Raw genomic sequence first — 57,349 nt, forward strand, 5'->3', positions numbered from 1 at the left:
GCGGCGGAGCCTGCGGCGCGGGTACGTCGGCGGCCAGTGCGGCGAGCGGGGCCAGGCCGAGGAAGGCCGCGGCGAGCGTGCCCGTGGCGGCGGCGCGGGCGGCGGTGCGCTTGGTCATGGCCTCAGGCTCCTATCCGGTAGAGGGAGTGTGTCCAGGAGAAGGAGCTGCCGTTCACGTAGTTGTCGAAGTCGCCCCAGTTGTAACGGTTGTTGGTGGCCCAGGGGTCGCCCCAGTACACCCAGTTCCGGGAGGCGTCGTAGCCGTAGATGACGTGCATGTGGCCGCCCCCGGACGACCACTGGATGCGGGTCTCCACGGGGCGCTTGGCGTTGATCTCGCTCTGGACCGTCGTGTAGCGGAGCCAACCGGTCACATATGAGCCAGGATTGACCCCCATCCAGTCAAGTGCGTTCTGCACATTTCCCAGCGTGGCCTGGTTGTTGGGGCAGGTGCTGTTCTGCTGGCGGTTGAAGGCCGCGTTGCAGAACTGGTTCTGGCTGTAGTTCTTGCCGTACCAGGTCGCGATGGTGTTGCCCGAGGCCGCCCAGCACCAGTTGGTCTTCTCCTGGGCCTGCATGGTGATGTCCAGGCGGTTGGCGGCCTGTACGGCGGCGCCGGCGGGCTGGGGGGCGGCACTGGCGCCCCCCGGGAGCGCGGTCAGCGCCACCGCGGTGAGCACGGCCGCCGACAGCCGTCTGCCGCGCCGACGGCGGACGCGAAGGGGTTGAGACATGGCGTTCCTCCCGGTCAAGGGGTGAGGGGGGAGAGGAGCGCATCCGGATGCTGTTGAGGAGCATCAGGTGTTGTCGCAGGCAGGTCAACACGCTTCAATGCCAGGTGACATGGGGGTGTGGACGGACGGGCCCGGAAGTGAACGGCCGGCGCCCGGCGTCCTGCAGTGACGAGGCTGGCAGAGCGCGCGCCGTGCGTTCCCGTTGTGAACGTTCACCTCGTGCGCCGGAGGATTGAGGCAATGGCACAGAACACTCCCGATACGATGGAAAACCTTCCGGTTTCGGCCGAGTTGGCGCAACTCTTGCGGACCGGCCCGTTCCACCTCGCCCTGCGCAGCGCGCTCACCGCACGCGGCCTCGCCCTCACCCGCGTCCAGCACAAACTCGCCCAGCGCGGCATCACCATCGGGGTCACCAGCCTGAGCCACTGGCAGCAGGGGGCCCGCCGCCCGCAGCGCCCCGAGTCGCTGCGGGCGGTCCGCGCCCTGGAGGACGTCCTCGGCCTGCCCGACCGCTCACTGCACCGGCTGCTGGTGCCCGAGGGCGGCGCCCGCCCGGAGACCGAGCGCCCGCCGGCCCGCTCCTACCGCTCCCTGGTCGCCCCGGCCGACTGCCTCCAACAGCTCTTCGCCGAACTGGAGACCCCGGTGGACGGCGGGGTGCACACCGTCGGCCACCACGAGCGGGTGCGGATCGGGGCCCGCCGCGAGCTGAGCGAACGGGAGTCGCTCCAGGTGGTGCGCGCCCACCGGGACGGGGTGGACCGCTACGTCGCCATCCACCGCGGCGACAGCGGCTGCGACCCGTCCCGGGTGCGGGTCAGGGCGAGGGAGAACTGCCGGCTGGGGCGGGTGCGCGGGGACGCGGAGAACGGCGTGGTCGTCGCCGAGCTGCTCTTCGACACCCGGCTGCGGGCCGGCGACACGCACGTCTTCGGCTACGCCTTCGAGGACGGCAGCGGCGGTCCCAGCTCCGAGTACGTGCGCGGCTTCAGCTTCGCCGGCGGCCAGTACGTCCTGCAGGTGCGGTTCGACCAGGGGGCGCTGCCGGTGCGCTGCCGGCGCTTCGCCCAGGCGTCGACCGGCGCCCCGCGCACCGGCCAGCAGGAGCTGACGCTGAGCGGGCTCCACCACGGGGTGCACGTGGTGGAGCAGGGCGTGCGGCAGGGGATCCTGGGGATCTCCTGGGACTGGGGGTGAACGGGGCGGCGGGCGCCGCCTCAGCCCGCCACCAGCTTGTCGCCCTTGACCTTGACCGGGACCTCCTCCAGGGGGCTGGACGCCGGGCCCTGGGCGACCTTGCCGGTGGCCACCTCGAAGTGGCTGCCGTGCAGCGGGCAGACGGCCTGCCCCTTCTCGATCTTGTTCAGCGTCCCGCCCATGTGCGTGCACACGGCGCTGAAGCACTTGAACTCGCCCTTGGTGGGCTGCGAGACCAGCAGCCGCTGCGCGGCGTAGAGCTTGGCGCCGCCGACCGGCACCTCCGCGGCCGGGCCCAGCTCCACCGGCGCGTCCGAGGACGGCCGGGCGCCCGATCCCTGCTCCCCCGCGGCGCAGGCGGCGGCGCCGAAGCAGGCGATGCCGGCGAGCGCGGCACCACGCAGCACGGTCCGGCGGTCCGGGGACGCACTCATGGGGTACCTCCAGGTCAGTGGGCGGTGTCGGCCCCTGACGATACCGGGGCGCTTCGGCCGCCCGGCCGGCGGTCCACCGCGCCCCGCAACAGCTCCGCCTCGATCTCCTCCAGGCTGCGGCCCTTGGTCTCCGGCAGCAGTCGCTGGACGAAGACGAACGCCAGCAGCGTCGTCCCGGCGAAGAAGCAGAAGTTGATCCCGGCGCCCCAGGCGTGCAGCAGCGAGGGGAAGACCAGCGCCACCACCATGTTGAACAGCCAGTTGAACAGCACGCACAGGCTGACCGCGGCGGCCCGGATCCGCATCGGGAACAGCTCCGGCAGCATCACCCACTGCACCGGCCCCCAGGAGACCGCGAACGACGCGATGTAGAGCGCGATCCCGAACAGGGTGAGCGCGGACAGCAGCGGCCCGTAGCCGAGCCCGGAGAGGTTGGTGACGGCCAGCACCACCATCGCCGCGCACATGCCCAGCGCCCCGGTCCGCAGCAGCGGCTTGCGGCCCAGGCGGTCGATCAACCGCATCGCCGGCAGCGTCATCAGCATGTTGAGCAGGCCGATGCCGACGTTGGCGAGGATGGCGCCGCCCGAGCCGAAGCCGATGTCGGTGAGCAGGGTCGGGGCGTAGTAGATGATCGTGTTGATGCCGACGAAGTTCTGGAAGAACACCAGCAGCATCCCGACCGCGAACACCCCTCGCAGCTGCGGCGACAGCAGCCGGCGCAGGCTCAGCGGCTCGCTCGCCCCCCGTTCCGCGCGCTCGGTCCGCTCGATCTCGGCCAGCTCCTCGCCCGCCGCCGCGGCGTCCCCGCGGAGCCGGGTCAGCACCTCGCGGGCCTGTCCGCCGCGGCCCTTGCTCACCAGCCAGCGCGGGCTCTCCGGCTGGGTGACGATGCCGAGCGCCAGCACCGCGGCCGGGACCACGCCCAGGCCGATCATCCAGCGCCAGGCCCCGGAGCCGGCGAGCAGGTAGTCGGTGACGTAGGCGACGAAGATGCCGACGGTCACCAGCAGCTGCATCAACGAGGTCAGCCCGCCGCGCAGGTGCTTGGGTGCGAGCTCGGTGAGGTAGAGCGGGACGACGACGGAGGCGATGCCGACGCCCACGCCGATCACGAAGCGGAACGCGATCAGCATGGCCGCCCCGGTGGCGCAGGCCGCGCCGAGCGTGCCGAGGATGAAGATCCCGGAGGCGGCCAGGATCAGCCGGCGGCGCCCCCAGGAGTCCGAGAGTCGCCCCGAGAGGCCGGCGCCGAGCATCGCCCCCACCAGGAGACCGGAGACGACCAGTCCCTCCAGGAGCGGGGTGAGCGCGATGTCCTTCTTGAGGAAGAGCATGGCGCCGGAGATGACGCCGGTGTCGTAGCCCCAGAGGATGCCCCCGAGGGCGCCGAAGACCCAGATCAGCGCGTTCTTGACGGTTGCGGGCACCGCGTTCAGCCCTTCTGCGGGGCGATGTGGATCTTGCGGCCGGTGCCGGCCCGGAAGCGGGCCACCGCCTCGTCGAAGTCGTCCAGGCCGTAGACGTCGGAGACCAACTCCTCGACCGGCACTCCGCCGAGGCCCGCTGCCAGCAGGTCGATGGCGGGCTGGAAGCTGTTGTGCACCGCCATCGAGCCGATGATGTCGATCTCCTGGCTGTAGACGCGGTACGGCGAGACGGACGCCGCCCGGGCCGGGTCGGCGACGCCGAACTGGAGGAACGTGCCGCCGCGGCGCACCCGGCCCAGGCCGTCCTCGATGGCCGCGATCACTCCGGTCGCGTCGATGACCACCTCGAAACCGGGGGCCCGGTCGAGGGCGTCGGCGTCGGTCGCCGCCGCGTCCACGCCGAAGGACCGGGCGAACGCCAGCCGTTCCTCGTTGAGGTCCACGACGGAGACCGAGGCGGCCCCCGCGGTCCGCACCAGCGCGGCCATCAGCAGGCCCATGGTGCCCGCGCCGTAGATCAGGTAGTGCTCGCCGGGGCGGCGCGGCAGCCGGTTGAGGCCGTGCACCGCGCAGGACAGCGGTTCGACGAGTCCGGCGGCGGCCTCCGAGAGGTGCGCCGGCAGCACGTAGCAGCAGCGGGCCGGCACGGCGACCAGTTCGGCGAAGCCGCCGGCCCGGGTGACACCGATCGCGGTGTAGTCCTCGCAGAGGTTGCCGCGGCCGATCCGGCAGTAGTGGCAGGCGCCGCACGGCATGTTGGGGTCGACCGCGACCCGCTCGCCGACCGCCCGGTCCCGCACCGCCGCGCCCACCGCGACGATCTCGCCGGTCAACTCGTGCCCGGGGACCAACGGGTAGCTGACCACCGGCAGTTCGCCGCCGAGGACGTGCATGTCCGTGCCGCACAACCCGCAGGACGTGACCCGCACGACCACCTCGTCGGGCTCCGGGCGGGGGTCGGGCAGTTCGGTGACAGCGGTGGTGCCCCGAAGGCCCGGTGCGGTGACCACGAGAGCGCGCATCGGCGCCTCCTCACGACGTCGTGCGAGTTCGATGGCGGGGACACTACAGAAAAACCGCCGGCACGTAAACGCTTACGCAAGCGTTTACGTTTGGTCCGTCCGCGACGTACTGTGATGGACTGCGACGGACCGGCACGGAGGCCGTCCGCCGGGATCCGGAGCACGGTGCGCCGGGGCGTCGGGAGGAAAGAGCCGGATGACGACGATGGTCGATGTGGCGCGGCGCGCGGGCGTCTCCGTCGCCACGGTCTCGCACGTGGTGAACGACACCCGGCCGGTGCGCCCGGACACCCGGGCCGCGGTGCTGGCCGCCATCGAGGACCTCGGCTACACCCACAACACGCTCGCCCGGTCCCTGGTCACCGCCCGCACCCGCTCCATCGGCCTGGCCGTCTCCGCGATCAGCAACCCGTACTTCACCGAGATCCTCCAGGGCGTCGAGGCCGGCGCCCTGGAAGCCGGATACAGCCTGCTGATCGCCGATCCGCACGACGATCCGGGGCACGAGCGCAAGGTCGTCCAACTGCTCCACGAGCGGCGGGTGGACGGCATGATCGTCGCCCCCTCCGCGGAACCAGCCGAACTGATCGACTACGTGACCCGGCGCCGGGTCCCCACGGTCTTCCTCGACCGGCTGGTCGGCGACGGCTTCGACCAGGTCTGCGCCGAGAGCGCCGAACCGGTCCGCCGGCTCGTCGAGCACCTGGCCGACCTGGGCCACACCCGGATCGGCCTGGTCGCGGGGCTGCCCGGGCTCAGCACCACCACCGAGCGGGTCGAGGGCTACCGCGCCGGGCTGCGCGCCCGCGGACTGCCCTTCGCACCCGAGCTGTTGGCGGGCGGCAACTCCGAGGCGGAGGGCGCCCAGGACGCCACCCGCCACCTGCTCGCCGCGCCGGAACCGCCCACCGCGATCATCACCGCCAACAACGCGATGACCATCGGCGCGCTCCAGGCACTGCGCGACCTGGGCCTGGAGGTGCCCCGGGACATCGCGCTGGCCTGCTTCGACGACTTCTCCTGGGCCGACCTCTTCACCCCCCGACTGACCGCCATCGCCCAGCCCAGCAAGGAACTCGGCGCCACGGCGGTCCGGCTGCTGCTGGCGCGGCTGGACGATCCGGCCCGGCCGCCCCGCACCGTCCGGCTGCCCTGCACGTTCGTGCACGGCACCTCGTGCGGCTGCCCCGAGACCGCTTAGCGGACGTCCGGTGGGCCGGGCCGCCGCGCCCCACCGGACATCCCCCGGGCCCGGACGGGCCCCCGCCCGCACGCCCCGGCCGGTCCCGGCCGCCGCAGGAAAGGACCCGCACCTCGTGATCGTCGTCGCCGGCGAGGCGCTGATCGACCTCGTCCCCAGCCAGCAGCCGTCCCCGGACGGTCCGTTGCCGGCGCTGCTGCCGCGGCGCGGCGGCGGGCCCTACAACACCGCGGTGGCGCTCGGACGGCTGGGCTCCCCCACCGCCTTCTGCTCCCGGGTCTCGACCGACGCCTTCGGGGCGTCACTGCTGTGCGGTCTGCACGACGGCATCGTGGACACCTCGCTGGTGCAACGCGGGCCGGAGCCCACGACCCTGGCGGTGGCGGACGTCAGCGAAGACGGCTCGGCCGGCTACGGCTTCTACGTGGAGGGCACCGCCGACCGGCTCTTCACCCTGCCCCCGGCGCTGCCCACGACGGTGCGGGCGCTCTCGCTGGGCACCTGCTCGCTGGTGTTGGAGCCGGGCGCCGGGGCGTACGAGGCGCTGTTGCGGCGGGAGGCCCGGCGCGGGGTCTTCACCGCCCTCGACCCCAACATCCGGCCGGGGTTGATCGCCGATCCGGACGCCTACCGGGCCCGTTTCCGCTCCTGGCTGCCGGACGTGGCGCTGCTGAAGCTGTCGGAGGAGGACGCGGCCTGGCTGGCCGGGGCGGGCGCCGACGGGGCCGACCGGGCGGCGGTGCTGGCGGCGGCGCGGGAGTGGTTGGCCGCCGGGCCGGCCGCGATCGTGGTCACCCACGGCGGCGACGGGCTGACGGCCGTGACGCGGGGCGCCGGGGAGGTGGCGGTGCCCGGAGAGCGGGTGGACGTCGTCGACACCATCGGCGCCGGCGACACCGTCAACGCGGCGCTGCTGCACCGGCTGGACGGGCACGGCGCGCTGTCGTACGCGGCGGTGGGCGCGCTCACCGCCGACGACTGGGCGGACATCCTGCGGTTCGCCGCCCGGGCGGCCGCCGTCACCTGCTCCCGGGCGGGCGCGGAGCCGCCGTTCGCCGCGGAACTGGCGGACTGAGGCGCGCCCCCGGCCCGTCGGCCGGCGGCCCGGCCGGGCGGTCGTGAGCAGCGCAGCGGGGGCGGAGCCCGGGAAGGCTCCGCCCCCGCTGTGCGATGGTGCGGCGTCAGGACGTCCGACGGGCCCGCGTCGTCGTCTTCTTTGCGGCCGTCTTCTTGGTCGCGGTCTTCTTCGCCACGGTCTTCTTGGCCGTGGAAGTGGCGGTGCGCTTCTTGGCCGTGGACGTGGCGGTGCGCTTCTTGGCCGCGGTCGAGGCCGTCACCGTCGTCTTCCCGGCGGCGTCGGCGGCCACCGCCTTCTTCTTGGCCGCGGTCTTGCGGGCGGCCGGCTTCCGGGGCCCACCGTTGACCAGCGTCGCGTCGCTGACCCGGTCGCCGAGGATGTCCCGCAGGAACTTGCCGGTGTGGCTGGCCGGGATCGCCGCGACCTCCTCCGGGGTGCCCTCGGCGACGACCATGCCACCGCCGTTGCCGCCCTCGGGGCCCATGTCGATGACCCAGTCCGCGGTCTTGATCACATCGAGGTTGTGCTCGATGACGATCACCGTGTTGCCCTTGTCGACCAGGCCGGACAGCACCTTGATGAGCTTGCTGATGTCCTCGAAGTGCAGGCCGGTGGTGGGCTCGTCGAGGACGTAGACGGTGCTGCCGGTGGAGCGCTTCTGGAGCTCGCTGGCGAGCTTGACCCGCTGCGCCTCACCGCCGGAGAGGGTCGGCGCGGACTGGCCGAGTCGGACGTAGCCGAGACCGACCTCGTTGAGCGTCTTGAGGTGACGGGCGATGGTCGGCACCGCCTCGAAGAAGCTCAGCGCCTCCTCGATCGGCATGTCGAGCACCTCGGCGATGGACTTGCCCTTGTAGTGGACCTCCAGCGTCTCGCGGTTGTAGCGCGCGCCGTGGCAGACCTCGCACGGGACGTAGACGTCCGGCAGGAAGTTCATCTCGATCTTGATGGTGCCGTCGCCGGAGCAGTTCTCGCAGCGACCGCCCTTGACGTTGAAGGAGAAGCGGCCCGGCAGGTAGCCGCGGACCTTCGCCTCCATCGTCTCCGCGAAGAGCTTGCGGACGTGGTCGAAGACGCCGGTGTAGGTGGCCGGGTTGGAGCGCGGCGTCCGGCCGATCGGCGACTGGTCGACGTGCACCACCTTGTCGACGAGGTCGTCGCCGGCGACCCGGGTGTGCCGGCCGGGAACGGACTTGGCGCCGTTCAGCTCGCGGGCGAGGTGGGTGTAGAGGATGTCGTTGACCAGCGTCGACTTGCCGGAGCCGGAGACGCCGGTGACGGCGGAGAGCACCCCGAGCGGGAAGGAGACGTCGATGTCGCGGAGGTTGTTCTCCTTCGCGCCGTGGACGGTCAGCTGGCGGGAGGGGTCGGTGGGACGGCGGACGTCCGGCGTCGCGATGGCCCGCTTGCCGGCGAGGTACTGGCCGGTGATCGAGTCCTTGTTGGCCAGCAGCTGCTTCATCGGGCCGCTGTGGACGACCTTGCCGCCGTGCTCGCCGGCGCCCGGGCCGATGTCGACGACCCAGTCCGCGACCTTGATGGTGTCCTCGTCGTGCTCCACCACGATCAGGGTGTTGCCCATGTCGCGCAGGCGGACCAGGGTCTCGATCAGGCGGTGGTTGTCGCGCTGGTGCAGGCCGATCGACGGCTCGTCGAGGACGTAGAGCACGCCCACCAGGCCGGAGCCGATCTGTGTGGCGAGCCGGATGCGCTGGGCCTCGCCGCCGGACAGGGTGCCGGCCGCGCGGTTCAGCGAGAGGTAGTCCAGGCCGACGTCGACCAGGAACTTCAGCCGCTCGTTGACCTCCTTGAGGACCCGCTCGGCGATGGTCTTCTCGCGGGCGTTGAGCGTCATGGTGCGCAGGAAGTCGGCGCAGTCGCTGATCGACATGGCCGCGACCTCGGCGATCGACTTCTCCTGGACCGTGACGGCGAGCACGATCGGCTTGAGCCGGGTGCCCTCGCAGGTCGGGCAGGGCACCTCGCGCATGTAGCCCTCGAAGCGCTCCCGGCTGCTGTCGCTCTCGGCCTCGCTGTGCCGGCGCTTGACGAACGGCACGGCGCCCTCGAAGGCGGTGGTGTAGGCGCGCTGGCGACCGTAGCGGTTGCGGTAGCGGACCTCGATCTGGGTCTTGTGGCCGTGGAGGAGGGCCTTCTTGGCGCGCTGCGGCAGCCCGGCCCACGGGATGTCCGTGCGGAAGCCCAGGGCGTCGGCGAGCGCGCCGACCAGACGGCCGAAGTAGTCCTTGGTGTGGCCGCCGGACCAGGGGTGGATGGCGCCGTCGTCGAGGGAGCGCTCCTCGTCCGGGATGATCAGCTCCGGGTCGACCTCCATGCGGGTGCCGATGCCGGTGCAGTCCGGGCAGGCGCCGAACGGCGAGTTGAAGGAGAAGGAGCGGGGCTCCAACTCCTCGAAGGAGAGGTCGTCGTGGGCGCAGTAGAGGTGCTCGGAGTACATCCGCTCGCGCTGCGGGTCGTCGGCGTCGAGGTCGACGAAGTCGAGGATGACCATGCCGCCGGAGAGGCCGAGCGCGGTCTCGACGGAGTCGGTCAGCCGGCGCTTGGCGCTCTCCTTGACCGTGAGGCGGTCGATGACCACCTCGATGGTGTGCTTCTCCTGCTTCTTGAGCGTCGGCGGGTCGGTGAGCTGGATGGTCTCGCCGTCGACCCGGGCGCGGCTGTAGCCCTTGGTCTGGAGGTCGGAGAAGAGGTCGACGAACTCGCCCTTGCGCTCGCGCACCAACGGCGAGAGCACCTGGAAGCGACTGCCCTCGGGGAGCTCCAGGACCTTGTCGACGATGGCCTGGGGCGACTGCCGGGCGATCGGCCGTCCGCACTCCGGACAGTGCGGCTTGCCGATCCGGGCGAAGAGCAGGCGGAGGTAGTCGTAGACCTCGGTGATCGTGCCGACCGTCGAGCGCGGGTTGCGCGAGGTCGACTTCTGGTCGATCGAGACCGCGGGGGACAGGCCCTCGATGAAGTCCACATCGGGCTTGTCCATCTGCCCGAGGAACTGTCGGGCGTAGGAGGAGAGCGACTCGACGTAGCGCCGCTGCCCCTCGGCGAAGATCGTGTCGAAGGCGAGCGAGGACTTGCCCGACCCGGAGAGCCCCGTGAAGACGATGAGGGAGTCGCGGGGGAGGTCGAGCGAGACGTTGCGGAGGTTGTGCTCGCGAGCGCCACGGACGATGAGACGGTCGGCCACGCCGGTCGGCACCTTTCTTGGAGAGGGGCGGAAGCCACGGGCTGCGTCCGCCGCGCGGTGAGCGAGCAGAGGCGGCGGAGCGGAGCGGGCCCCGGACCAAGGGTATGGGGGCCGTCGCGGCAGTGTCGTTGGGATGCCAGACACGAGCCTATAGCACGTGCATTCGATTTACGGGCCTCGCAAGCCCTCTTCACCCAAACGTGTGGCGGCCCCACAACCTTCCCACCGCGGTGACCAGCCGTTACGCCGTCCGGTGGGCGGCGCCCCCGCATTCAGGACCGCTCCGGACCCCCGTCCGGCAGCGCCCGCGCCAGCACGTCGAACGTGTGCCGGATCACTGCCTCGTGCTCAACGGCCACCTCCTCCACGGGGTCACCCTCCAGCTGCCGGGTGACGACCTCCGTGTAGAGCGTCCGCCAGGCCGCGACGATCATCGCGGCGGCGAGCCGGGCGTCCCGGTCGGGCCGCGCGGGGTCGCCGCCGGCCGCCTCGGCGAGCGCCCCGGCCAGCGCCGTCTCGATCTCCTCGGCCGCCTCACGGGCCCGCGCCCGCAGCGAGGGCGCCGCCAGCACGGTGCGGAAGAAGTGCTCGAACCCCTCCCCCAGCCCGCCCAGCGGATGCCGCTGCACCAGTAGCTCCAGCGCCAGCCGGCGCAGCGCGGCGAGCGGCGGCTCGTCGGCACCGCGCCCCCGCACCGCGCCGACGACCAGTTCCGTGGCCTCGGGGATCCGGTCGAGGAAGAGGTCCTCCTTGCGCGGGAAGTAGTTGAAGACCGTCATCGTGGACACCCCGGCGGCGCGGGCGACCTCGGCGACGGCGACCTCGTCGAACCCCCGCTCCAGGAACAACGCCGTCGCCTCCGCGGAGATCCGCTGCCGGGTGAGCCGCTTCTTCCGCTCGCGCAGGCCCAGCGTCCCGTCGTCCTGCGCCTCACCTGCGGAACGTCGCGCCCCGTCCCGTTCCGCCACCGATTCCTCTTCCGTCACTCCCGCTCCTCTCACGCGAAAAATTGTAGCGGAGACAAATTTTTAGTGACTACACTCTCGCTCATGAAGCGCGACGCAGACGTAGTGGTGGCAGGGGGCGGCCCGGTGGGGCTGATGCTCGCCTGCGAATTGGCACTGGCGGACGTCCCGGTCGTCGTCCTGGAGCGACTGACCGAGGTGGACACCACGATCAAGGCGGGGTCCCTCAACACCCCCAGCTCGGAGGCCCTCTACCGGCGCGGGCTGCTGCCGCAGCTGGTGGAGGTGCAGAACGCCAGCCTGGCGGGGTTCGGCTCGTTCGTCCGGCAGCGGCAGGCGGTCGGGGCCCCCGTCACGGCACCGGCGCCGAAGTTCGCCGGGCACTTCGCCGGCATCATGCTCCGCGGCGACCTGCTCGACGCCGCGGACCCGGAATTCGCCGGCAGCGGGCCGGCCGGCAACGTCGGCCTGGTCCCCCAGGCGGCACTGGAGCGGATCCTCGCCGACCGCGCCGCCGAGCTGGGCGTCACCCTGCGCCGGGGCGTGACCCTCACCGGCTTCGACGCCGACGACGAGGGCGTGCACGTCCACACCTCGCACGGGTCGCTGCGCGCCGGCTGGTTGGTGGGCTGCGACGGCGGGCGCAGCACCGTGCGCCAGCTCGCCGGCTTCCCGTTCCCCGGGACCGCCCCGTCGCTCACCGGCCACCAGGCCCTCGTGGAGATGACCGGGGCCGACGGCTTGGGCGCCGGCTGGAACTGGACCGAGACCGGGACCTACGCCCACGGGCCGATGCCCGGCCGGATCCTCACCGTGGAGTTCGACGGACCGCCCGCGGACCGCGAAGCGCCGGTCACCGCCGAGGAGTTGCAGACCGCGCTGCGGCGGGTCTCCGGCGTCGCGGACGTGACGGTCACCAAGGTGCACGCGGCGACCCGGTTCACCGACAACGCCCGGCAGGCGTCCGGCTACCGCCGCGGCCGGGTGCTGCTGGCCGGCGACGCGGCCCACGTGCACTCGCCGTTCGGCGGCCAGGGTCTCAACCTCGGGCTCGGCGACGCGGTGAACCTCGGCTGGAAGCTGGCCGCCACGGTGCACGGCTGGTCCCCGGAGGGGCTGTTGGACACCTACACCGCCGAGCGGCACCCGCTCGGCGCGTGGGTGCTGGACTGGACCCGGGCCCAAGTGGCCCTGATGCGGCCGGAACCGCACGCCGCGGCGCTGCGCCGGGTCGTCGCCGAGCTGTCCGCGACACCCGACGCCACCACCTTCTTCGTCAAGAAGATCTCCGGCGTCTGGCAGCGCTACGACCTGCCCGGTTCGCACCCGTTGACCGGCCGCAGCGCCCCCGACCTGGAGCTGTCCGACGGCCACCGGCTCGCGGACCATCTGCACGACGGCCGGGGCCTGTTGCTCGACCTCGCCGACGATCCGGCGCTGCGCGGGCGCGCCGCCGGCCACCGCGACCGGGTGCGGACCCTGACGGTGCGCTGTCCGGACCGGCCCGACCTGGCCGGTCTGCTGCTGCGTCCGGACGGCTGCACCGCCTGGGCGGCCGACGCCCCCGGCTCCTACGGGGAGTTGGACGCGGCGCTGGGCCGGTGGTTCGGGGCGCCCTCGGCGGTCCCGGCGGCCTAGGGGCGCGGAGTGGGCGGACGGCGTAGCAGGGGTGGCGGCCCCGACCGCCCCTCTCGCGCCGTCGTGCACCATCCGCGCCACCAGCACCACCCCGTGCTCACCGCCGAATGCCTCCGTAGTCCTCCCGGACCGGCCCGCCCGGCGCTAGCGTCGGGCCATGACCATCCCTCCTGATTTCCCGCGCCACGTGTCCGCCGTCCACGAGTCGACCGACCGGCTGCTGGTATCCCTGGGCAAGCTCGACGACGCCGCGATCGGCGAGCCGTCACTGCTGCCCGGGTGGACCCGGGGTCACGTGCTGGCCCACCTGGCCCGCAACGCCGACGCCCTGGTCAATCTCCTCACGTGGGCGCGGACCGGCGTCCGCACCCCGATGTACGCCAGCGCCGCGGCCCGGGACGGCGACATCGAACGCGACGCCGACCGTCCCCTGGCGACCCACCTGGAGGACTTCCAGGAGAGCGCGGCCCGCTTCGAGGCGGCGGCGCAGGCCCTGCCGGAGGACCGCAGGGCGTACGAGGTCGAGATGCGCAACGGCGTCGTCGAGCGGGCCGACCGGCTCGCGCTGCGGCGGCTGGCAGAGGTCGAACTGCACCACGTCGACCTGGGCGTCGGGTACGCCGTCGAACAGCTCCCGCCGGCCTTCGTGGACAGCGAGTTGGACTTCCTCACCCAGATCAAGTTCGCCGGACACCCGGAGCTGCCCGCGCTGGAGCTCCGGGCCGACGACGGCCGCCGGTGGCGCACCGGGCGCCGGGACGCCCCCGGCACCGCGCCGGCCCCTGCGGTCGTGGTCAGCGGGGCGCCGGCGGACCTCGTCGGCTGGCTGACCGGCCGGGCCGACGGCGGCCGGCTGGACACCCCCGGCGCCGCGCTGCCGGTCATCCCGCCGCTCTAGAGTTGGTGCCATGAGCTACAGCGGAGCAGTGAAGGTCGGCGGACCGGCCGACGTGCACGAGCTGACCGACCTGATGATCTCGAAGGTCGCGGTCGGTCCGACGGACAACAACGCGTACGTGCTGCGGTGCCGCGCGACCGACGAGCAGTTGCTGATCGACGCGGCCGCCGAGCCGCACACGCTCCTGACCCTGATCGGCGACGGCGGTCTGGCCTCCGTGGTCACCACGCACCAGCACGGCGACCACTGGGGCGCGTTGCGCGAGGTCGTCGACGCGACCGGCGCCCGGACGTACGCGGGGCGCCACGACGCCGAGGGCATCCCCGTGCCCACGGACGTCCCGGTCGAGGACGGCGACACGATCACCGTCGGCCGGGTGCAGTTGACCGCGCGTCATCTGGTCGGGCACACCCCGGGCAGCATCGCGCTGGTCTACGACGACCCGCACGGCCACCCGCACGTCTTCACCGGGGACTGCCTCTTCCCGGGCGGGGTCGGCAACACCTGGGGCAGTGCCGAACGGTTCGCCAGCCTGCTGGACGACGTGCAGACCAAGCTCTTCGACCGGCTGCCGGACGAGACCTGGGTCTATCCGGGACACGGCGGCGACACCACGCTCGGTGCCGAGCGGCCGCACCTCGCCGAGTGGCGGGAGCGCGGCTGGTAGCGGCCGCTCGCCCGGCACCGGGCCCGGTGGGTGGTTCTCTCCGCCCACCGGGCCCGTGCCGTTCTCCGCGGCGCCTACGGGCGGGGGTGCGCCCCGGCCTCGTCGGCGGCCGCCGCGGCCTCCTCGGCCGCCGCCTGGCGCCGGGAGGCCCGCAGGCTGGTCACCGTCGTGACGGCCAGCACCGCGCAGATCACGCCCAGCGAGACCGGGATGCTGATCTCCGGGACGGGCACCCCCGACTCGTGCAGGGCGTGCAGCACCAGCTTCACGCCGATGAACCCGAGGATCACCGACAGGCCGTAGGAGAGGTGGACCAGCTTCTTGAGCAGTCCGCCGATCAGGAAGTACAGCTGCCGCAGGCCCATCAGGGCGAAGGCGTTGGCGGTGAAGACGATGTACGGGTCCTGGGTCAGGCCGAAGATCGCCGGGATGGAGTCCAGGGCGAAGAGGACGTCGGTGGTGCCGATCGCCAGCATGACGATCAGCATCGGGGTCATCAGCCGCCGGCCGTTCTCGACGACGAACAGCTTGGTCCCGTGGTACTGGTCGGTGGACGGGAAGCGCCGCTCGACCGCCTTCAGGAAGCGGTTCTCCTCGAACTCCTCGTCCTCCTGGCCGCCCCGCGCCTCCTGGATGAGCTTCCAGGCGGTCCAGATGAGGAACGCCCCGAAGAGGTAGAAGACCCAGGAGAAGTTGGCGATGATCGCCGCGCCCGCGCCGATGAAGCCGGCCCGCAGCACCAGGGCGATCAGCACCCCGACCAACAGCACCCGCTGCTGGTAGACGGCCGGCACCGCGAACTTGCTCATGATCAGGACGAAGACGAAGAGGTTGTCGACGCTGAGCGACTTCTCGGTGATGAAGCCCGCGAAGAACTCGCCGGCCGGCGCGCCCCCGCCGAAGACCAGCAGGCCGAGCCCGAACAGCACGGCCAGCGCCATCCAGACACCGGTCCAGATGCCGGCTTCCTTGAGGGACACCTCGTGGGGCTTGCGCCCGCCGATGAAGAAGTCAACGGCGATCAGGGCGGCCAGACCGAGGATGGTCAGCACCCACAGGTTCAGGGAAACGTCCACTGCTCCTCCGGCAGAGTCGTACGGCACTCACAGCGTCGTCGCTGCCGGGGATTTCCGCACCCCTTCCAAGGAAGGGTAAAGGAAGTTCATGAAATGGCAAAGGAAAGTCTAAAACCGCAGGTGAGTGGCGGTTTACGGAACGGTTGACGGGGCTGGTGGGCGTCAGCCCGGCTCCGGATCCGCAGCCGGTCGAGCCGCCGCGACACGGTCCAGCGCCCGGCGGAGCACCTCACTGCGCCGGGGCGCGAGCGACGGCGCGTACGTCCAGGCGTGGCCGACCCACGGGTCGGCGAGATGGACGTCGGGCACCGGCGTGAGCCGCAACAGGGCCCGCCAGAGCGGATCCAGGACCGGCCCGTACTCCCGCGCCCGGTCCCGGTCGGCGACCATCATCAGGTGGACGCCCACCGCGGGACCCTCGTCGGCCAGATAGCGCAGTTGGTTCAGCCCGCGGTCGTCGAAGCCGTGCGGGAAGTCGTGGACGATCAGCAGTTGCTCGGCCGGATCCAGCTCCGGCGGCAGGGCCTCCGTCGCACGGTGCCGCACCGCCATCTGGAGGAGGTCGACCCGCCGGGTCAGCGCTTCCAGCACCGCGGCCACGCCCGCGGCGCCGGTGGCCGGGGAGACGGGCAGCAGGCCGCTCTCCCGCAACGGGGCGAGCGCCGGGGCGGCCGCGCCGGCGGGGTCGATGACCTGGACCGCGAACGCACCCGGCGGATGGGCGGCGAGCAGCCGGGCGGCGACCGCCACGGCGGTCTCCAGGGCCAGCCGCCCCAGCGCGGCCTCGTCGGGCACCGCGTCGGTGAGCGCACCGCCCAGCTCCCGGCGGCCGAACTCCCGCTCCGGGTCGTACCCGCCGCGCGGGTACGGGCCCGGACCGCTGTCGATCCACAGTCCGCGCTCCAGCGGGAGCCGGACGAGCATCGGGATGCGCAGACCTGGGGCCTCCGGGAGGTGCAGATCGCCCAGCCGCACCGCCATCGGATGCCGCTGGGGAACCTCGTAGCCCTGCCACACCGGGTTGTCCCAACGGGCCAGGGCGGGCGGCAGCGCCGGCTCCACCACCTCCGACTCGGCGGTCAGCTGGGCGAGGTCACGGTCGAGGACGGCGCGGGCCCGATCGACCAGGTCGGTGTGCCGGTCCCGGGCGGCGGACCGGGCCGTCTCGGCCGCACCGCCCAGCCGGGTGGCGGGGTCGGCGAGCGCCTCGTCGAGCTCCCGCTCCAGGCGGGACGCGGCGAAACCGGTGGCGCTGCGGTACGCGGCGACCGACCGGGCCAGGTCCTCGAACATGCCGCGGACCTGGTTGTAGAGCCGCTCCTCCATGCTCCAGCCGTTTGCGTCGCCGGCGACCGGTGCGGTCGGGGCGCCGGGGCCGGCGGACGGCGCGGGCGGGCCGGACGCGGACGGGGCGGACGCCGCCACGCCCCCGGGCGCCGGGGCGGAGGCGGGCGCCGTGGACCGTCGGGGATGGCGGTAGTCGGCCCGATCTCCGGAAGGCGGGGTGTCGGGGCCCGCGGCCGGGGCTTCGGGGCTGCTGCCGACCGTCGACTGCCCGGGGTGGTGCAGCGCCACCGGGTCGGGCGGCACTGCCGCCGGTGTCCGGCCGGGGCCCGCCGCCGCTTCGATCTCGGCGGCCAGCTCCGAGGCGCGCGGCATCCCCTGGTCGCGCAGCAGCTCCGGCAGTCCGCCGGCGTACCCCTGGCCGACCGCGCGAATCCGCCAGGCGCCCCGGCGCCGGTACAGCTCCAGGGCGACCAGCGCGGATTCCAGGCCGAGGCCGGTGACGACGTACGCCGCGAGGGGGGTGCCGTCGGCCTGCGCGACGACCAGCGACGGCGCGGCCGCGGCACCGAAGGCGTGCGGCGCACCGGGCCCGCCCGGCAGCGCGAGCAGCACGCTCAGCCGGTGCACCGCGGCGGGCAGCGCGTCGAGGTCGACCGCGATGCGCTGCTCGGCCGCCGCCCCGGAGGGCACCTCGACGCCGGGCCGACGGGGTGCGCCCGGATGGACCACCGCCTCGGTGCCCGCCAGCCGGCCCTGGCCGTCGCCGAGCGCGACCCCGACCAGGACGGGCCCGTCGGCCGCGATCCGGATCTCCACACGGGTGCCGTCCAGTGGGTGGTTCTGCCCCCGGACCAGCTCCGCCGTCATCGTCGTCCCCTTGTGTGTCGTAGCAGGTCGGGTGGGATGCCGGGTGCGTGTCGGCCCGGTCGCTCATCGGTGCTGCGGCTGCGGCGCCTACGGGTGCGGGCGGCTCGCCGGCCGCGGCTCTGGCTCCGGGTCCGGGTCCGTGCGGGTGCGGTCGACGGCGGGGGCGTCGAGGGCGGTCGGCCGGCGCTCGGCGCCCGCACCGTGCGCCGTGCGGATGACCCGCGCGGCGCGGCCGATGTCCGGTGCGGCGCGGGCGGTGTCCTGCACGCTCCGGTCGGCGCCGCCGCTGCGGGTGGGGCGCGCCGGATCCCGGCGCCGCGCCGGACCCGTCAGGCCCCGGAACGGCCTCGCCCCGTCGGACAGTCGCCGGCCGATGCCAGGCCGCGTGGACGCGTTGACCGACACCCGCCGTCCCCTCCTCGCCCGTCCGTGTCCGCCGCTTCGGCGAACTCTGCCGACCCTACGCACCCGGGCGGGGCGGGGCACGCCGGATCCCGCCGCCTGTGGTGGATCCGCAACACCACCAGGGCACGGTCCCCGGCCGGTCCACTCGCCCGCCGTCGCCCCGGTGGGCACGACGGGCACCGGCCGCTACCGCAGTCCGGCCTCCTTCATCTGCCGCAGCTCCTTCTTCAGCTCGCCGACCTCGTCCCGGAGCCGGGCGGCGACCTCGAACTGCAGCTCCGCCGCGGCGGCCCGCATCCGCTCGGTCAGCTCCTCGATGGTGGCCGCGAGTTCGGCCGCGGGCCGGTCCGTGAGGACCTCCCCGCCCTTGGCGGCCTTGCCCTTGGCGGCCTTGGCGGCCTTGCTCGCCTTGCCGGCCTTCCCGCCGAGCGCCGGGACCGGCGCCTTGGCCTTGCCGTCCTTGTCGCCGGACTTGCGGTAGCCGCTGCCCAGCAGTTCCTGGGTGTCGATCTCCTCGCGGGCCAGGGTGGCGACGATGTCGCCGATCTTCTTGCGGAGCGGCTGCGGGTCGATGCCGTTCTCCTTGTTGTACGCGAGTTGCTTCTCCCGGCGGCGGTTGGTCTCGTCGATGGCCTTCTCCATCGCCGGGGTGATCTTGTCGGCGTACATGTGCACCTGGCCGGAGACGTTGCGGGCCGCCCGGCCGATGGTCTGGATCAGCGAGGTGCCGGAGCGCAGGAAGCCCTCCTTGTCGGCGTCGAGGATGGCCACCAGGGAAACCTCCGGCAGGTCCAGGCCCTCCCGGAGCAGGTTGATGCCGACCAGCACGTCGTACTCACCCGCCCGCAGCTCGCGCAGCAGCTCCACGCGCCGCAGGGTGTCGACGTCGCTGTGCAGGTAGCGGACCTGGATGCCGAGCTCGAGGAAGTAGTCGGTGAGGTCCTCGGCCATCTTCTTGGTGAGGGTGGTGACCAGGACGCGCTCGTCCTTCTCGGTGCGCTTGCGGATCTCGTGCACCAGGTCGTCGATCTGCCCGTCCGTGGGCTTGACCACCACTTCCGGATCGACCAGGCCGGTCGGCCGGATGATCTGCTCGACGAAGCCGTCGCTGCGGGACAGCTCGTACGGACCGGGCGTCGCGGAGAGGTACACGGTCTGGCCGACCCGCTCCAGGAACTCCTCCCACTTCAGCGGCCGGTTGTCCAGCGCGGACGGGAGCCGGAAGCCGTGGTCGACGAGCGTGCGCTTGCGGGAGGCGTCGCCCTCGTACATGGCGCCGATCTGCGGGACGGTGACGTGCGACTCGTCGATGACCAGCAGGAAGTCCTCGGGGAAGTAGTCGAGGAGGGTGTTGGGCGCCGTGCCCGGCTCGCGGTCGTCCATGTGCATCGAGTAGTTCTCGATGCCCGAGCAGGAGCCGATCTGCCGCATCATCTCGATGTCGTACGTGGTGCGCATCCGCAGCCGCTGGGCCTCCAGCAGCTTGCCCTGCTTCTCCAGGGTGGCGAGCCGGTCCGCCAGCTCTGCCTCGATCCCGGCGACGGCCTTCTCCATGCGCTCGGGGCCGGCGACGTAGTGGCTGGCGGGGAAGACGTAGAGCTGCTGGTCGTCGCTGATCACCTCGCCGGTGAGCGGGTGCAGGGTGGACAGCGCCTCGATCTCGTCGCCGAACATCTCGATCCGGACGGCCAGCTCCTCGTAGACCGGGAAGATCTCGATGGTGTCGCCGCGGACCCGGAAGGTGCCCCGGGTGAACGCCAGGTCGTTGCGGGTGTACTGAATCTCGACGAAGCGGCGCAGCAGCTGGTCCCGGTCGAGCTCGTCGCCGACCCTGAGCGGCACCATCCGGTCGACGTACTCCTGGGGCGTACCCAGGCCGTAGATGCAGGACACCGAGGCGACGACGACCACGTCCCGCCGGGTGAGCAGGGAGTTCGTCGCGGAGTGGCGCAGCCGTTCGACCTCCTCGTTGATGGAGGAGTCCTTCTCGATGTACGTATCGGACTGCGGGACGTACGCCTCCGGCTGGTAGTAGTCGTAGTACGAGACGAAGTACTCGACGGCGTTGTTGGGCAGCAGTTCGCGGAATTCGTTGGCGAGCTGGGCCGCGAGGGTCTTGTTGGGCGCCATCACCAGCGTCGGGCGCTGCAGCTTCTCGATCATCCACGCGGTGGTCGCCGACTTGCCGGTACCGGTCGCACCCAGCAGGACGACGTCCTTCTCACCGCCGCGGATGCGCCGGTCGAGCTCGGCGATGGCCGCCGGCTGGTCACCGTTGGGCTGGTAGGAGCTGACGACCTCGAAGGGCGCCACCGTGCGTTCGATCTTTGAAACGGGCCGCATGGGATCCACCGTACGACCCGCCACTGACAATCGGTGCCGCACCGGATCTGACCTGCGGTTTCCCGAGGGGCGCCGGAGCGGTGGGCGAGTGGGCCGGTCTCCGCCGCGCCACCGGCGCTCCACCCGCTCGCACGCACCCCCAGCCCAGGGCCGGGCACGTCGCGACCAGCCGGAAAGGTATGCCCGGGGCGCGGGCGGCAAAAACGGTCACACATACGAGGGGTGACTCGCCGTCGGCCGAGATGCGCGGACGCCGCAGCTCCGGCAAGTTGGACGACGTCGGGGCGTACGTCTGCTGCAGGGCCGTTCCGGGCATCCTGCAACTGCGACGCTCCGCACGGAACACGGCCATTTCCCGTTCAGCGCCCGGCCACCGCACGTCCGTCTCCCCCTCCGGCCCGGCTGCGAGCCTCCGTCTGACCGTCCTCCCCGTTCACCTCACCTCACGTCAGTCCACTACCACGACGTCACGAGGAGTCCGTATGCGTATTCGCCCCGTCGCTGCCCTCGCCGGTGCGCTCATGGGTCTGTCCGCGCTCGCCCTCCCCGCCGGCGGCGCCCAGGCCGCCGCCCACGGGCGTCCCCCCGTGGTGGTCGGCCACCGCGGCGCCGCGGCGTACGCGCCCGAGAACACGCTCGCGTCCGTCGATGCGGCGCACCGGCTCGGCATCACCTGGGTGGAGAACGACGTCCAGCGCACCAAGGACGGCGAGCTGGTCGTCCTGCACGACACCTCGTTGGCCCGGACGACCAACGTCAAGAAGGTCTTCCCGGAGCGCTCGCCGTGGAACGTCGGCGACTTCACGCTCCGGGAGATCGAGAAGCTGGACGCCGGCAGCTGGTACGACGCGAAGTTCAAGGGCGAGCGGGTACCGACCCTTGAGGACTACCTCGACGAGGTCGAGCACAACGGCCAGCGGCTGCTGATGGAGCTGAAGAACCCCGAGCTCTACCCGGGGATCGAGCGGCAGGCCCTCCGGGAGCTGCACCACGACGGCTGGCTGAACGGTGCGCACGTCAAGAGCCGGCTGATCGTCCAGAGCTTCAACGCCGACGCGATCAAGAAGGTCCACCGCCTGGAACCGGCGATCAAGACGGGCTTCCTCGGGAACCCCTCGGTCACCGACCTGCCCAAGTACGCCGCCTACTGCGACCAGATCAACCCGCCCCACACGGCCGTCACCCGTGCGTACGTGGACGCCGTGCACGCGCTGCGCGGCCCGCACCACCGGCGGCTGGAGCTCTACACCTGGACCGTCGACGACGCCAAGGCCGCGGTCGGCTCCGCCGACCTGGGCGTCGACGGCGTCATCAGCAACAAGCCGGACGTGGTGCGCGAGGCCCTGGCCGCCGGGGGCCACTGACCGTCGGGCGCGGCGGGGAGCGGGGCCGTCGGGGGCCGCCCGGTCCGCTCCCCGCCGCGTTGTCGGTGGCCGGACCTACCCTTGGACACGTGACGAACCGAGAGCACGGCCCAGGACCCGCCCCGGCGCCGGACGCCGCCCCGGAGACGGGCCGTCCGCCCCGCCGCGACTGGGCCTGGACGCGCGTCGGGGCCCCGATCGGCCCGCTGCTGCTCGCCGCGACCCGCGAGGGCCTGGTCCAGGTCGTCTTCCACGCCGAGGAGCGGGTGACCCGACGGGCGCTGACCCGGCTGGAGGGCACCTTCGGCGGGCCGCCGCTGCCGGAGCTGCCGCACCTGGCGACGGCCGCCGACGAGCTCGACCGCTACTTCTCCGGTGAGCTGCACGCCTTCACGGTCCCGCTGGACTGGTCGCTGTCCGGCGGCTTCAACGCCCGGGTGCTGCACGTCCTGGCCGACGGCGTGCCGTACGGCAGCGTGGTGGGCTATCAGGACCTCGCGGACCGCGTCGGGGAGCCGGGGGCTGCCCGGGCGGTGGGCGCCGCCATGGGCTCCAATCCGCTCCCGGTGGTCGTGCCCTGCCACCGGGTGGTGGCCAGCGACGGCGGGATCGGCGGTTTCGGCGGCGGCCTGGAGGCCAAGCGGCTGCTGCTGGCCCTGGAGGGCGTGCTCCCCGCTCCCCTGTTCTGAGCCCCGTCGGGCCGCGGCCCGGCCGCCTCCCCGTTCGCTCGCCCCTCGTGCCCGCCGCCGGCCGGCACCGTCCTCGAAGGATCGCGCATGCCCCGCCAGATCGCTCTGCTCCGCGGCATCAACGTCGGAGGCCACAACGCCTTCCCCAAGGCCCGTCAGCTGGAGCTGGCCCGCTCTCTGGGGTTCGAGGAGGTCTCCGTCCTGCTGCAGACGGGCAACCTCGTCTTCGCCGACCCGGGGACGGCGCCGGCGGAGACCGCCCGGCGGATCGAGGAGCGGATCGCGGCCGAGCTGGGCCTGTCGGTGCCGGTGGTCGTGCGGACGAGGGACGAGTGGGCCGCCACCATCGCCGGGAACCCGTTCCCGCTCGCCGTTCCGGAGCCCAAGACCCTGCACGTGACGTTCCTGTCGCAGGTGCCGACCGACACGGCCCGGTTGGACGCGCTCGACCAGGACGCGTACGCACCGGACCGGTTCCGGCTGATGGGCCGCGACCTGTACCTGTGGTGTCCGCAGGGCATCGGGCGCTCCAAGCTGGCCGAGGCGGTCGGCCGGGCCCGGCTCGGGGTGACGGCCACCGCGCGCAACTGGAACACCGTCACCAAGCTGCTGGCGCTGGCCGACGCCTGATCCGCCGCCTGCTGCGCCCGGGGCCGGCTCCCGGCCCCGGGCGCGCGGTCGGCGTCACCGCCAGCCGTGGAGCTCCCGCAGCCGGTTGGCGACGAGGTTGAAGCGGCCCCGGTCGAGCGCGCACGCCTCGCGCCGCATCCCGTCGGCGTGGACCCGCAGCACCCGGTCCACGGCCACCCAGGAGTCCCGCCCGGCGCGGTCCCAGGGACCCGCGCCGATCGCCACCCAGTCCCGGTCCTCGCTGTGGCGCTTGCTCGACAGTTGCACGGCCAGCAGCGTCCCGGTCGTTTCCCGGGCCACGACCAGCACCGGCCGGTCCTTGCCGCGTCCGTCGTTCTCCTCGAACGGCACCCAGGTCCAGACGATCTCGCCGGGGTCGGGGTCGCCGTCCGGGTCGGGGGCGTAGGACATCGCCACGGCTCCGACGGCACGCGGCGGGACCTCCACGGTCGCGGTGGGTCCCTGGCTGCCGGGCAGGGGCGGTTGCGGTGCTGCTGCGTCGAACGAGGTCGTCATCCCCCGCACGCTACCGGCCGCGGTGAACGCGTCGTCGGGCGGCCCGCGTTCGGCCGTCGCCGGTCGATTGTCAGTGGCCGGCCGTACGGTTTTTCAGAGCGGGGCGGTCGCGGGGGCCGCCGGGGGGGATCGCCATGACCGAGAGCGCGACGCGCGGCACACCGGCCCAAGGAGGCCGTCAGGAGGGGGAGTTGCCGAGGGGGACGGGACGGGGCGCCGCGGGCGGGGCTGGCCCCGGCGGGCCCGTTCGCGGGGCGGGCGTCCGGTGGCCCGTCCGCTCAGTCCGTGGTGCCGGTCCAGGCCGGTCGGCGGGGATCGTCGGCCCGTACGACGACGTCCGCGGCCTCCTCGGGCCGGGTCTCGGCCTCGTAGCGGGCGAACGCCGGCAGCGTCCAGTGCTGGTCTCGCGGAGTGCGGCGGGCGAGCGCACCCGGCGACAGCTTCAGGTGCACCGCGAGGTCGAACGGGAACCACTGCCCGAGCAGCAGCGGACCGTGCAGCAACAGCACCCCGCCGGGCGGCAGTTCCACGTAGGCGCTGCGGGTCGCCCGGTCCGCCACCGGGTCCCAGAAGTCCGGGAGCACCCGCCCGGTGCCGCCCGGTTCCAGCGGCTGGAACACCTCGCGCCACAGGGCCCGCCGGTCGAACCACTCGTCGTGGTAGGCGTCCGGGTCCTCCCGGCCGTACTCCAGGCGCAGCGAGGCGGGCCGCAGAAAGCCGTGGGCGCCGACCTCGTGCACCGCCCGCCCCCGGAGCCGGAGCGCCTCGGCGAGCCGCCCGGCGAGGTCGCCGGGGGCGGCGGCGGGCGCCCCGTCGACCGCCACCCGCAGCCAGGGGCTCCCGTCGTGCGCCGTCAGCCCGTCGACGCGCCCGGCGAGCGCGTCGGTGAGCCGTTCCCAGGTGATCGCTTCGAGCCGCACCCGGCCATTCTGCCCCGCCGGCCGGTGCGCGGCGCCGGGGGTCAGCGGGGCTGCGGTCCGCCGGGCGGGATGCCGTGGATGCCGCCGGAGATCACGCCGGCCTGCACCACCACCCCGCTCGCACTGCCGCTGAGGGTGTTGTGGACGTCCCGCACGGTGGCCTGGGCCTGCTGCTGGGGCGCCACCTCGTCGAGCAGCCGGCGCAGTTCGGCCGCCGCGGCCGGATCCTCGGCCAGCACCCGCCGCAGCCGGGCCTTCCAGACCATGGCCATCCCCTCGGCCACGTCCTCGTCACCGTCCTGCTGCGCGGCGACGACGTCGGCGCGCGCCTGGTCCAGTTCGCGTTCGACCTCCGCCTCCTCCTCCGCGCCGCGGCGCCGGGCGAGCAGGGCCGCCATCCGCCGGCGGACCGCGGCCCAGCCGTCGGTCGCCATCTGCTGCACCAGCGTCGTCGCCCCGGACGCCGCGAGCGCCACCAGTTCCGCTTCCATCGGACCCCCTCGTCTGTCACGCGCGTCGTGTCGCGCCTGGTGCCACGGTAGAGAGGCGTGCCGCCTCGTGCACAGTCACGCGGCCCGGTGGTGCCGGGGTTCCGGGTCAGGCGTCCGTGCCCGGCCGGGCCGCCCCGTGACGGCTGAGGACGGCCGCCGCCTCCTTGGTGGCCTCGATGACGCCGTCGGGGGCGTGCGGCATCACGGTCTTCTGCTTGAGCAGCAGCACCGCGCCCATGATGGCCCCGTCCCACATGATCGGTGCGGCGCAGGAGTTCCAGCCGGCCATGCACTCCTCGTAGCCGAGCGCGTGGCCGAGGTCGCGGACCTCGGCGAGGGAGGCCAGCAGCGCGGCGTTGTCCCGGTAGACGCCGGGCCCGGCCTGGTCGGGGACCGGCTCGGCCAGCACGCGCTGCTGGAGGACCTCCGGGAGGTAGGCGAGGATGGTCCGCCCGGAGGCACCGGTGCGCAGGGAGCGGGTCACGGACAGCACGTCCCGTGGTGTCATGCCGAGTTCGGCCAGGTCGGAGTCGCCGACGGCCATGTCGACGCACTGCCGCTGCGCGCCGGAGAACGGCGCCACCATGTACAGGAACGCCAGCCCGTTCCCGGTCGCCTCGCGCAGATCGCGCAGGACCGTCTGCGCCCCGTCGAGGCGGTGGTCGAGCGCGGTGAAGGCGAGTTGGGCGGCCGAGGTCCGCAGCCGGTAGAGGCCGCGGTCCACCCGTTCGAAGATCCGTTGGTAGATGCCGGACTGCAGGATCCGGTAGACGACCGAGTCGTCCAGGCCGGTGAACTCCGCGATCTCACCGGGCCCGTGGGCGTGCCCGCCCAGCTCGGCGAAGGCCGTCTGGACGAGGAAGACCCGCTCGGCATGGCCGGATCCGGGCGTCCGGGAGCCGGCGGCGGCCGTGCTCCGGCGAACCTGGTCGGTGTGGTGCGCGGCCTCCGGAGCCGTGGACTGCGACGCTGCGGTGCGATGGCCCATCGTGTGCTCTCCTCCCTGGCGGTGCTCCGCGCCCGAAGGGGCACGGCGTGTGTGGTGCGGGGCGACCGGCCCCCGGCGCCTTCGGCGTCAGCGGGTGACGTCGAGGGCGAGCTTGCCGGTCGGGGTGCGGGCGGCGAGGTCGTGGTGCGCCTGCGCCGCCTCCCCGAGCGCGTAGGTGGCGCCGGTCAGCGTGGTCAGGGAGCCGTCGGCGACGGCGTCGAACAACGCCCGCATGGACGTCGGCAGGGCGGTGCGGTCCCCGTAGAGCTGGGGCAGCCAGAAACCCGAGACGGTGAGGGAGCGCTCCATGAGTTCGCGGGTGGGCACGTCCGCCAACTCGCCGCCGGCGAAGCCGTAGACGGCGAGTCGACCGCGCGGTGCGAGGGCCGCCAGGGTCCGGGCGAAGGTGGCGCCGCCGGTCATCTCCAGGGCGGTCTCGACGGGGCCGCCGGCGGCGTCCAGGATGCGCTCCGTGAGGTCCTCGGCGGTGGAGTCGACCACGGCGTGTGCGCCCAGTTCCAGGGCCAGTTGGCGCTTGGCCGCGGAGCCGGCGAGACCGATGACCTTGGCGCCGGCCCGGGCCGCGAGCTGGACGGCCAGTGTGCCGACGCCGCCCGCCGCGGCCGGGACGACGACGGTCTCGCCCTTGGTGAGGCGCAGTGCGGTGAACAGCAGGTGCCAGGCGCTGTTGCCCTGGAGGGCCAGCGCGACCGCCTGCCCGTCGCTGACGGCGTCGGGGACGTCCCAGGTGACGCGGCGGTGCAGCAGCGTCCGTTCGGCGTAGCCGCCACCGCGGGTGAGTCCGACGACCCGCCGGCCGTCGAGGGTGCCGACGACTTCGTTGCCGGGTATGTAGGGCAGGTCGACCGGGGCGAGGTAGGTGTCCCCGCGGACGTGCACGTCGGCGTAGTTGACGCCGGCCAGGGTCACCTCGACGAGTGCGTGCCCGGCGCGGGGCGTCGGCTCGGGCGCGTCCTCCAGTCGGAGCACGTCCGGGCCGCCGAATTCTCGCATGACGATCGCGCGCACGACTCTCCCTCGGGTTCTCCGGTGCGTTGCCCGCACAGGGTAGGCACGGCACCGACCGGCTCGCCGCCTCCCGATCATTTCGCGCCAACCCTCCGGACGCGCGAAGAGCAGCGCTCTCGCGCGCACCCTCGATTCTTGGGGGATTTCTCGCGACGCGAGAAAAGTTCGATGCCCTTTCTCCCCATTGGCACCATTTGGTGGTGGTCTACCGGGCAGTACGGGTCGGGTGGCTCCGACGCATCGCTCACTCTCCGTCGGCTACCGGAAGTGATCGACGCCGCCTACGATCCGGACGTGTGTCCGCCGTTGACCCAAGGCGACGGCCACGTCCTCAAGGGCAGCGCACAGCGCGCGAGGCAGCGGTGCCGGCCCGTCCCACCCGGGATTCCGGGCCGGGAGTGGCGGAGGACGGGGTCCGAACCGCGGTCGGGCGGGCACGGCCTGAGGGGGAATCATGATGGGGAAATCGGGGGGCGGCAGGCCGGCGTTCGCGCCGGCCTGCCGGGACCTACAACGCGCTCTGCCTCTTCCGCCGGCACCTCTGCGCATCCTGCGAACCGCGTCTGCTTCCCTGCCGTCGCTGACGGCGCGGGTCACCGCCGCCACCGACGCCGTCATCGCCGCCGCGCGCCGTCACTCCCGGCCCCACACCGCTCCGCCCTTTCTGGACGTGACCGGGCCCCGCCGGGGATCCGCGCGCCACCGCCGAGAAAGGGACCGCTCATGAACGCGTCGAGCAGAACGACCAGCGCCGGGCTCCAGTTCACGCACCCGTACCTCGCCGTGGTGCTCGGCGGCGGCTTCACGGGCATGCTCGCCGCCGCGGCGCTGTCCGCGTACGCCGACGTGATCGTCGTGGAGCGGGAGCGGCTGCCGCGGACCCCCGCGCTGCCCAGCGACCTTCCGCAGCCCCGGCACACCCACCTCCTGGCGGCGGACGGCGCCCGGGTCATCGAGGACCTACTGCCCGGCACCGTCGCACGCTGGCTGGCCGAGGGCGCCCACCGGCTCGTGGTGCCGTCGGAGAACGGTCCGCTGCGCCCCGGCCGTTCGGCCCGCACGCAGCACGTGTTCACCTGCTCCCGCGATCTGCTCGACCGGGTGGTCCGCGGCCAGGTACCGGCGCTCTCCGGGGTGTCGGTCCTCGACGGCACGGAGGCCGAACGGCTGACCGGCACCGCCGAGCACGTCACCGGGGTGTGGGTCAGGGGCACCACCAGCGGTGAGACGTACCGTCTGGACGCCGATCTCGTGGTGGACGCCACCGGCCGTTCCTCCACCACCCCGGACCGGCTGGCGGCGCTGGGGCTGCCCGCCGCGCCGGAGGACGTCCGGGACTCCGGGATCGTCTGCGCCACCCGCATCTTCCGCGCGCCGCCCGGGGCCCGGAACTGCCCGGTGATCACCGGGCGTTCGGACTGCCGTCCGGCCGCCGACGCCGCCGCGCACGGCACCCCGCTCCCGCCCGCCCGGACCGCGACGCTGGTCCCGATCGAGGGCGGGCGTTGGCTGGTCACGCTCACCGGTGGCGGCAGCGGCGCCGAACCGCCGTCCGAACGCGCCGACCGCTTCGTGCCGTTCGCGCACCGCATCCACCCGGTCATCGGGGACCTCATCGCCGAGGCCGAGCCGCTGAGCGAGGTGCGGCTGACCCGGGACACCTCCAGCCGCCGCCACCGCTACGAGCGGCTCCGCAGCTGGCCCACCGGGTTCCTGGCCCTCGGCGGCGCGGTGGCCTCGGTCAATCCGGACTTCGGCCAGGGGCTGTCCCTCGCCGCCCATGGTGCGGCCGAGCTCCGCGCCGCGCTGGGGCGGTACGGCCTGGACGAGCCCGCGCTGGCCCGCAGGGTGCAGCGCGCCGTCGGCGGTCTCGTGGACGGGCCGTGGGCACTGGCCGCCGGCGAGGAGCTTCCGCGCTCCCCGCGCCCGGGCGTCTCCCGGCCGTCGCTGGCCACCCGTTTCGTGCGCGGCGCGCTCGACGGAGTGCGCGACCCGGCCGTCGGCCTGCCTCCGGTCTGCCGCGCCTACGTGGACGTGGTCCGGCCGGCCGTCCCGGTGACCCGGCTGCCGCAGGCGTGGACCCAGCAACCGGCGTCCGCCGCGCCCTCGTCCGCGGTGCGCGCACCGGGCGCCGAAGCCGCGGACGCGCCGTCCGCGCTGCCGGCCCGGTACGCCCCTTCGGCCACCGCCGCACTCACCACGGCGCCGGTCCCGGCCGCACCGAGCGCACCCGGCCTGGAGCGGGCGCTCCGTCGGCTGCCGCGCTCGCTCGGTTTCGGTCCCGCGTCGTTGCGGTTGGGGCGGTTCAGCGCCGGCCGGCGAAAGCCCGGGGACGCCTGAGGCCCGGCCCTGGACCGGGCACGGCATCGCCGTGAAATACGGTGGCTGCCGGGCACAGGTCCGATCGCCGGTGGCAGACCGCCGGCGATGTCACCACCAGGGGGTTGCAAACAACGGTGAGGCGCGCTAACACCACCCTGACCGCGAACCGCGAACCGCGAACCGCGAACCGCGAACCGCGAACCGGGGAGGGGGACGGGGCGGGGGACGGGGCGGGGGCGGACGGCGTCGAGGGGTGTGCGCCCGCGGGTGCGGACGGCGCGCCCGCGGCTGCGGCGGACAGCACGCACGGGCTGCTTCCCCCGCTACGAGTGCCGTTGGGGACGGATCCCGAGCGGTGGCAGACGTTCCGCGGCGAACGGCTGGTGATCGCGGTCGCCCGCACCGTCACCTCGACCGTGCGGGTCCTCGACGTCCTGCGCCCCGTCCTGCGCGATGACCCGCGGGTCCACCTGGTCTTCGCCTTCGACCCCACCTCGGCGTTCAACGACGGCGTGCACGCCCTGCTCCGCTCGGTCGGCGCCCGGGTGCTGCCCTGGCACCAGTTCGCCCGGACCGACCCCGACCTGATCGTCACGGCGACCGAGAACGCCGACCTCACGGCCGCGCACCACACCTGTCCGGTGCTGGTCCTGCCGCACGGCGTCGGTTTCCACAAGGTCGTCCCGGACGCGCGCAGCGACCGCGACCGGCTGGCCGGCGTCGTCCCGGACGCGCTGCTGCGCAGCGGTCGCGCCCGGCTGGCGATCTCCCACCCCGACCAGGCGGCCCAACTCGCCGCCGCCCATCCCGCCACCGCCGGCCGCACCCTGCTCGTCGGCGACCCGTGCTACGACGCGCTCCTCGGCGGGCGGGCCCTGCGCGCGACGTACCGTGCGGCGCTCGGCATCGCCGACGGGCGCCGGCTGATCATGATCAGCTCGACCTGGCGCGACCGCTCGGTCCTGGGCCGGGATCCCGCTCTGCCGGCCCGCCTGCTCGCCGAACTCCCCCTGGACGACTACGCGGTCGCCCTGGTCACCCATCCCAACATCACCTCCGCGCACGGTGGTTACGCCCTCCGTTCGCACCTCGGCTCCGCGCACGACGCCGGACTGTTGACCATTCCGCCGACCGCCGGCTGGCAGGCCACGCTCCTCGCCGCCGACCTGCTGATCGGCGACCACGGATCGGTCACCTTCTACGGCGCGGCGCTCGGCACGCCCCTGCTGCTCGGGGCGTTCAGCGACGACGAGGCCGTCGCCGGCACCCCCATGGCGGAGCTGGGCCGGATCGCCCCGCGGCTGCAACGCGAAGCGCCGCTGCGGCCGCAGGTCGAGCGGGCACTGGGCCTGGGCCGGGGGCCCGCCGACGACACCCCGGAACGGCTGCGCAAGGTCGGGGAAAGCGCCTTCGCCACGCCCGGCCGCGCCCTGGCACGCCTGCGCACCGCCGTCTACGACCTCCTGCGCCTCCCGGAACCGGAGAACGGCGCGCCGCTCCCGCTCCACGCCCCGGAGCCGCCGGTCCCACAGGACGTCCCGGAAGCCACCACGGCCTGTTACGTCCACACCTCCCTCGCCGAGGATTCCCCGGGTTCCGCTGGGCGTTCGGGTTCGTCCACCGTTTCTTCCACCACCTCGGTTTCATGGGGTTCCTTGGGTTCAGCGGCTTCGCCGGGCGCTTCGGGCGCTTCGGGCCCTTCGGTTCCTTCGCCCGACGCGAGCTCTCCGGGGTGGCGCGGCTCCTGGGAGACGGAGGGTCCCCGGATAGCCGTGGAACGCACCCCGGCCGCCGTTGTCGCCTTCTCGCCCCCTCCCACCACCCCGTCCGCGGTCGACACCGGAACGCCCCTGGGCGACGCCCTCGACGGCCCGTTCCGCCATCTGTCCTGTGCCGATGACGAGGGGGACCGGCGGTGGCCGGAGAGCGCCTCCGTCCTCGTGCGCCGGACCACGGCCGACACCGCCGTGGCCGCCGACCGGTGGATCGACGACACCCTCGCCCGCTATCCCGGCTGCCTCCTCGCCGCGGCGACCGTCACCGGCCGCGGCTGCCGGGTCGGGCTGCGGGACGGCCGCACGATCGAGGTGTCGGCCACCGGAACGCAGCACGAGACCGCCGTCCTGGCGGCCGTCGTCTACGCCTGCGTACGCGCCCGCCGCCCGCTCTCGGGCTTCGCCACCCTCGCGTTGGGCGACCGCACCGAGGACGTGGAGCTCCGTCCCGCCCGTCGGGCGAGCCGACCGCGTCCGACGGGCTGACGGGCACGCACGTCCATGGGGTGTTGCACCTCATGGACAGCACGGGCCCAGGCACCCTGAACCGCCTACGGCTTCCCGGGGCCGTCACCGCCCGCGCTGTCAGGGCCCTCCGGGGCGCCGTTCGGGCCGTGCAGGCCGCCCTCCAGCCTGCGACGCAGGTGCACGGCGCGCGGGCCGCCGCCCGCTTCGTATATCTCCAGGGCCCGTGCCAGATGGCGCCGCCACTGCTCGTGGTCACCGCGCTCCTCGGCCAGCTCCGCCAACGTCTCGCAGATCTGCGCCTCGTAGTGGACGGCGCCGCGCTCGCGCAGCATGGTCGCGGATTCCTCCAGGGCCGCCACGGCCTCGGCATGGCGCCCGAGGCCCCGGAGGACGCCGCCGATGGCGGCCAGCGCGCGGGCCCCCATCCGCCGGTCGTCGATGGCCATGAACCCGTCGTAGGCGTCCTGCAGGGTGGCTCGGGCCTCCTCCACCCGGCCGACGGCCTGCTGGGCGCACCCCATGAAGTACCGGCCGATGGCGATACCGCGCTCGTCGCCCGCGGCGCGGTAGTAGACCATCGCCTCCTCGTAGGTCGTCACCGCACGGGCCGGGTCGCAGCGATCCCAGTAGCGGCCGTAGAACTCGCGGACGGAGGCGCGCAGCAGGGTGTGGCCGGACTCATCGGCGCGGGCGACGGCGGTCTCCAACTCGCGTCGGGCGCGGCGGAGTTCGTCGCGGTCCATCAGCGGGCGGGACAGCAGGGTGCGCAGCCGGGCCTCGGCGGCCTGGTTGCCGTCCTCGGCGGCGTGCCGGGCGCCCAGGTCCCCGCTCCTGACCCAGTCGTTGAGGTACCGGCGGTTGAGGAAGAGGGCGGTGAGCGCCTCGGCGAGCTCCCACACTCTGCGGTGCCAGCCGTGCTCGGCGGCGGTCTGTTGGGCGGACAGCAGCTCACCGCGCCAGGCGTCCAACCAATCGAGCGCCTCCTGCCGGTCGGCGAAGGCGGTGGCCTGGTCCGCCTCGCCCAACCGGTCGGTGTGGGACCCGATGCGCATCCGGCGGCCCATGACGGCGAGGTCCGCCTGGGCGGCACGGGTGAGCAGGTGGTCGACGATCCGGGCCACGACTGCCGTCCGCTCGGCCTCGTCGTCCTCGCGGACGGTCTGTTCACGGGCGTGCAGCCGCACCAGGTCGTGGAACTCGTAGCGCCCGTCGGCGGTCATCGCGATCAGGCTCGCGGTCTCCAGGACGTCGAGTTGCTCGGCCGCGTGGGCGGCGGTGGTCCCGGCTGCCGCGGCCGCCGAGGCGACGTCCCAGCGGCGACCGGGATGCAGGCCCAGCAGTCGGTAGAGCCGGGCGGCCGGCGCGGGCAGTCCCGCGTAGGCGACCCCGAAGACAGCGGACACCGTGCGCTCCCCTCCCCGGCGCAGGGCGTCCAGTCGGCGCCGGTCGTCGGCCAATTCATCGGCCAGCGCGGCGACCGTCAAACGCGGATGCATCACCAGACGTGCGGCGGCGACGTGCAGGGCCACCGGCAGTCCGCCGCAGCCTGCCACGATCCGCCCGGCCGCGTCCGCACCGCCCTCGTCGATCCGCGCCGGTCCGCACAATCGGCGCAGCAGTTGCAGCCCGTGCTCCGAGGACAGCGGCTCCAGCGGCATCAGACGGGCGCCGTCGTCGAGCAACTCCCCGAGCATCGCCTGGCTGGTCGCCAGGACGACGCTTCCGGGGGCACCCGGCAGCAGCGCGCGGACCTGTGCGGGCTCGGTCACGTCGTCGAGCACCATCAGCACCCGTTTGTCGGCCGTCAGGGTGCGCAGCAGGCCCGTCAACTCGCCCAGGGTGTCCGGCAGGTAGCGGTCCTCGACGCCGAGCGCCCGCAGGCAACGGCTCACCCCGGCCGACACGTCGCCGCCGGCCTGCGCCCGCAGTTCGGCGAAGTCGACGTAGAACTCGCCGCCGGGGAACCGGCCGCGCTCCTCCTGCGCCCATCGGCGGACGGTCGCGCTCTTGCCCACCCCCGGCAGTCCGCTGAGCACCGCGAGGCCGCCGCCGTCACCCATCCAGCCGTCGATCGCCGCCAGGACCGGCTCGCGGTCGACGAACTGCGGCGATCCGGGTGGCACTTGCCGTGGCACCGGCAGCTCCGGCCGCGCCGCCTCGACCCGTACGTCGCCCTGGATCACGCCGGCCTGGACCACCGTCCCGTGCACGGTCCCGCCGACGGCGTTCCGCACGCTCTCGACGCCCGCCTCCTCGTCGTCCCGCACGCCGACTCCCCCCTCGGTCACCATCCGTCGATCCGCTCCACGAAAAACGCTACTCGACGCCACTGACAACGCGGAGCGACGGTCGCCCTCCGCTCCGCCACCCGGTCATATCCGATCCACAGCGATGAGATTCGGTCACTCTGCGACATTGGCTCGATCGCAGTGGTGCGGGGCACCGGCCGGAGAGACCCGGCGCGGGCACCACACCGCACGGTCGGAAGCGGAACCGGAAACGCCGAACGAGGAACGGGGAACGGGGGAACGGCATGTCGACGCTGCGCGTCACGGTCGAGGAACTGACGGTCCACGAGCACCCCCGCGCCGATGCACTGGAGCGCGCACAGGTGGGCCTGTACCGGGCGGTGGTCGCCAAGGGCGCCTACCGGACCGGGGAGTTCGCCGTCTACCTACCGGAGTAGGCGGTGCTCCCGGAAGCGTTGATGGCCGAGCTGGGCCTCGAGGGGAAGCTCGCCGGCTCCGCCGCCAACCGGGTCAAGGCGATCCGACTGCGCGGCGAGCTGTCGCCAGGCATCGTCTGCCGGCCGCAGGCACTGCCCGGGGTCGAACTGGCCGACGCGCGCAAGGCCGGCGTGGACTTCGCTGCGGAACTGGGGATCGTGAAGTGGGTTGCCCCAGTGCCGATTTCGATGAGCGGGAGGTCGAGCCGGCGAGCGACCTGCTGCCGTGGATCGACGTCGAGAACCTGAAGCGGTACCCGGCGGCGTTCGCCGACGGCGAGCCGGTCGCGGTCGCCGAGAAGGTGCACGGCACCGCCTGCTGCCCGACCTACCACGCGGGTGACGACCGGGTGCAGAGGACGTCCAAGGCGCTGGGCGCGCAACGCCTGGCACTCGTCGAGGACCCCGGCAACCTGTACTGGCGGGCGGTGCGCGGACACCGCCGCCCTCGGGTCGCCGCGGAGTCGGCCGGGGAGTTGGGGGCGTCGCGGGTCGGGATCTATGGCGAGTCGTACGGCGCCGGCGTCCAGGACCTCGGGTACGGCACGGACAGTCGGCGCGATGTGCCCGGATACGCGGTCTTCGACCTCGCCGTGGAGGTCGGTACGCGTGACCGTGCCGGGCCGCGGCGGCCACGCACCGCCCCTGCGGTACGGCAGCGGATCAACTGCCGCCGGGTGCGGGGCGCTCCGCGGGTTCCGCCTGGTGCCCCAGGAGGCGCCGGGCGAGGGCGAGCGTGGCCTGCGGGGCGCGGGTGGGGCCGGGGGCTGCGGTGCGGTGGCTGGGGAGCCGTTCGACGGTGGCGGCGCCGGTGTCGGACTCCAGGGCGGGGGCATAGCCCGCAGCTCGCAGGGCGTCCAGGGTGGCGGCCGGCGGCCGGCCGCTGACCAGGACGGTCGGCGCGAGGGCACGCAACGCCAGCTCGCGCAGGGCGTGATGGGCGGCGAGCTCGGCGAGCAGCGCCTCGTCGTCGGAGCGGATGCAGCAGCCGGTGGGCACGACCCGCATCCGGCCGTGGCTGCGGGCGGTGTCCTGGAGGAGGTAGTCGAGGGGCTGCGGCAGGGGGCCGGCTGCCGAGGCGGCGGCGAGGGCGGTGCGGAGGGTGTCGACGGTGTGGCCGGAGTCCAGCGCGCGGCGGACCGAGCCGGGGGTGAAACGCCAGGTCACGGCGTGCCCCTCGGACTCCCGGTCGGCGGCGGAGGCGAGGAGTCCGGCGAGGGCGGGGGCCGGGCGACCGGGCACGACGGCGGTCAGATCGGCCTGGAAGTGGGCCTGTTCGACGGGTGGCGGCAGGAGGTCGCGCAGCGGCGCGTCGAGGTCCGCCGGGTCGCTGAGCAGGGCCCGGCCGAGGGGAGTGAGGGTGCCGTGGGCGGTGAGGCCGAGGTAGGCCGCCTCGTGGAGGGTGTGGGCGGCGCGCTCGTGCGCCGCCGGCTGTGCGGTGACGGCGAGCGGACGGTGCCAGTCCGCCGCTCGGAGCAGGTGCTGGAGGGACGCGTGGGCGGCCTCGTCCGCCGGCCCGTCCGGCAGCGGCGGGAGCGTCTCGCCGACGCCCGGCGGGACGTCCGCCAGGGCGGCGAGGAGGGCGTGCCGGAGGGCCGGGGCGTACCGGTCGTGACCGCGGACCAGGGCCGTCGGGGTCTCGCCGAACGGGGTGTGGGTGGGGACGTCCCACAGGGCGTGCCAGGCGGCCAGTACGGGGGCCAGGCGGGCGCCGGGCGGGCGGGCGAGCCAGTCGTCGTAGGCGTGGGTGGGCAGCGCGGTGATCCCCGACGGGCTGCGGGTCAGGGCGATCAGGCCGGCGGCCAGGGCGAGATCGAGCAGGAGGCGGGCGTGCGGTTCGGTGGCGCCGGCCGCCTTCGCCAGGCGTTTGAGCTCGCGCACGGTCAGTCCGCCTGACTTGCGGAGCGTGGCGGGCTCGGTGGCCAGGGCCGTGAGCAGGCGCTCCACCGTAGTGGCCAACTGCGCCGCGGCCGCCTGGGACTCGTCGTGCGGCGAGGTCCGCGGGGCGGGCACTGCGGAGGCGTCCGGGTGGTCTCCGGGTGGCTCGGCGCCCTCGGGGACGGGCGTCGGCGCCTGCGGGGCGAACGGGCCGAGGTCGTGGGCCGCGAGGAGTTGCGGGATCCGCGGCGGGACGACGACGGCGCCGTCCTCGGTGACCGCGGCGAGGCCGTCGGCGCAGAGCGCGTCCAGCGCCGCTTCGGCGGCGGTCCGCGCGGGTCCGGGAGCGGCGGCGCCCAGCGCGGCGTGCACGTCCGCGGGCGGGACGGGTTCGCTGGCCAGCTGGGGGAAGGACAGCCGGTGGGCCATCAGGGACTGGTAGTCGGCGCCCACGGCCGGGGCGGCGGGCGCGGCGCCGTCCCTGGCGGCCCGTTCCTGGCTGATGCGCGCCGTGGTGGCGAGCACCTGCAATCCGGGGTGATCGAGGTGCAGCACCACGTGGTGGAGGGTGTCGTAGGACCACAACGCGCCGGCCAGCCCGCGGAGTTCGGTGGGCGCGGGGCGACGGGCGAGCGGCTCGGCGTGGCGGGTGAGCAGTACGGCGAGTTGCTCGGGGGTGCGCTGCGCGAGGGAGCGGGTGAGTGCGTCGAGACCTTCCACGACGTTGAGGGTAGTCATCGTGCCAACAGGGTGGTGAGGGCGCCTACGGGGTCCGGGTCGGCGGGGCCGACGGGCCACCACTCCTGGGCGCCGGGCTCGGATTCGTAGGGGTACCAGCGGTTGTCGTGGCCGAACCGGAGTTGGATGCCGCGGTCGGCGTCGGTGAGGCGATTCTGGTGGGGGCGCAGCGCCGGCAGGCCGGCGGCCAGCAGGGCGCTGCGGGCTCGGTCGAAATCGCCGGCCGGAGGGTTCCAGGCGTCTTCCAGGAGGGTGAGCCCCTCGGCACCGCCCTGCCGCCAGGCCGCGACGGAACGTGCGATGTCGGTGGGGTGCCGGCCGGTCGCCGCCGCGACGTCGCGGTAGAGCGCGCGGGTCGTGGCGGTCAGACCGGCCGTCGGATGGGCGGTCGCGGCCAGCCGTACGGCGTCCTCCCACGGCGGCAGCGTCGCGAACGGGCCGGGGCCGGCCGGGCCGTCGGCCCCCGCGGTGCCTGCGGCGGACAGGTGGGCGTGGGCGCGGGCAGCGGCATCGGCCGCGACGAGTTCCAGGACGGTGGCGTCGAAGGGCAGCCCGACGGCGTCCGGGAGGGCCTGCGGCTGGCCGGGCTGCGACGGCACCGCGGCGGGCGGCGGAAGCGGCGGGCGGGGCCGGTCGACGAGGGCCTCCCGGGCGAGCACCCCGCGGGGCGCGGCCACGATGGACCCGGCGGCCGCGGCCTCTTCGACGGCCAACAGCGCCGGGACCGCGCCGGGGATCCGAGGGGACGCAGCCGGACCGGCCCCCGATGCGGACACCGGTCCGGGCACGTCGTCGGCGGCGGGCCCGCTCGCCGAGGTACCGGGGGTCGCGAAGGCCCGGCCCCGGCTCTCCCGTGCGCCGTGGTCGGCGTTGCGGCGCGCGAGCTCGTCGAGGAGTTCCCGCTCGCCCCGGCCCCGGATCAGCAGGAGGACGAAGGGATCGGCGTCCAACAGGCGGGCCACTTGGAAGCAGAGCGCGGCGGCGTGCTTGCAGGGCCGACCGCTGTCCGGACAGGAGCACCGGGGCGTCAACTCCCCCGGCCCCGGAAGGAGTCGCACCGCCCCCTCGGCCAGTGCCCGGGGCAGCTTCTTGGCCAGCAACGCGGCAAGGCGGTCGGGGTGGGCCGCGACGTCGTCCAGGAGGGCGTCCCACTCCTGCTCGGTGAACGTCGTGATCCGCACCTCGGCGCTGTACGGGCGGGGTCGGCTGCCCCGCACCGTGGCGATCACCCGGCCCGGGGTGACGTTGATCGTGTCGACGCGGCCGTCGCGGGCGTAGGCCCGCCCCCGGGCGAGGCGCGCGCCGTCGAGGGCGCTGCCCTCCAGTGCCTCCAGCCAGGCGCCGCCCCACCAGGATCGCGCGCCCGACCCGTCCGGCCCCTCCGTGGTGTCCGGTTCGGGCAGCGGCGGGAAGGTGCGGGAGCGATCGGCGCGGACCAGTCGGTCCGTCGCGGCGGCGCGCCCGGGGCTGCCGGTCCGGCGCCGGTGTCCGGGGCTCATCCGGTCCTCCTCAGCGAGACGAGATCGGCGAGTTGGGCGTCGGTCAGCTCGGTGAACGCACCCTCACCGCCGGAGAGCACCGCGTCCGCGAGGGCCCTTTTGGCGGTGAGGAGTTGGGCGATGTTGTCCTCGACGGTGCCCTCGGTGATCAGTCGGTGGACCTGGACGGGCTGGGTCTGGCCGATGCGGTAGGCCCGGTCGGTGGCCTGTTCCTCCACCGCCGGATTCCACCAGCGGTCGTAGTGGACGACGTGTCCGGCGCGGGTGAGGTTCAGGCCGGTGCCGGCCGCCTTCAGGGACAGCAGGAAGACCGGTGCCCGGCCCGACTGGAAGTCGTCGACCATCCTCTCCCGCTCGGCCACCGGGGTTCCGCCGTGCAGGAGTTGGGTGGGGATCCCCCGGCCCGCGAGGTGGCGTTCGAGCAACCTCGCCATGCTGACGTACTGCGTGAAGACCAGGGTCGCGCCGCCCTCCGCGAGGATGGTGGCGAGGAGTTCGTCGAGGAGTTCCAGCTTCCCGGAGCGCGCGGCGAGGCCGGGGGCGGTCTCCTTCAGGTACTGCGCCGGGTGGTTGCAGATCTGTTTGAGGGCGGTGAGCAGTTTCATCACCAGGCCGCGCCGCGCCATCCCCTCGGCACCCTCGATCCTCGCCAGGGTCTCGCGCACCACTGCTTGGTACAGCGCGGCCTGTTCGCGTCCGAGCGGAACCGGGTGGTCCGTCTCGGTCTTCGGTGGGAGCTCGGGCGCGATCCCCGGGTCGGACTTCTTGCGGCGCAAGACGAACGGACGCACCAGTCTGGCCAGTCGGTCCGCCGCCCGCGGGTCCTCGCCTCCCTCGACCTCCCGGGCGTGCAGCGCACGGAACGTCTTGAGCGGGCCGAGGAGCCCCGGGGTCGTCCAGTCCAGCAGCGCCCACAGCTCGGACAGGTTGTTCTCCACCGGCGTGCCGGTGAGGGCGATCCGCGCCGGAGCCTTGATGCCGCGCAGCGCCCGCGCCGTCGAGGACCGCGGGTTCTTCACGTGCTGCGCCTCGTCGGCGACGATCCAGGCCCAGGCGCGGTCGGCGAGTTCGGTCGCGCTGCTGCGCATCGTCCCGTAGGTCGTGAGCACGAATCCGGCTTCCACGCCGTCGAGGCTGCGGCCCGCGCCGTGGAAGCGGCGTACGGGCGTGCCGGGGGCGAAGCGTTCGATCTCGCGCTGCCAGTTGCCGAGGAGGGAGGCGGGGCAGACGACGAGGACCGGGTCGGTGGGCAGTCGGTGCAGGTGGAGCGCGATGATGGTGATCGTCTTGCCCAGGCCCATGTCGTCGGCCAGGCAGCCGCCCAGCCCGGTGGAGACCATCGTGTCGAGCCACGCCATGCCGCGCAGTTGGTAGTCGCGCAGGGTCGCGCGGAGGCCGGGTGGTGGGGGCAGCGGACGCGCCCGGCCGGTGAGCCGGCCGCGCAGGGCGGCGAGCGCGCCCAGGGGCACCACCTCGACCTCTTCGCCGTCCACCTCGGTGGTGCCGTCGAGCGTCGTGGCGAGCGCCCGGAGGGGGTCCACGTAGCCCAGTTCGCGCTTGCGCGCCTTGCGGACCATCGCGGGGTCGACCAGGACCCATTGGTCGCGCAGTCGGACCACCGGGCGGTGCGCCTCGGCGAGCATGTCCATCTCCGCCTCGCTGAGCGGCGCCCCGTCCATCGCCATCTGCCAGCGGAACTGGGCCAGTTGACCGGTGTCGAAGAAGCCGAAACCGTCCGCCGCCGACCCCGGCGCGGGGCGCAGCACAGCCGTCGCGGTCAGGCCGCGGGTCAGTTCCCTGGGCCAGTGGACGGCCACTCCGGCGGCGGCGAGGCGGGGCGCGGCAGCGCCCAGCAACTCGGACAGCTCGTCCTCGCTGATCGGGAGCACATCGGGGACGGGGCGCTCCAGGAGGCGGTCGAGCGGAGGCCAGAACCGGGTGGCCCGGCGCAGCGCGAGGAGCGTGTCGGCGAGGGGGCGCGGGCCGAAGGCGTCGGGCGCCTCGCCCTCCCACAGTTGGCGGGCGTCGGCCACCAGGGTCGGATCGGTGAGGCTCTGCACCTGGAGGACGGCCGCCGCCGCTCGGCGTTCCCCCGGGGCTCCGGGGTACGGCGCCGCGTCTTCCTCGATCTCATCCCCCTCCTCCCCGTCCGTCGCGACGCTCTCTTCCGCTCGTTCTCCCGCGTCGAAGAGCTGGTGCGGGGCGAGGTCGAGGCGGAGCGAGAGCCGCACCCCGGCGTCGACGCCCGCTGCGACCTCGGCCGCCCACTCCCGGGCGGCCGGGAGGTGCTGCGGTGCGGGCGCGGCGAACGGCGCCCCGGCCACCAGTGCCGCCGCCGGGGTGCGGGGCAGGGTGTCGACGACGGCGTCCACGAACTGCCGCACCAGGACGGCCGGATCGGGCAGTTGGAGCGGTCGGCTGCCGGGCAGCGGTACGGCGTACGCCTCGCCGGGCATGGCGGCGGCGATGGCCCGCAGGTGCGCGACGTCGTCGGGGTCGAGCGGGCCGGCCCGCCAGGCGTCGACGTCCCCGCCGGTCAGGCCGGGAAGCAGCCTGCCGCGGGCGACGAGGTGCAGGGCGTGCAGGGTGGCCGCGCCCCAGCAGGACGTGGCGGGGTGGGCGTCCGGAGCGTGCCGGGCACGGGTCAGCAGCGGAATTGCCTCGGGGAGCGGGACCACCAGTGCGGGCACCGTGCGGCTCCGTGCCCCGGCGCCATGCCGGCGGGCCACGGTCAGCCGCGTGACCTGGCCGACCGGCGCCGCGTCCCGGCCGCTTCCAGCCTCGGCCTCTCCGGGCACGGCATCGGGGAGCGGCGCGCCGTCCGGTCGCCAGAAGGCGACCGTCCCCGCCCGCGGCGGGCTGGCGGGCAGGAAGACGGCGGCACATCCCTCGACGGTCGCGGCCAGGTCGCCGGCTCTCCCCTCAAGCGCCGCGGCCACCCCGGGCGCGCTGGCGGCAGGGGCGGTCGACGGCCGGGGCGCATCGGTGGGTGCCTCCTGCCAGCTCGCCATGCCATCCCCTGTCATCGGGTCCTTCCGCGCCGGTCTCGGCGCCCACCGGGCCCGCCGTGCCCGACGCGCCCGACCTCGTTGTGCTGCTTCCCCGACCTGCGAGTCTACGGTCGTCGTCATGTCGTCCTCCCCCGTCGTCCTGCGGCGGCCGCGACGATCACAACCGGTTGCGGCGCGCTGCCCTGCCTGGCCGTCCCGCTGCTCCCCTCGCCCGCTCCCGTCGTCCGTCTCGGCCGTTCGCGCCGCTTCCGTCGTCGCGGCTCTGCGTGATGTCGAGGAAAGCAGAGACCACTGACAATCCGCCCAACCGCAGCCCTCCGCGAAGCCCGAGCACGCCACACCGCACTCCCCCTCCAGACCTCTCAGAGCGGGCTCGAACAGCGGATACGCGCCTCTCACGACAGCCCGCACAGGGCCCGGAAAAGCTCCCGAAGAAGTTATCCACAGCCCTGACGCACCGCACCCACCGTCGGCGCGATTCGATTACATTCAGTGACGAAGGCAGACGGCGACTCGCACCACACGAGCCACCGCCGAGCGCGACTCCATCCGGCAGTTCCCACCCACCAGGAGCCCCCATGCACACCCCGACGCCCGAACAGACGGCCGCCGCCGAAGCCTTTCCGACCGGCGCCCACCTCGTGATCCAGGCCGGCGCCGGCACCGGCAAGACGACGACCCTGGCGATGCTGGCGGACGTCGCCCGGCGACAGCGCCGTACCGGCCGCTACCTCGCCTTCAACCGCGCCGTCGCCCGCCACGCCGCCCGGACCTTCCCCGCCGAGGTGCGCTGCGGAACCGCCCACGCCCTCGCGTTCGGCGCGGTCGGCCGGCACTACCGTTCCCGGCTGAACGCGCCGCGTCGGGCGGGCTGGCGCACCGGCGCCGCCCTCGGGATCGACGACGGGACGCGCTTACGCATCGGCCCCCGCAAGGTCGACAACAAGGCCCTCTCCTACGCCGTCCTGCGCACCGTCGCCCGTTTCTGCCAGTCCGCCGACGCCGAGATCGCCCACCACCACGTCCCGCCACTGCGCGGCGCCGAGTGCGAGCCGCTGCACGCCCAACTCGCCGACCACGTCCTGCCGTACGCCCGCAAGGCATGGGCCGATCTGCAGCGACCGGACCGCGGCGTGGTCCGCTTCGAGCACGACCACTACCTCAAGATCTGGGCCCTGACCGCCCCCGTCATCCCCGCGGACTTCCTCCTCCTCGATGAGGCGCAGGACACCAATCCGGTCGTCGAGCAGGTCCTCACCGCACAGCGCGATCACGCACAGCTGGTCCTGGTCGGGGATTCCGCGCAGGCCATCTACGGCTGGCGCGGCGCCCGCGACGTGATGACCGGCTTCGACGGCACCCACCTCGGCCTCACCCGGTCCTTCCGGTTCGGTCCCGCCCTCGCGGCCGAGGCCAACCGTTGGCTGACGATCATCGGCGCGCCCATCCGCCTCACGGGGTCGGCCCGGCAGAAGACCGAGCTGTGCCGCCTCCCCGCACCCGAAGCGATCTTGTGCCGGACGAACGTGGGCGCCATGGTCGAAGTGATACGCCAGCTGGAGGCGAACCTGCGGGTCGCGCTCGCCGGGGGCGGAGAGGCGCTGAGCGCCCTGGCCCGCGCCGCGCACGACCTCACCTCGGGGCGCCGCACCGCACACCCCGAGCTGGTGCTCTTCGAGACCTGGGCCGAACTCCGCGAGTACGCGGAGTTCGATCCAGCCGGCCGCGATCTGCTGCCCCTGGTGGAACTCGTCGACGACCACGGGTCGGACGCGGTGCTCCGCGCCATGGAGCAGCTCTCGCCCGAGCGGTCCGCGCAGGTCACGGTGTCCACGGCGCACCGGGCAAAGGGCCGCGAGTGGGCGAGCGTGCGCATCGCGGACGACTTCACCGCGCCCGATGACCTCGACGAGTGCGACGAGGACGGCGTTCCCCTGCCCGGCCCGGTCGATCTCGACGAGGCCCGCCTGGCCTATGTCGCGGTGACCCGGGCCCGCTCACAGCTCGACATCGGTGGACTCACATGGATCAACACCCATCCGGCAGGCGATCCACGCCCCGGAAGCCCCACAGGACTGCGACGACCGACGCCCCTCCCACGACGAGCCGGAAAGCCCCGACGCGGGAGCCCGCGCACGTCCGAACCGGGCACGACGACGACCACGCACCAGAGAAGGAACCGCCCGAACCGCGCCCCAAGGCGCCTGCCAGACCCACGAGACTCGTCACACCCATCAGACCCATCAGACCCACCAGGGCCGCCAGGGCCACCAGGGCCGCCAGGGCCGCCAGGGCCGCCAGGGCAAAGAGAAACAGCGTGCCTGGAGCGTCCACCCAGGCAGTCGGGCGGACCCTCCAGGCACGTGACGGACGTAGCGATCAGGAGGATGCTGGAGAGAGGAGATGAATGGCGATGCGCTCGGGTGATGAGCCGCTGCACGCACGCAGTCCGCTGCGGATGCGGTGCGGGTTGGCACTGTGGGGGCTGCTGTGGGCCGTCGCCGGCACCGTGGCCTTCGTCATGGCCGGCCGGCCCCAGTGGGCGGCCGCATGCGCCGCATTGGCCGCGGTGGCGCTGACCGACCTCGGCATGGTGATCCGGCACATCCATCAGGGGCCGCACTACCAACCCGGCAGGAACATCCCGCCCTACGAACCCGACCACGGCCGCAATGAGATACGTAGGCCGGCCGGGCGGCGACGCGACTCCAGACCGTAGCCACAGCCACAATCACCGCCCTTGCCGTCACCGCCCGTCGAACGCCCCACACGCCGACGAGGACTACCCGGCGACGTCGTCCGGACCGTCCGCGCGACCGCCGTCGACCTGCTCCTGGGCGAACCGGGCGGCACGGAGGAAGTCCGGGCGCGGATCCAGTGCGGCAGCCAGGCGGAAGTGGCGCAGGGCCTCGTCGGGACGGCTGGCGCGCTCCAAGGTGCGGCCGAGGGCGAAGTGGGCGAAGGCGTTGTCCGGTTCGCGTTCCAACACGATCTGGAACTCCAGCTCGGCGGGGCGGAGTTGGGCGGAGAGGAAGAAGGCACGGGCACGCAGCAGTCGCGCTGCGGTGTTCTCGGGGTGTGCGGTGATGACGGAATCCAGCAACCGGATCGCGCCGCGCGGGTCGCGGGCGGACAGCAGTTGTTCCGCGGCACGGTAGTCAATCACGTTCGTCTCGGGACTGCGCTGGTGCACGGGCCGTCTCCTCTCCGGGTGGCGCCGGGCTGGCCCCGAAGGACCATGCTCCGTACGGCGTTCTGTGCGGTGCGACAACGACGGCGTCAACACCTGGGTCCGTTGCCGCATTCCCCGGTCCGGCGGACTGGCCCCGCCGAGGCGCCCAGCCATCGGTGGCGCGTCCCGCACCGACGTCAGCCCCTCACGCTGACGTCGATGCACCGCCGCTAGAGGCTGATGTGGTAGGCCTTGCGCATCGTCTCGTGCACCGTCCAGCGCGTGCGGTCGCCCTCGCGCAGGACGCAGGCGTCGCCCGGTCCCACCTCCAGGACCTGGCCGCCCTCGACCTCGATGGTCGCCCGTCCGCTGACGACCACGAACAGTTCGTTCGCCTCGGTGTCGGTCACCACACCGGGTGTGATCTGCCAGATGCCCCGGATCTGGCTGCCGTCCGGTGATTCCGACAGCACCTTGCCCGTCACCACCGGGTCTCCGGAGACGATCTGTTCGGGGTCGAGGGGCTCCGGCTCCAGGTCGTCGTCGGCGAGGCCGGGAACGTTCACCACGAACGACGCGGGAGCGGCATCAACGGCCCCGGCACTCGATTCGGGGCCGGTGGCCGGGCACTTGGGATCAAGCTCGGTAGTTGTCATGGCGGTGAGGCTATCGTCCGACCTCAGGCACCCCGCAGGCGCTCCCACACCTCGCGGACCTGCGGCTCCAGCGCCTCCAGCGGTCCGTCGTTGTCGATCACCAGGTCGGCGACGGCCAGCCGTTCCTTGCGGCTGGCCTGCGCGGCCATCCGCTGTGCCGCCTCGTCCGGGGTCATGCCGCGCAGCCGCACCAGCCGGTCCATCTGCGTCTCGGGCGTCGCGTCGACGACCACCACCAGGTCGTAGAGCGGCGCCAGGCCGTTCTCCGTCAGCAGTGGCACGTCGTGCACCACCACGGCATCCGTCCCGGCAGACGCTTCGAGTTCGGCGGACCTCGCGCCGACGAGCGGGTGCACGATCGCGTTGAGCGCCTTCAGCTTCTCCGGGTCGGAGAAGACCAGCGCACCCAGCTTGGGCCGGTCCAGGGTGCCGTCCGGCGTGAGGACGTCCGCCCCGAACTCCGCGACCACCGCGGCGAGTCCGGGCGTACCCGGCTCGACGACCTCGCGTGCGATCTTGTCCGCATCCACGATCACCGCGCCGTACGACGCCAGCAACCGCGACACTGCACTCTTGCCGGCACCGATCCCGCCGGTCAGCCCCACCTTCACCATGGCCCCACGCTATACGGCCGGCACCACGAGCAGGACCTCCGGGCGGCGCCCGCGCACGAGGGAAGCCTCGCCCCGCCGCCAGGACCGACGCCCACCGCATACGAGGAGCGGAGAACCACCGACCGCTCGGGGCAGCGGACGCCAACCGGCATCCGCCGAGCGACAGTTACCGCCCCACGACCGACCGCGCCCCCGAACCGCCCCTCGGCATCCGCCTCAGCTCACGCCCCGCCGCCCTCGGCCTCGCGTTCCGCCAAGAAGCGTTCGAACTCGCGGCCGATCTCGTCGGCCGACGGAAGCTCCACAGGCTCGGCCACGAGACTGCCCCGGGTCTCGGCCCCGGCCACCGCGTCGTACTGGTGCTCAAGGCCACTGACCAGGGCGACCAGTTCCTCGTCGCCCTCGGAGATCTGCCGCTCGATCTCCTCCTGCGTGCGCAGCGCCTCCGTGCGCAGCGCGTGCGCGGCGTTCGGCAGCACCAGGCCGGTGGCGGCCGTCACCGCTTCCAGGGCGGTGAGCGCGGCGTCCGGGTACGCGGACCGGGCGATGTAGTGCGGGACGTGCGCCGCCACGCCCAGGACGTCGTGCCCCGCCTCTTCCAACCGGAATTCGATGAGGGACTCGGCACTGCCGGGCACCTGGGCCTCGTCGAAGAAGCTGCTGTGCCCGGGCATCAGGTCCGTGCGGTTGCCGTGCGGGGTCAGACCCACGGGCCGGGTGTGCGGGACGCCCATCGGAATGCCGTGGAAGTTGACCGACAGTCGGACGCCCAGCCGCTCCACCATCTGCCGGACCGCCGCCGCGAACCGCTCCCACTCCACGTCCGGTTCGGGCCCGGACAGCAGCAGGAAGGGCGCACCGGTGGCGTCCTCGACCAGGTGGAGTTCGATGCGCGGCGTCTCGTACGCGGTCCACCGGTGCCGTTCGAAGGTGAGCAGCGGGCGGCGCGCCCGGTAGTCGACCAACCGGTCGTGGTCGAAGCGGGCCACGACCCGGTGCGGCAGGCCGTCGAGCAGCCTCTCCACGATCTGGTCGCCGGTCTCACCGGCGTCGATGTAGCCGTCGAAGTGGTACAGCAGCACCAGGCCGGCGGAATCCCTGGCAGTGATCGCCTCGACCGCCGCGAGCCCGCTCGGCTCCCATTCGTACAACCCCTGGGGATCCAACACAGTGACCGCTCCTCCTCGTGTCCATGAGCAAGAACACCCCGGACACCCCCGGGCATTCCCACCCCGGCCTTCCGCTCTCCGCTTCCGGACGTGCGGTCCGGCCCAACACCCCAAGCCGCGCCCCCAAGCCCCTCCCGCCCGGCGCTCAGCCCCGCGCTTCCACTCAACGTCACCCGTTCACATCACTGAACCCCACCCCCGCTCCGGTCCAACCTGCGCATCCCGGCACGACCCCTTGACGCCCCTTGGTCCGGACCTCTAGCTTCACCACCGCTCCCGCGATTCACATTGCCGCCCAACGTTCATATACGGAAAGGCAGTTGCATGCGTATCGGCCCTCTCGCCGCCCTTGCCACCGCCGCACTGCTGGCCGCCACCGGGGCCACCACCACCGCCCAGGGCGCGCCCGCCCACCGCCGCGGCACCGCCTCCTCGGCCCCCTCCCCCGCCCGCGTGGTCGACGTCTCGACCGCGGCACAGCTCAAGAACGCGCTGGCCGCCGCCCGCCCCGGAGACACCATCCAACTCGCCGACGGCACCTACCGCGGCAACTTCGCGGCCGCCACGGCCGGCGACGCCGCCTCCCGGATCACGCTCACCGGCTCGTCGAAGGCCGTGCTCACGGCGAGCGGCGGCTACGGACTCCACCTGGACGGGGCCTCGTACTGGACCGTGAAGGGGCTCACCGTCACCGGCGGCCAGAAGGGCATCGTGATGGACGCCGCGAACGGCGTGGTGATCGACTCCGTCACCGTCCACGACCTGACCATGGAGGGCGTGCACTTCCGCTCGTCCAGCAAGGACGGAATCATCCGGAACTCCACCATCCGTGACACCGGCAAGGACGGTCGGGGGATGGGCGAGGGCGTCTATGTGGGCAGTGCGGGCGGCACGGACGACAAGAGCGACAACGTACAGGTCCTGCACAACACCATCGGCCCGGGCATCGGCGGCGAGAACGTCGACGTCAAGGAGGGCACGACCGGCGCCAAGCTCATCGGGAACACCTTCGACGGCAGCGGACTGACCGGCGCCAACTTCGACGACTCCTGGGTCGACATCAAGGGCAACGGGGTCCTCGTCCAGGACAACACCGGCATCCACACCACGAACAACGGCTACGAGACCCACTCCCCACAACCGGGCTGGGGATGCGGCGCGGTCTTCCGCGGCAACCGGTCCGATCTGAGCGGCGCCACCGGCTCGGGCCGATACGGCTTCAACATCACCAACTACCGGGCGGGCGACTGCCCGGTCACCATCGCGGGCGACAACACCGTCACCGGCGGCCGGGGCACCGCCAACCCCGGAATCCCCGTCGGCTGACGAGCGCCGCGGCGCAACGCCGCCGGCGCCCCACGGCATGACGAAGGCCCGCCCCCCGAAGGGAGCGGGCCTCGCGTCTTCAGCTACCTCAACCGGCTAGCGCTGACGGTCGGAACCGTTCAGCTCTGGCCGCCGGCCAGCTTCTCGCGGAGCGCGGCGAGGGCCTCGTCCGACGCCAGGGCGCCGGAGTTGTCCGCCGACTCCGAGGAGTACGAGCCACCGGAGACGTTGCCGCCGCCGCCCTGGCCGCCGGCCGCCGGAGCGGCAGCGCCCTCGGCCGCAGCCTGCTCGTCGGCCTCGCGGGACTTGATGACCTGGGCCTGGTGCTGCTCGAAGCGCTGCTGCGCCTCGGCGTACTGGTTCTCCCAGGCCTCGCGCTGCGTCTCGTAGCCCTCGAGCCAGTCGTTGGTCTCGGGGTCGAAGCCCTCGGGGTAGATGTAGTTGCCCTGGTCGTCGTAGGACGCGGCCATGCCGTACAGGGTCGGGTCGAACTCGACCGCCGACGGGTCGGCACCGAAGGACTCGTTGGCCTGCTTCAGCGAGAGGCTGATGCGACGACGCTCGAGGTCGATGTCGATGACCTTGACGAAGATCTCGTCGTTGACCTGGACGACCTGCTCCGGGATCTCCACGTGGCGCTCGGCCAGCTCGGAGATGTGGACCAGACCCTCGATGCCCTCGTCCACGCGGACGAACGCACCGAACGGCACCAGCTTCGTGACCTTGCCGGGCACGACCTGGCCGATCTGGTGGGTGCGGGCGAACTGCTGCCACGGGTCTTCCTGGGTCGCCTTGAGCGACAGGGAGACGCGCTCGCGGTCCATGTCGACGTCCAGGACCTCGACCGTGACCTCCTGGCCGACCTCGACGACCTCGGAGGGGTGGTCGATGTGCTTCCAGGACAGCTCGGAGACGTGGACGAGACCGTCGACGCCACCCAGGTCCACGAAGGCACCGAAGTTGACGATGGAGGAGACGACGCCGGAGCGCACCTGACCCTTCTGGAGGGTGGTGAGGAAGGTCTGACGGACCTCGCTCTGGGTCTGCTCCAGCCAGGCGCGGCGGGACAGGACCACGTTGTTGCGGTTCTTGTCCAGCTCGATGATCTTGGCCTCGAGCTCCTTGCCCACGTAGGGCTGAAGGTCGCGGACACGGCGCATCTCGACCAGGGAGGCCGGGAGGAAGCCGCGGAGGCCGATGTCGAGGATGAGACCACCCTTGACGACCTCGATGACGGTACCGGTGACGATCCCGTCCTCTTCCTTGATCTTCTCGATGGTGCCCCAGGCACGCTCGTACTGGGCGCGCTTCTTCGAGAGGATCAGGCGGCCTTCCTTGTCCTCCTTCTGGAGGACGAGGGCCTCGATCTCGTCACCGACGGCGACGACCTCGTTGGGGTCGACGTCGTGCTTGATCGAGAGCTCACGGCTCGGGATGACGCCTTCGGTCTTGTAACCGATGTCGAGCAGGACCTCGTCCCGGTCGACCTTCACGATGACGCCGTCGACGATGTCGCCGTCGTTGAAGTACTTGATCGTCTCGTCGATCGCGGCGAGGAAAGCTTCCTCGTTACCGATGTCGTTGACCGCAACCTGCGGGGTGGTGGCGGTGGTCTCGGTGCTGCTCGTCATGTGGGAAAGGGCTCCGGTACGGACATTGAAGTCGTAGGTACTGCTACGCCGAGAGCCCGTATCGCCTCTGCATCAGACCGGACAGCGTCTAAGGCGCATCCTCCGGAGGCCCCGCAAACCGGAGCAACCCGAAACGCCTCAAAACCGAGGGGACATTCATACAGATGCAAGCGCGGCCTACTCCGTCCGAGGCACGCAGGCCCGCAGCGCAACTTGTAGCATACGGGGGCAGCCGGACAGGGTCAATGCGCGAAAGGCGCACACCAGGGACAGAGCGCCCTATAACCGGCGCACGCGATGTTCCGCGAGGTCGTACGACCTCACAGTCCCCCGCTGCGACAAGCACAGCGAAGACTACGACGACGGGCGCGATGAGCCAATACGCGAAGGACGACGAGCCGGAGGCGACCCGCCGTGACGCCTCGGACGCCGAGAGCAGCCGGGCCAGCCGAGGCTGGTGGGACCGCAATGCGGACGACTACCAACGGGAACACGGCGGCTTCCTCGGGGACGACCGTTTCGTGTGGGGCCCGGAGGGGCTCGACGAAGCGGACGCCGCGCTGCTGGGGCCGGCCGCGGAGCTGAAGGGCCGGCGGGTCCTGGAGATCGGCGCCGGGGCGGCGCAGTGCTCGCGCTGGTTGGCGGCGCAGGGGGCACTGCCGGTGGCGCTGGACCTCTCCCACCGGCAGCTCCAGCACGCACTGCGGATCGCCGGCGACGACACCGGCGGCCCGCTCGACCTCGTGCAGGCGGACGCGGGCGCGCTGCCGTTCCGCGACGGCAGCTTCGACCTCGCGTGCTCCGCCTACGGGGCGCTGCCCTTCGTCGCCGATCCGGTGCGGGTGCTGCGCGAGGTCCGGCGGGTGCTGCGGCCGGGCGGGCGGTTCGTGTTCTCGGTGACCCATCCGATCCGCTGGGCGTTCCCCGACGAGCCGGGGCCGGAGGGCCTGTCGGTGGCGGCCTCCTACTTCGACCGCACGCCCTACGTCGAGCAGGGCGACGACGGGCGGGCGGTGTACGTGGAGCACCACCGCACGGTCGGTGACCGGGTGCGGGACGTGGTGGCCGCCGGCTTCCGGCTGGTGGACCTCGTCGAACCGGAGTGGCCGGACTGGAACGCCCAGGAGTGGGGCGGCTGGTCGCCGCTGCGCGGGCACCTGATTCCGGGGACGGCGATCTTCGTCTGCACGGCGGACGGGGCGTAGGGCCCGGGGCGGAGCGCGGTGGGGCGGGCGGCCGGCGCGGTCCGGCCGGGCGGCAGACTGGAACGGTGAGCCTCCCCCCTTCTCCGGCCGCGGGCACGCCCGGTGCCGCCCTCGCCCAGCTGCCCGTCCGCAGTGCGCTGCCCGCGCTGCGCAGCGCCCTCGACACCGCCGGTGCCGCGGTGCTGTGCGCGCCGCCCGGCACCGGCAAGACGACCCTGGTGCCGCTGGAGCTCGCGGGGCTGACCGGTGCGGGGCCGCGGCGGCGGGTCCTCGTCGCCGAGCCGCGCCGGATCGCGGCCCGCGCCGCGGCCCGGCGGATGGCGTGGCTGCTGGGCGAGCGGGTGGGCGACCGCGTCGGCTTCACGGTGCGCGGGGAGCGGCGGGTCGGGCCCCGCACGGCGGTGGAAGTGGTGACCACCGGGGTGCTGCTGCAACGGCTGCAGCGCGATCCGGAGCTGGCCGGGGTGGACGTCGTGGTGTTGGACGAGTGTCACGAGCGGCATCTGGACGCCGACACCTGTGCGGCCTTCCTCCTCGACGTCCGGGCGACGCTGCGTCCGGAGTTGCAGCTGCTGGCCGCCTCCGCGACGACCGACGCCCAGGGATGGGCGCGGCTGCTGGGCGGCGACGGGGAGCCGGCTCCCGTGGTGGCGGCTGACGGGGTCTCGTACCCGGTGGACGTCGTGTGGACGCCGCCGGAGCGGCCGGTCGCGCCGGCGCACGGGATGCGGGTGGATCCGGCGCTGCTGGCGCACGTCGCCGCCGTGGTGCGGCGGGCGCTGCGCGAGCAGACCGGTGACGTGCTGTGCTTCCTGCCCGGCGTCGGGGAGATCGGGCGGGTCGCGGGGCAGCTGGCCGGGGTGGACGCCGAGGTGCTGCAGGTGCACGGGCGGGCGCCGGCCGAGGTGCAGGACGCGGTGCTGGCCGGTGGGGACGGGGTGCGTCGGGTGGTGCTGGCGACCTCCGTGGCGGAGTCGAGCCTGACCGTGCCGGGTGTCCGGACCGTGGTGGACAGCGGGCTGGCGCGGGTGCCACGGCGGGACCATGCGCGCGGGCTCAGCGCGCTGGCGACCGTACGGGCCTCGCGGGCGGCCGGGCGGCAGCGGGCCGGACGGGCCGGGCGGCAGGGGCCCGGGGTGGTCTACCGCTGCTGGGCCGAGGCGGAGGACGGGCGGCTGCCGCGCTTCCCGGACCCGGAGATCAAGGTCGCCGACCTGACGGCGTTCGCCCTCCAGGTGGCCTGTTGGGGCGATCCGACGGCGAGCGGGCTGGCGCTGCTCGACGCGCCGCCGGGCGGGGCGCTGGCCGCGGCCCAGGAGGTGCTGGCGGCGATCGGCGCGGTGGACGGCGCGGGCCGGTCGACCGGACGGGGCGTGCGGATGGCGCGGCTCGGACTGCACCCGCGGTTGGCCCGGGCCCTGGTGGACGGCGGGGCCGAGGTCGGCACACGGCGCGCGGCGGAGGTGGTGGCGCTGCTCAGCGAGGAACCGCCGCGGTCCTACGGGGACGACTTGGCCGCCGCGTGGCGCACCGCGCGCCGGGGCGGTGACGCCTACGCGGCACGCTGGCGACAGGAGGCGCGGCGGCTCGCGACGGCGGACGGGGGCCCCGCGCGGGAGGACGGCGGGCGTCCGCAGCCGGCCGCCGGGGGCACCGGGTCCGACGACGCGGTGGCGGGGCTGATCGCGGCGCTGGCCTTCCCCGAGCGGGTGGCCCGGGCGCGCGGCGCCGGCGGCTACCTGATGGCGTCCGGGACCGGCGCCGATCTGGCCGGGGGCCGGGACGGGGACGGGTCGCGGCTGCGGGACGCGCCGTGGCTGGCGGTCGCGGTGGCGGACCGGCCGGTCACCGCGGCGTCCGCGCGGATCCGGCTCGCGGCGGTGATCGACGAGGAGACCGCCCGCACCGCGGCGGGGGCGCTGTACGCCGCCGGGGAGGAGGTGCACTGGGCGGACGGGGAGGTGGTGGCCCGGCAGGTGTCCCGGCTGGGCGCGATCGAGTTGACGGCCCGGCCACTGACCGCGCCGGATCCGGCGCTGTTGCGGGACGCGGTCGTCGACGGCCTGCGGCGGGAGGGGCTCGGGCTGCTGCGGTGGACACCCGGGGCGATCGCGGTGCGGGAGCGGATGGCCTTCCTGCACCGGGAGTTGGGCGCCCCGTGGCCGGACGTGTCGGACGCGGCGCTGCTGGAGCGCGTCGAGGACTGGCTGGGGCCGGAGTTGGGGCGGGCGCGGCGGCGGGCCGACCTGGGACGGGTGGACGCGGGCCAGGCGCTGCCCCGGCTGCTGCCGTGGGCGACCGGGGAGGCGGTGCGCTTCGAGGAGCTGGCGCCGGAGCGGATCGAGGTGCCGAGCGGGTCCCGGATCCGCGTGGACTACGAGGGCGAGCAGCCCGTACTGGCCGTCAAGTTGCAGGAGTTGTTCGGACTGCGGGAGTCGCCGCGGGTGGCGGGCGGGCGGGTGCCGGTGTTGGTGCACCTGCTCTCCCCGGCCGGTCGGGCGGCGGCGGTCACGGCGGACCTGGCCTCCTTCTGGCGGGACGGTTACCGGTCCGTCCGGGCGGAGTTGCGCGGCCGCTACCCCAAGCACCCCTGGCCGGAGGACCCGTCGACGGCCGAGGCGACCCGGCACACCTCGGCGCGGCTGCGGCGGGGGTGACGGCCCGCCGGGCGGGGCGGTCCCGCTGCACGGCGGACGGTCTCGCGCGGCGCGCCCTCCCAGGGCCGCGGGGTGCGTCAACTCCCGTGCGCGGCACGGCTTTCGGGGGCGGTGCGGTCGGTTCGTCGGCGTCATGTCTCCACGCTACGGCGCACCGCTGACAACGCCCTCGGCCGCCGGTGGCGCGGGGGCGGGGCGGGGCCGTCGGCCGCGGGCCTCCAGGTGCAGGCTGAGGGCGAGGAGGATCGCGCCGAGGCCCAGGAACCCCCAGGGGAGGTAGCTGGTGAGCAGCAGGACGAGGGTGCGTTGGGACGTGACGAGGGCCAGCGTGGAGTCGACGTAGTCGGCGCGCATCTTGACGTGACCGGCGAAGGCGGTGACCTTCCCGCCGCCGGGCAGCAGTTGGCCGCCGCGCAGCTCCTCCTTGTGGATCTCCTCGCCGTTGACCGGGGCTCCGGTGACCGGGTCGACCCAGAACATCCGCGTGGTGGAGTACCAGCGGGTGGTGCCCATCTTCTCGACGGCCTGCGGGGTGATCCCCTTGACCGGCATCTTCTTGGGGAGTGGGACCTTGGTCCAGGGGATGGTCTGCTCGAAGTAGTAGACCTCCAGGCCGTGGAAGGTCCGGGTGCCCTTGTAGTGGATGGGGGCGGAGGTGCGGGTCTGCGGGTCGAAGTAGGAGTAGTCGCGCTTCTCGGTGAGGAACGGCCACTTGTACTCAATGCCGGACCGGCGCACGGGGTCGCCGTCGACCATCTCGCCGGCGGCGTGGACCGGGTCCTGGGAGTGCGCGTCGAAGATGTAGCGCTCGGGGATCTCGGAGACCATCTTGCCGTCGGGGCCGGCCACGTAGGAGAGCGCGTTCCAGACCACGACGTCGCGGCCGGTGCTGCGTTCGATCCGGTGGGCCTCGGCGACGTCGCCCTTGAGGGTCTGCACGATGGTGACCTCGGGAACCCGCCGGGCCTTCATGGTGCCGTAGTCGAGGAGGGTGGCGGGCCGGGCCTGGAGCACCATGTCCTGGTACTGGCTGGGCGGGATCTTGGCGAGGCGGGGGAAGGCGTACCACCGCATCAGCGGGGACAGGGCGGTGAAGAAGGCGGCGAGGCCGAGCAGGACGAGGCTCGCGGTGCGGCGCATCCCTCTCGGCGGCTTTGACGGGTGCGCCCCTTTGCCGGGCGGGGTTCGGCGCATGGCGGTGGCGGCCCTCCCTCAGGGGTGTGCGGGGACGGTGGTCAACAGCGGTTTGGGGGAGGTGCGGCCCTCGGGGGCGCCGATGGCGGTGACGGTGAAGATGAGGGCGAGCGCCGCGGCCAGGCCGACCGCGGCTGCTATCAGGGCGCGCATGGCCGTCCTCCCGGAGAACTGAACTGATGCTGCGTCAGGGCGGGGGCACGGTAGCAACGGGCGGTCGAGATGAGAACACGTTTCACCGCCACCGCCGCCCCGCCCGGTGAACGGGCGGGGCGGCGGTGGCGGTGGTGGTGGTGCGGCCGGGCCGGTCCGTCAGGAGGCGGCGGCCGGTGCCGTGACGGTGAGGGTGACGGTCAGCACGGCGCCGTCTGCGGTGGTCAGCCGGAGGCGGAAGGTGCCGGCGTGGGCGTCGGTGTAGATCTTCGGGAGGGTGAGCAGGCCGTCCGCGTCGGTGGTGAGGCCGGTGCGGGTGCGGACCGGCTTGTCCTTGTCGGCGCCGGTGGCCTTGGGGTCCTTGAAGTAGGGGCCGCGGTCGTTCTCGACCGGCTTCTTCGGGTCGTCGGTGATCAGGGTCGCGGTGACCGCGACCCCGGCCGCGGCCTTGCCCTGGTAGGTGGCCTTGATCCGGACGGCGTCGTCGGCGTACGCGCCGCCGGCCGCGGTGGTGAGCGCCTCGTCGGAGGTCCGGGCGAGCGCGTCGGCCTTCGGCGCGGGCTTGGCGGTGACGGTGCCGGCGAAGTCGACGGGGCGCACGGTGCGGTCGACGGCGGTGGCGCGGACGGTGAACGGACCGGCCGTGTCACCGGCGTGCAGCGTCGGGGCGGTGGCCAGGCCGTCCTTGTCGGTGGTCACGGTGACCTCGGTGGTGCCGTCGGGGAGGGGGGTGCCCCCGGCCCGAACGAAGCCGAGACCCCGCGGGAGGGCGCCGGTGAGGGCGAAGCGGATCTTCGCGCCGGCCATCGGCTTGCCGTCGGCGTCCTTGGCGCGGATCCGGGGCGCGGTGGCGAAGTCGGTGCCCACGGTGGCGGTGAGGGCCTTGCCATCCTTGTCGCCGACGGCTTCGAGGGCGGTGAGCGGGGCGGGCTTCGCGGGCGGCTTCGGGGTGGGCGCCGGCTTCGGATCCGGGTCCGGGGCCGGCTTCGGGGCGGGCGCGGGGGTGCCGGTGCCGCCGCCGTGGGTGGGGCCGGTGGAGCCGTGGGGTGCGGACGGACCGCCCGGGACGGCCGGCTCGTCGGGCTTCGTCCGGCCGGCCGTGCCGCCCGGGGCAGTCGGGGTGGTCTTCGCGCCGCCGCGGTCGCCCTTCGCCGTGCCGCCATCGTTGTGGGCGGTGCCGCCGCCGCGGTGTACGGGCAGCGGGCCCTTGCCGTCCGGGACCTCGAAGGTGCCCTTCTGGTAGAAGCCGTACCAGGACAGCACCAGTTGCAGGTACTCGCGGGAGTCGTTGTAGCCGAGGACGGCTCGGTCCAGGTCGGCCTGGACCGACAGGTCGCGGCCGTTGGCGCAGAGGTAGCGGCCGGCGGCGAGGGTGGCGTCGAAGACGTTGTTGGGGTCCTTGACGCCGTCGCCGTTGCCGTCGGCGCCCCAGCCCGTGCCGCCCGGGCCCCCTTGCGACCAGGTGGAGGGGATGAACTGCATCGGCCCGACGGCCCGGTCGTGGGTGGAGTCGCCGTCGTAGCGACCGTGGTCGGTGTCGGGTATCAGGGCGAAGCCGTTGCCGTTGAGCTGGGGGCCGAGGATCGGCTGGAGCGTGGTGCCCGCCGCGTCGACGGCGCCGCCCCGGGCATGGCCGGACTCCACCTCGCCGATGCCGGCGAGCAGTTGCCAGGGCAGCCGGCAGCCGGGGGCGGAGGCGCGGAGGTCGGCCTCGGCCTTCTTGTAGGCGGCCAGGACGGTGGCCGGAATGCCGGCCTGGGACGGCCCGTGCACGGGAGTGCCGGTGCCGCCGGGCTGGCCGGAACTGTGCGGTGGGGTGGGGGTCTTACGGGGTGGCGCGTCGGTGAAGAACGACGAGCCGCCGTCGATGGGGGTGCCCGCGGGTGGCGCGGGGCTGCGGTCGGCGCGACCGGCCGGGCGGTCCGCGGCACCGGGCGCCTGGGAGGCGGTCAGCGCGGCCAGCGCCGCCGCTGCCACCGCCGTCGAGGCCGCTCCCCTGTGAAGGCGCCGCCGGAATGTGGCTGCCATACCTGGTGTCCCCTCCGTCTCGACTGCCGCGCGCGGCGCCGGTTTCCCCGG

44 protein-coding genes and 1 pseudogene (1 of these 45 cut by a window edge) are annotated in these 57,349 nt (G+C 73.6%); 17 read left to right on the forward strand and 28 right to left on the reverse strand.

Features of this window, described 5'->3' with window-relative positions:
* Together ACJ6WD_RS18160 and ACJ6WD_RS18165 are read right to left on the reverse strand one after the other, a co-directional pair.
* Positions 1-118: the 5' end (the start) of a hypothetical protein gene (locus tag ACJ6WD_RS18160; RefSeq protein WP_233658216.1), read on the reverse strand. Its footprint begins 776 nt before the window's first position; only the first 118 of its 894 coding nucleotides appear in the window; the start codon lies at positions 116-118; its stop codon lies beyond the left edge, outside the window.
* Positions 119-122: 4 nt separating this feature from the next.
* A complete protein-coding gene (locus tag ACJ6WD_RS18165) occupies positions 123-734 on the reverse strand; it encodes a papain-like cysteine protease family protein (RefSeq protein WP_037632897.1) in 612 nt (203 codons plus the stop codon).
* 240 nt (positions 735-974) lie between these two features.
* Here ACJ6WD_RS18165 and ACJ6WD_RS18170 point away from each other — a divergent pair, with 240 nt between their 5' ends.
* On the forward strand, positions 975-1,934 hold the full coding sequence (locus ACJ6WD_RS18170; RefSeq protein WP_407616172.1) for a hypothetical protein: 960 nt from the start codon (positions 975-977) through the stop codon (positions 1,932-1,934).
* 20 nt (positions 1,935-1,954) lie between these two features.
* On the opposite strand, the gene ACJ6WD_RS18175 is transcribed toward ACJ6WD_RS18170, so the two are convergent.
* The 3 genes from ACJ6WD_RS18175 to ACJ6WD_RS18185 are packed head-to-tail and all read right to left on the reverse strand — an operon-like array spanning position 1,955 to position 4,820.
* Positions 1,955-2,368 (reverse strand): Rieske (2Fe-2S) protein, encoded by a 414-nt coding sequence (locus ACJ6WD_RS18175; protein WP_016571261.1) that lies wholly within the window; start codon positions 2,366-2,368, stop codon positions 1,955-1,957.
* A 14-nt stretch (positions 2,369-2,382) separates the two neighbouring features.
* Positions 2,383-3,798 (reverse strand): sugar porter family MFS transporter, encoded by a 1,416-nt coding sequence (locus ACJ6WD_RS18180; protein WP_407616173.1) that lies wholly within the window; start codon positions 3,796-3,798, stop codon positions 2,383-2,385.
* 5 nt (positions 3,799-3,803) lie between these two features.
* Positions 3,804-4,820: a zinc-dependent alcohol dehydrogenase family protein gene (locus tag ACJ6WD_RS18185; protein WP_407616174.1), complete on the reverse strand. Its 1,017-nt coding sequence runs from the start codon at positions 4,818-4,820 to the stop codon at positions 3,804-3,806.
* Between the two features lie 196 nt (positions 4,821-5,016).
* Between ACJ6WD_RS18185 and ACJ6WD_RS18190 the strand changes: the two genes are divergently transcribed.
* Both ACJ6WD_RS18190 and ACJ6WD_RS18195 read left to right on the forward strand, forming a co-directional pair.
* Positions 5,017-6,021, forward strand: a complete 1,005-nt coding sequence (locus tag ACJ6WD_RS18190; protein ID WP_407616175.1) for a LacI family DNA-binding transcriptional regulator — start codon at positions 5,017-5,019, stop codon at positions 6,019-6,021.
* 115 nt (positions 6,022-6,136) lie between these two features.
* On the forward strand, positions 6,137-7,096 hold the full coding sequence (locus ACJ6WD_RS18195) for a carbohydrate kinase family protein (RefSeq protein ID WP_407616176.1): 960 nt from the start codon (positions 6,137-6,139) through the stop codon (positions 7,094-7,096).
* Positions 7,097-7,202: 106 nt separating this feature from the next.
* On the opposite strand, the gene uvrA is transcribed toward ACJ6WD_RS18195, so the two are convergent.
* The gene (gene uvrA, locus ACJ6WD_RS18200; RefSeq protein ID WP_376557659.1) at positions 7,203-10,304 is read right to left on the reverse strand and encodes an excinuclease ABC subunit UvrA; all 3,102 of its coding nucleotides are present in this window, start codon (positions 10,302-10,304) and stop codon (positions 7,203-7,205) included.
* A gap of 272 nt (positions 10,305-10,576) precedes the next feature.
* Positions 10,577-11,290 carry a TetR family transcriptional regulator gene (locus ACJ6WD_RS18205; RefSeq protein ID WP_331247141.1) on the reverse strand — a complete coding sequence of 238 codons (714 nt, stop codon included), beginning with the start codon at positions 11,288-11,290 and terminating at the stop codon, positions 10,577-10,579.
* A gap of 63 nt (positions 11,291-11,353) precedes the next feature.
* On the opposite strand from ACJ6WD_RS18205, the gene ACJ6WD_RS18210 reads away from it, so the two are divergent.
* The 3 genes from ACJ6WD_RS18210 to ACJ6WD_RS18220 all read left to right on the forward strand — a co-directional run bounded on the left by ACJ6WD_RS18210 (position 11,354) and on the right by ACJ6WD_RS18220 (position 14,472).
* Positions 11,354-12,907: an FAD-dependent monooxygenase gene (locus ACJ6WD_RS18210; protein WP_407616177.1), complete on the forward strand. Its 1,554-nt coding sequence runs from the start codon at positions 11,354-11,356 to the stop codon at positions 12,905-12,907.
* A gap of 157 nt (positions 12,908-13,064) precedes the next feature.
* Positions 13,065-13,805, forward strand: coding sequence for a maleylpyruvate isomerase family mycothiol-dependent enzyme (locus ACJ6WD_RS18215; protein ID WP_331247139.1), 741 nt, complete (start codon positions 13,065-13,067; stop codon positions 13,803-13,805).
* Positions 13,806-13,815: 10 nt separating this feature from the next.
* On the forward strand, positions 13,816-14,472 hold the full coding sequence (locus ACJ6WD_RS18220) for an MBL fold metallo-hydrolase (protein WP_376446110.1): 657 nt from the start codon (positions 13,816-13,818) through the stop codon (positions 14,470-14,472).
* A 74-nt stretch (positions 14,473-14,546) separates the two neighbouring features.
* Here the strand turns inward: ACJ6WD_RS18220 and ACJ6WD_RS18225 are convergent, their stop codons facing one another.
* From ACJ6WD_RS18225 to uvrB, 4 genes are all read right to left on the reverse strand, one after another.
* Complete coding sequence (locus ACJ6WD_RS18225) at positions 14,547-15,548, reverse strand: TerC family protein (RefSeq protein WP_233658206.1); 1,002 nt, start codon at positions 15,546-15,548, stop codon at positions 14,547-14,549.
* Positions 15,549-15,710: 162 nt separating this feature from the next.
* Complete coding sequence (locus tag ACJ6WD_RS18230; RefSeq protein ID WP_407616178.1) at positions 15,711-17,702, reverse strand: TerD family protein; 1,992 nt, start codon at positions 17,700-17,702, stop codon at positions 15,711-15,713.
* Between the two features lie 87 nt (positions 17,703-17,789).
* Positions 17,790-18,107, reverse strand: a complete 318-nt coding sequence (locus tag ACJ6WD_RS18235) for a hypothetical protein (RefSeq protein ID WP_407616179.1) — start codon at positions 18,105-18,107, stop codon at positions 17,790-17,792.
* A 186-nt stretch (positions 18,108-18,293) separates the two neighbouring features.
* A complete protein-coding gene (uvrB, locus tag ACJ6WD_RS18240; RefSeq protein WP_233658203.1) occupies positions 18,294-20,450 on the reverse strand; it encodes an excinuclease ABC subunit UvrB in 2,157 nt (718 codons plus the stop codon).
* Between the two features lie 482 nt (positions 20,451-20,932).
* Between uvrB and ACJ6WD_RS18245 the strand changes: the two genes are divergently transcribed.
* The 3 genes from ACJ6WD_RS18245 to ACJ6WD_RS18255 all read left to right on the forward strand — a co-directional run bounded on the left by ACJ6WD_RS18245 (position 20,933) and on the right by ACJ6WD_RS18255 (position 23,133).
* Positions 20,933-21,814 (forward strand): glycerophosphodiester phosphodiesterase family protein, encoded by an 882-nt coding sequence (locus tag ACJ6WD_RS18245; RefSeq protein WP_233658202.1) that lies wholly within the window; start codon positions 20,933-20,935, stop codon positions 21,812-21,814.
* Positions 21,815-21,903: 89 nt separating this feature from the next.
* Positions 21,904-22,503 (forward strand): methylated-DNA--[protein]-cysteine S-methyltransferase, encoded by a 600-nt coding sequence (locus ACJ6WD_RS18250; protein WP_407616180.1) that lies wholly within the window; start codon positions 21,904-21,906, stop codon positions 22,501-22,503.
* Between the two features lie 87 nt (positions 22,504-22,590).
* Entirely contained in the window at positions 22,591-23,133 is a 543-nt protein-coding gene (locus tag ACJ6WD_RS18255) for a DUF1697 domain-containing protein (RefSeq protein WP_407616181.1), read from the forward strand.
* A gap of 54 nt (positions 23,134-23,187) precedes the next feature.
* Here the strand turns inward: ACJ6WD_RS18255 and ACJ6WD_RS18260 are convergent, their stop codons facing one another.
* The 5 genes from ACJ6WD_RS18260 to ACJ6WD_RS18280 form a co-directional block, all read right to left on the reverse strand.
* Complete coding sequence (locus ACJ6WD_RS18260; protein ID WP_233658199.1) at positions 23,188-23,649, reverse strand: type II toxin-antitoxin system PemK/MazF family toxin; 462 nt, start codon at positions 23,647-23,649, stop codon at positions 23,188-23,190.
* A gap of 278 nt (positions 23,650-23,927) precedes the next feature.
* On the reverse strand, positions 23,928-24,569 hold the full coding sequence (locus ACJ6WD_RS18265) for a uridine kinase (RefSeq protein ID WP_233658198.1): 642 nt from the start codon (positions 24,567-24,569) through the stop codon (positions 23,928-23,930).
* A gap of 41 nt (positions 24,570-24,610) precedes the next feature.
* On the reverse strand, positions 24,611-25,060 hold the full coding sequence (locus tag ACJ6WD_RS18270) for a hypothetical protein (RefSeq protein ID WP_407616182.1): 450 nt from the start codon (positions 25,058-25,060) through the stop codon (positions 24,611-24,613).
* A 106-nt stretch (positions 25,061-25,166) separates the two neighbouring features.
* A complete protein-coding gene (locus ACJ6WD_RS18275; RefSeq protein ID WP_407616183.1) occupies positions 25,167-26,048 on the reverse strand; it encodes an IclR family transcriptional regulator C-terminal domain-containing protein in 882 nt (293 codons plus the stop codon).
* Positions 26,049-26,135: 87 nt separating this feature from the next.
* Positions 26,136-27,077 carry a zinc-binding dehydrogenase gene (locus ACJ6WD_RS18280; protein WP_233658195.1) on the reverse strand — a complete coding sequence of 314 codons (942 nt, stop codon included), beginning with the start codon at positions 27,075-27,077 and terminating at the stop codon, positions 26,136-26,138.
* A gap of 723 nt (positions 27,078-27,800) precedes the next feature.
* On the opposite strand from ACJ6WD_RS18280, the gene ACJ6WD_RS18285 reads away from it, so the two are divergent.
* Together ACJ6WD_RS18285 and ACJ6WD_RS18290 are read left to right on the forward strand one after the other, a co-directional pair.
* Positions 27,801-29,417 carry an FAD-dependent monooxygenase gene (locus ACJ6WD_RS18285; protein WP_233658194.1) on the forward strand — a complete coding sequence of 539 codons (1,617 nt, stop codon included), beginning with the start codon at positions 27,801-27,803 and terminating at the stop codon, positions 29,415-29,417.
* Between the two features lie 317 nt (positions 29,418-29,734).
* Entirely contained in the window at positions 29,735-31,660 is a 1,926-nt protein-coding gene (locus tag ACJ6WD_RS18290; protein ID WP_407616184.1) for a CDP-glycerol glycerophosphotransferase family protein, read from the forward strand.
* A gap of 65 nt (positions 31,661-31,725) precedes the next feature.
* On the opposite strand, the gene ACJ6WD_RS18295 is transcribed toward ACJ6WD_RS18290, so the two are convergent.
* Complete coding sequence (locus tag ACJ6WD_RS18295; protein ID WP_407616185.1) at positions 31,726-33,933, reverse strand: NB-ARC domain-containing protein; 2,208 nt, start codon at positions 33,931-33,933, stop codon at positions 31,726-31,728.
* 242 nt (positions 33,934-34,175) lie between these two features.
* Here ACJ6WD_RS18295 and ACJ6WD_RS18300 point away from each other — a divergent pair.
* Positions 34,176-34,969: pseudogene (locus tag ACJ6WD_RS18300) on the forward strand (RNA ligase (ATP)); the annotation flags it as partial.
* Positions 34,970-35,030: 61 nt separating this feature from the next.
* Here ACJ6WD_RS18300 and ACJ6WD_RS18305 read toward each other — a convergent pair.
* From ACJ6WD_RS18305 to ACJ6WD_RS18315, 3 genes are read right to left on the reverse strand one after another with little or no spacing between them, the layout of a single operon-like run.
* The gene (locus tag ACJ6WD_RS18305) at positions 35,031-36,965 is read right to left on the reverse strand and encodes a helicase-associated domain-containing protein (protein WP_407616186.1); all 1,935 of its coding nucleotides are present in this window, start codon (positions 36,963-36,965) and stop codon (positions 35,031-35,033) included.
* Positions 36,966-36,979: 14 nt separating this feature from the next.
* Positions 36,980-38,482 (reverse strand): SWIM zinc finger family protein, encoded by a 1,503-nt coding sequence (locus tag ACJ6WD_RS18310; protein WP_407616187.1) that lies wholly within the window; start codon positions 38,480-38,482, stop codon positions 36,980-36,982.
* The gene (locus ACJ6WD_RS18315; protein WP_407616188.1) at positions 38,479-41,493 is read right to left on the reverse strand and encodes a DEAD/DEAH box helicase; all 3,015 of its coding nucleotides are present in this window, start codon (positions 41,491-41,493) and stop codon (positions 38,479-38,481) included. The genes ACJ6WD_RS18310 and ACJ6WD_RS18315 overlap by 4 nt, the downstream gene beginning before the upstream one ends.
* Before the next feature lie 578 nt (positions 41,494-42,071).
* On the opposite strand from ACJ6WD_RS18315, the gene ACJ6WD_RS18320 reads away from it, so the two are divergent.
* Both ACJ6WD_RS18320 and ACJ6WD_RS18325 read left to right on the forward strand, forming a co-directional pair.
* The gene (locus tag ACJ6WD_RS18320) at positions 42,072-44,072 is read left to right on the forward strand and encodes a UvrD-helicase domain-containing protein (RefSeq protein WP_407616189.1); all 2,001 of its coding nucleotides are present in this window, start codon (positions 42,072-42,074) and stop codon (positions 44,070-44,072) included.
* The gene (locus ACJ6WD_RS18325) at positions 43,964-44,212 is read left to right on the forward strand and encodes a DUF6343 family protein (protein ID WP_232817064.1); all 249 of its coding nucleotides are present in this window, start codon (positions 43,964-43,966) and stop codon (positions 44,210-44,212) included. The genes ACJ6WD_RS18320 and ACJ6WD_RS18325 overlap by 109 nt, the downstream gene beginning before the upstream one ends.
* A gap of 63 nt (positions 44,213-44,275) precedes the next feature.
* Here ACJ6WD_RS18325 and ACJ6WD_RS18330 read toward each other — a convergent pair whose 3' ends face one another.
* The 4 genes from ACJ6WD_RS18330 to ACJ6WD_RS18345 all read right to left on the reverse strand — a co-directional run bounded on the left by ACJ6WD_RS18330 (position 44,276) and on the right by ACJ6WD_RS18345 (position 47,104).
* Positions 44,276-44,686, reverse strand: a complete 411-nt coding sequence (locus ACJ6WD_RS18330; protein WP_233658188.1) for a M48 family metallopeptidase — start codon at positions 44,684-44,686, stop codon at positions 44,276-44,278.
* Between the two features lie 209 nt (positions 44,687-44,895).
* Positions 44,896-45,321 carry a cupin domain-containing protein gene (locus ACJ6WD_RS18335; protein ID WP_407616190.1) on the reverse strand — a complete coding sequence of 142 codons (426 nt, stop codon included), beginning with the start codon at positions 45,319-45,321 and terminating at the stop codon, positions 44,896-44,898.
* Positions 45,322-45,344: 23 nt separating this feature from the next.
* Positions 45,345-45,935, reverse strand: coding sequence for a dephospho-CoA kinase (coaE, locus tag ACJ6WD_RS18340; protein ID WP_233658187.1), 591 nt, complete (start codon positions 45,933-45,935; stop codon positions 45,345-45,347).
* 221 nt (positions 45,936-46,156) lie between these two features.
* Positions 46,157-47,104, reverse strand: coding sequence for a PAC2 family protein (locus ACJ6WD_RS18345; RefSeq protein WP_016572060.1), 948 nt, complete (start codon positions 47,102-47,104; stop codon positions 46,157-46,159).
* A 324-nt stretch (positions 47,105-47,428) separates the two neighbouring features.
* On the opposite strand from ACJ6WD_RS18345, the gene ACJ6WD_RS18350 reads away from it, so the two are divergent.
* Positions 47,429-48,430 (forward strand): right-handed parallel beta-helix repeat-containing protein, encoded by a 1,002-nt coding sequence (locus tag ACJ6WD_RS18350; protein ID WP_407616191.1) that lies wholly within the window; start codon positions 47,429-47,431, stop codon positions 48,428-48,430.
* 119 nt (positions 48,431-48,549) lie between these two features.
* Here the strand turns inward: ACJ6WD_RS18350 and rpsA are convergent, their stop codons facing one another.
* Positions 48,550-50,061 carry a 30S ribosomal protein S1 gene (gene rpsA / locus ACJ6WD_RS18355; RefSeq protein WP_016575406.1) on the reverse strand — a complete coding sequence of 504 codons (1,512 nt, stop codon included), beginning with the start codon at positions 50,059-50,061 and terminating at the stop codon, positions 48,550-48,552.
* A 371-nt stretch (positions 50,062-50,432) separates the two neighbouring features.
* Here rpsA and ACJ6WD_RS18360 point away from each other — a divergent pair, with 371 nt between their 5' ends.
* The gene (locus ACJ6WD_RS18360) at positions 50,433-51,266 is read left to right on the forward strand and encodes a class I SAM-dependent methyltransferase (RefSeq protein ID WP_016575407.1); all 834 of its coding nucleotides are present in this window, start codon (positions 50,433-50,435) and stop codon (positions 51,264-51,266) included.
* Between the two features lie 65 nt (positions 51,267-51,331).
* Complete coding sequence (hrpB, locus tag ACJ6WD_RS18365) at positions 51,332-53,923, forward strand: ATP-dependent helicase HrpB (RefSeq protein ID WP_407616192.1); 2,592 nt, start codon at positions 51,332-51,334, stop codon at positions 53,921-53,923.
* A 144-nt stretch (positions 53,924-54,067) separates the two neighbouring features.
* Here hrpB and ACJ6WD_RS18370 read toward each other — a convergent pair whose 3' ends face one another.
* The 3 genes from ACJ6WD_RS18370 to ACJ6WD_RS18380 form a co-directional block, all read right to left on the reverse strand.
* Complete coding sequence (locus tag ACJ6WD_RS18370; RefSeq protein WP_407616193.1) at positions 54,068-55,063, reverse strand: DUF3068 domain-containing protein; 996 nt, start codon at positions 55,061-55,063, stop codon at positions 54,068-54,070.
* 72 nt (positions 55,064-55,135) lie between these two features.
* Complete coding sequence (locus ACJ6WD_RS18375) at positions 55,136-55,270, reverse strand: SPW_0924 family protein (RefSeq protein ID WP_103377210.1); 135 nt, start codon at positions 55,268-55,270, stop codon at positions 55,136-55,138.
* 159 nt (positions 55,271-55,429) lie between these two features.
* Positions 55,430-57,298, reverse strand: coding sequence for a lytic transglycosylase (locus tag ACJ6WD_RS18380; RefSeq protein ID WP_407616194.1), 1,869 nt, complete (start codon positions 57,296-57,298; stop codon positions 55,430-55,432).
* Positions 57,299-57,349: the final 51 nt, after the last annotated feature.

This window comes from Streptomyces sp. VTCC 41912 (assembly GCF_045799175.1).
Lineage (GTDB): Bacteria > Actinomycetota > Actinomycetes > Streptomycetales > Streptomycetaceae > Streptomyces > Streptomyces albulus_C.

What these genes read in the sequence shown, in the direction of transcription:
- ACJ6WD_RS18165 (WP_037632897.1), bottom strand. Translation starts at nt 734, where the DNA reads ATGTCTCAACCCCTTCGCGTCCGCCGTCGGCGCGGCAGACGGCTGTCG.
- ACJ6WD_RS18170 (WP_407616172.1), top strand. Translation starts at nt 975, where the DNA reads ATGGCACAGAACACTCCCGATACGATGGAAAACCTTCCGGTTTCGGCC.
- ACJ6WD_RS18175 (WP_016571261.1), bottom strand. Translation starts at nt 2,368, where the DNA reads ATGAGTGCGTCCCCGGACCGCCGGACCGTGCTGCGTGGTGCCGCGCTC.
- ACJ6WD_RS18185 (WP_407616174.1), bottom strand. Translation starts at nt 4,820, where the DNA reads ATGCGCGCTCTCGTGGTCACCGCACCGGGCCTTCGGGGCACCACCGCT.
- ACJ6WD_RS18190 (WP_407616175.1), top strand. Translation starts at nt 5,017, where the DNA reads ATGACGACGATGGTCGATGTGGCGCGGCGCGCGGGCGTCTCCGTCGCC.
- ACJ6WD_RS18210 (WP_407616177.1), top strand. Translation starts at nt 11,354, where the DNA reads ATGAAGCGCGACGCAGACGTAGTGGTGGCAGGGGGCGGCCCGGTGGGG.
- ACJ6WD_RS18215 (WP_331247139.1), top strand. Translation starts at nt 13,065, where the DNA reads ATGACCATCCCTCCTGATTTCCCGCGCCACGTGTCCGCCGTCCACGAG.
- ACJ6WD_RS18220 (WP_376446110.1), top strand. Translation starts at nt 13,816, where the DNA reads ATGAGCTACAGCGGAGCAGTGAAGGTCGGCGGACCGGCCGACGTGCAC.
- ACJ6WD_RS18230 (WP_407616178.1), bottom strand. Translation starts at nt 17,702, where the DNA reads ATGACGGCGGAGCTGGTCCGGGGGCAGAACCACCCACTGGACGGCACC.
- uvrB (WP_233658203.1), bottom strand. Translation starts at nt 20,450, where the DNA reads ATGCGGCCCGTTTCAAAGATCGAACGCACGGTGGCGCCCTTCGAGGTC.
- ACJ6WD_RS18245 (WP_233658202.1), top strand. Translation starts at nt 20,933, where the DNA reads ATGCGTATTCGCCCCGTCGCTGCCCTCGCCGGTGCGCTCATGGGTCTG.
- ACJ6WD_RS18255 (WP_407616181.1), top strand. Translation starts at nt 22,591, where the DNA reads ATGCCCCGCCAGATCGCTCTGCTCCGCGGCATCAACGTCGGAGGCCAC.
- ACJ6WD_RS18260 (WP_233658199.1), bottom strand. Translation starts at nt 23,649, where the DNA reads ATGACGACCTCGTTCGACGCAGCAGCACCGCAACCGCCCCTGCCCGGC.
- ACJ6WD_RS18270 (WP_407616182.1), bottom strand. Translation starts at nt 25,060, where the DNA reads ATGGAAGCGGAACTGGTGGCGCTCGCGGCGTCCGGGGCGACGACGCTG.
- ACJ6WD_RS18275 (WP_407616183.1), bottom strand. Translation starts at nt 26,048, where the DNA reads ATGGGCCATCGCACCGCAGCGTCGCAGTCCACGGCTCCGGAGGCCGCG.
- ACJ6WD_RS18285 (WP_233658194.1), top strand. Translation starts at nt 27,801, where the DNA reads ATGAACGCGTCGAGCAGAACGACCAGCGCCGGGCTCCAGTTCACGCAC.
- ACJ6WD_RS18295 (WP_407616185.1), bottom strand. Translation starts at nt 33,933, where the DNA reads ATGGTGACCGAGGGGGGAGTCGGCGTGCGGGACGACGAGGAGGCGGGC.
- ACJ6WD_RS18310 (WP_407616187.1), bottom strand. Translation starts at nt 38,482, where the DNA reads ATGAGCCCCGGACACCGGCGCCGGACCGGCAGCCCCGGGCGCGCCGCC.
- ACJ6WD_RS18315 (WP_407616188.1), bottom strand. Translation starts at nt 41,493, where the DNA reads ATGGCGAGCTGGCAGGAGGCACCCACCGATGCGCCCCGGCCGTCGACC.
- ACJ6WD_RS18320 (WP_407616189.1), top strand. Translation starts at nt 42,072, where the DNA reads ATGCACACCCCGACGCCCGAACAGACGGCCGCCGCCGAAGCCTTTCCG.
- ACJ6WD_RS18335 (WP_407616190.1), bottom strand. Translation starts at nt 45,321, where the DNA reads ATGACAACTACCGAGCTTGATCCCAAGTGCCCGGCCACCGGCCCCGAA.
- coaE (WP_233658187.1), bottom strand. Translation starts at nt 45,935, where the DNA reads ATGGTGAAGGTGGGGCTGACCGGCGGGATCGGTGCCGGCAAGAGTGCA.
- ACJ6WD_RS18350 (WP_407616191.1), top strand. Translation starts at nt 47,429, where the DNA reads ATGCGTATCGGCCCTCTCGCCGCCCTTGCCACCGCCGCACTGCTGGCC.
- rpsA (WP_016575406.1), bottom strand. Translation starts at nt 50,061, where the DNA reads ATGACGAGCAGCACCGAGACCACCGCCACCACCCCGCAGGTTGCGGTC.
- ACJ6WD_RS18360 (WP_016575407.1), top strand. Translation starts at nt 50,433, where the DNA reads ATGAGCCAATACGCGAAGGACGACGAGCCGGAGGCGACCCGCCGTGAC.
- ACJ6WD_RS18370 (WP_407616193.1), bottom strand. Translation starts at nt 55,063, where the DNA reads ATGCGCCGCACCGCGAGCCTCGTCCTGCTCGGCCTCGCCGCCTTCTTC.
- ACJ6WD_RS18375 (WP_103377210.1), bottom strand. Translation starts at nt 55,270, where the DNA reads ATGCGCGCCCTGATAGCAGCCGCGGTCGGCCTGGCCGCGGCGCTCGCC.
- ACJ6WD_RS18380 (WP_407616194.1), bottom strand. Translation starts at nt 57,298, where the DNA reads ATGGCAGCCACATTCCGGCGGCGCCTTCACAGGGGAGCGGCCTCGACG.